General features: G+C 69.4%; 52 protein-coding genes and 1 tRNA gene (1 of these 53 only partly in view). 30 read left to right on the forward strand and 23 right to left on the reverse strand.

Annotation, left to right across the window (positions count from 1 at the left end; translation table 11 throughout):
* The 7 genes from ACWGLC_RS02435 to ACWGLC_RS02465 form a co-directional block, all read left to right on the forward strand.
* Positions 1-46: the end of a hypothetical protein gene (locus ACWGLC_RS02435; protein WP_452098415.1), read on the forward strand. 476 nt of this gene lie to the left of the window's left edge; 46 of the gene's 522 nt are visible here — the last part of the coding sequence; its start codon lies off the left edge, out of view; the stop codon is at positions 44-46.
* Complete coding sequence (locus tag ACWGLC_RS02440) at positions 43-285, forward strand: hypothetical protein (RefSeq protein ID WP_452098416.1); 243 nt, start codon at positions 43-45, stop codon at positions 283-285. Before ACWGLC_RS02435 ends, ACWGLC_RS02440 begins: the two co-directional genes overlap by 4 nt.
* 250 nt (positions 286-535) lie before the next feature.
* The gene (locus tag ACWGLC_RS02445) at positions 536-2,386 is read left to right on the forward strand and encodes an alpha/beta fold hydrolase (protein ID WP_452098417.1); all 1,851 of its coding nucleotides are present in this window, start codon (positions 536-538) and stop codon (positions 2,384-2,386) included.
* Positions 2,387-2,482: 96 nt separating this feature from the next.
* The gene (gene hemL / locus ACWGLC_RS02450) at positions 2,483-3,793 is read left to right on the forward strand and encodes a glutamate-1-semialdehyde 2,1-aminomutase (RefSeq protein WP_452098728.1); all 1,311 of its coding nucleotides are present in this window, start codon (positions 2,483-2,485) and stop codon (positions 3,791-3,793) included.
* The gene (locus tag ACWGLC_RS02455) at positions 3,790-4,698 is read left to right on the forward strand and encodes a histidine phosphatase family protein (protein ID WP_443652042.1); all 909 of its coding nucleotides are present in this window, start codon (positions 3,790-3,792) and stop codon (positions 4,696-4,698) included. The genes hemL and ACWGLC_RS02455 overlap by 4 nt, the downstream gene beginning before the upstream one ends.
* 9 nt (positions 4,699-4,707) lie before the next feature.
* Positions 4,708-5,319 carry a TlpA family protein disulfide reductase gene (locus ACWGLC_RS02460; RefSeq protein WP_452098418.1) on the forward strand — a complete coding sequence of 204 codons (612 nt, stop codon included), beginning with the start codon at positions 4,708-4,710 and terminating at the stop codon, positions 5,317-5,319.
* On the forward strand, positions 5,316-6,176 hold the full coding sequence (locus ACWGLC_RS02465) for a cytochrome c biogenesis CcdA family protein (protein WP_452098419.1): 861 nt from the start codon (positions 5,316-5,318) through the stop codon (positions 6,174-6,176). Before ACWGLC_RS02460 ends, ACWGLC_RS02465 begins: the two co-directional genes overlap by 4 nt.
* An 83-nt stretch (positions 6,177-6,259) precedes the next feature.
* Here the strand turns inward: ACWGLC_RS02465 and ACWGLC_RS02470 are convergent.
* Positions 6,260-6,332, reverse strand: a tRNA-Gly gene (locus ACWGLC_RS02470).
* 293 nt (positions 6,333-6,625) lie between these two features.
* Here ACWGLC_RS02470 and resB point away from each other — a divergent pair.
* Together resB and ccsB are read left to right on the forward strand one after the other, a co-directional pair.
* Entirely contained in the window at positions 6,626-8,305 is a 1,680-nt protein-coding gene (gene resB, locus ACWGLC_RS02475; RefSeq protein WP_452098420.1) for a cytochrome c biogenesis protein ResB, read from the forward strand.
* Positions 8,302-9,306: a c-type cytochrome biogenesis protein CcsB gene (gene ccsB / locus ACWGLC_RS02480; protein WP_452098421.1), complete on the forward strand. Its 1,005-nt coding sequence runs from the start codon at positions 8,302-8,304 to the stop codon at positions 9,304-9,306. The genes resB and ccsB overlap by 4 nt, the downstream gene beginning before the upstream one ends.
* Positions 9,307-9,322: 16 nt before the next feature.
* Here the strand turns inward: ccsB and ACWGLC_RS02485 are convergent, their stop codons facing one another.
* Entirely contained in the window at positions 9,323-10,930 is a 1,608-nt protein-coding gene (locus ACWGLC_RS02485; protein ID WP_452098422.1) for a DUF222 domain-containing protein, read from the reverse strand.
* Between the two features lie 239 nt (positions 10,931-11,169).
* Between ACWGLC_RS02485 and ACWGLC_RS02490 the strand changes: the two genes are divergently transcribed.
* The 3 genes from ACWGLC_RS02490 (at position 11,170) to ACWGLC_RS02500 (ending at position 13,187) form a co-directional block, all read left to right on the forward strand.
* Positions 11,170-11,517 (forward strand): ArsR/SmtB family transcription factor, encoded by a 348-nt coding sequence (locus ACWGLC_RS02490; RefSeq protein ID WP_452098423.1) that lies wholly within the window; start codon positions 11,170-11,172, stop codon positions 11,515-11,517.
* A gap of 105 nt (positions 11,518-11,622) precedes the next feature.
* Positions 11,623-12,612, forward strand: a complete 990-nt coding sequence (locus tag ACWGLC_RS02495) for an SRPBCC family protein (protein WP_452098424.1) — start codon at positions 11,623-11,625, stop codon at positions 12,610-12,612.
* Positions 12,609-13,187, forward strand: coding sequence for a dihydrofolate reductase family protein (locus ACWGLC_RS02500; protein ID WP_452098425.1), 579 nt, complete (start codon positions 12,609-12,611; stop codon positions 13,185-13,187). The genes ACWGLC_RS02495 and ACWGLC_RS02500 overlap by 4 nt, the downstream gene beginning before the upstream one ends.
* A 17-nt stretch (positions 13,188-13,204) precedes the next feature.
* On the opposite strand, the gene ACWGLC_RS02505 is transcribed toward ACWGLC_RS02500, so the two are convergent.
* Positions 13,205-14,956, reverse strand: a complete 1,752-nt coding sequence (locus tag ACWGLC_RS02505) for a helix-turn-helix domain-containing protein (RefSeq protein ID WP_452098426.1) — start codon at positions 14,954-14,956, stop codon at positions 13,205-13,207.
* Between the two features lie 2 nt (positions 14,957-14,958).
* The gene (locus tag ACWGLC_RS02510; RefSeq protein WP_452098427.1) at positions 14,959-15,738 is read right to left on the reverse strand and encodes an enoyl-CoA hydratase/isomerase family protein; all 780 of its coding nucleotides are present in this window, start codon (positions 15,736-15,738) and stop codon (positions 14,959-14,961) included.
* Between the two features lie 66 nt (positions 15,739-15,804).
* Between ACWGLC_RS02510 and ACWGLC_RS02515 the strand changes: the two genes are divergently transcribed.
* The 3 genes from ACWGLC_RS02515 to ACWGLC_RS02525 all read left to right on the forward strand — a co-directional run bounded on the left by ACWGLC_RS02515 (position 15,805) and on the right by ACWGLC_RS02525 (position 19,507).
* On the forward strand, positions 15,805-17,484 hold the full coding sequence (locus tag ACWGLC_RS02515; protein WP_452098428.1) for an AMP-binding protein: 1,680 nt from the start codon (positions 15,805-15,807) through the stop codon (positions 17,482-17,484).
* A 63-nt stretch (positions 17,485-17,547) separates the two neighbouring features.
* Positions 17,548-19,080, forward strand: coding sequence for a sodium:solute symporter family transporter (locus ACWGLC_RS02520; RefSeq protein WP_452098429.1), 1,533 nt, complete (start codon positions 17,548-17,550; stop codon positions 19,078-19,080).
* Positions 19,073-19,507 (forward strand): hypothetical protein, encoded by a 435-nt coding sequence (locus tag ACWGLC_RS02525; RefSeq protein ID WP_452098430.1) that lies wholly within the window; start codon positions 19,073-19,075, stop codon positions 19,505-19,507. The genes ACWGLC_RS02520 and ACWGLC_RS02525 overlap by 8 nt, the downstream gene beginning before the upstream one ends.
* Before the next feature lie 293 nt (positions 19,508-19,800).
* On the opposite strand, the gene ACWGLC_RS02530 is transcribed toward ACWGLC_RS02525, so the two are convergent.
* Together ACWGLC_RS02530 and ACWGLC_RS02535 are read right to left on the reverse strand one after the other, a co-directional pair.
* Positions 19,801-22,479 carry an ATP-dependent DNA ligase gene (locus ACWGLC_RS02530; RefSeq protein WP_452098431.1) on the reverse strand — a complete coding sequence of 893 codons (2,679 nt, stop codon included), beginning with the start codon at positions 22,477-22,479 and terminating at the stop codon, positions 19,801-19,803.
* A 47-nt stretch (positions 22,480-22,526) separates the two neighbouring features.
* Positions 22,527-23,420: a DUF1295 domain-containing protein gene (locus tag ACWGLC_RS02535; protein ID WP_452098432.1), complete on the reverse strand. Its 894-nt coding sequence runs from the start codon at positions 23,418-23,420 to the stop codon at positions 22,527-22,529.
* Between the two features lie 158 nt (positions 23,421-23,578).
* Here ACWGLC_RS02535 and ACWGLC_RS02540 point away from each other — a divergent pair, with 158 nt between their 5' ends.
* The 4 genes from ACWGLC_RS02540 to ACWGLC_RS02555 all read left to right on the forward strand — a co-directional run bounded on the left by ACWGLC_RS02540 (position 23,579) and on the right by ACWGLC_RS02555 (position 27,550).
* The gene (locus tag ACWGLC_RS02540; protein WP_452098433.1) at positions 23,579-23,989 is read left to right on the forward strand and encodes a YciI family protein; all 411 of its coding nucleotides are present in this window, start codon (positions 23,579-23,581) and stop codon (positions 23,987-23,989) included.
* A 4-nt stretch (positions 23,990-23,993) separates the two neighbouring features.
* A complete protein-coding gene (locus ACWGLC_RS02545; RefSeq protein WP_452098434.1) occupies positions 23,994-25,136 on the forward strand; it encodes an RNA polymerase sigma factor in 1,143 nt (380 codons plus the stop codon).
* A 63-nt stretch (positions 25,137-25,199) separates the two neighbouring features.
* A complete protein-coding gene (gene ku / locus ACWGLC_RS02550; protein ID WP_452098435.1) occupies positions 25,200-26,258 on the forward strand; it encodes a non-homologous end joining protein Ku in 1,059 nt (352 codons plus the stop codon).
* A complete protein-coding gene (locus ACWGLC_RS02555) occupies positions 26,258-27,550 on the forward strand; it encodes a M20 family metallopeptidase (RefSeq protein ID WP_452098436.1) in 1,293 nt (430 codons plus the stop codon). Before ku ends, ACWGLC_RS02555 begins: the two co-directional genes overlap by 1 nt.
* 235 nt (positions 27,551-27,785) lie before the next feature.
* Here the strand turns inward: ACWGLC_RS02555 and ACWGLC_RS02560 are convergent, their stop codons facing one another.
* Positions 27,786-27,992 carry a hypothetical protein gene (locus ACWGLC_RS02560; protein WP_452098437.1) on the reverse strand — a complete coding sequence of 69 codons (207 nt, stop codon included), beginning with the start codon at positions 27,990-27,992 and terminating at the stop codon, positions 27,786-27,788.
* A gap of 94 nt (positions 27,993-28,086) precedes the next feature.
* Complete coding sequence (locus tag ACWGLC_RS02565; protein WP_452098438.1) at positions 28,087-28,719, reverse strand: TetR/AcrR family transcriptional regulator; 633 nt, start codon at positions 28,717-28,719, stop codon at positions 28,087-28,089.
* Positions 28,720-29,006: 287 nt separating this feature from the next.
* Between ACWGLC_RS02565 and ACWGLC_RS02570 the strand changes: the two genes are divergently transcribed.
* A complete protein-coding gene (locus tag ACWGLC_RS02570; protein ID WP_452098729.1) occupies positions 29,007-30,677 on the forward strand; it encodes an AMP-binding protein in 1,671 nt (556 codons plus the stop codon).
* 76 nt (positions 30,678-30,753) lie between these two features.
* On the opposite strand, the gene ACWGLC_RS02575 is transcribed toward ACWGLC_RS02570, so the two are convergent.
* The 4 genes from ACWGLC_RS02575 to ACWGLC_RS02590 form a co-directional block, all read right to left on the reverse strand.
* The gene (locus ACWGLC_RS02575; protein ID WP_452098439.1) at positions 30,754-31,248 is read right to left on the reverse strand and encodes a hypothetical protein; all 495 of its coding nucleotides are present in this window, start codon (positions 31,246-31,248) and stop codon (positions 30,754-30,756) included.
* A gap of 80 nt (positions 31,249-31,328) precedes the next feature.
* On the reverse strand, positions 31,329-31,607 hold the full coding sequence (locus tag ACWGLC_RS02580) for a YrhK family protein (protein WP_452098440.1): 279 nt from the start codon (positions 31,605-31,607) through the stop codon (positions 31,329-31,331).
* Between the two features lie 57 nt (positions 31,608-31,664).
* A complete protein-coding gene (locus ACWGLC_RS02585; RefSeq protein ID WP_452098441.1) occupies positions 31,665-32,453 on the reverse strand; it encodes an SDR family NAD(P)-dependent oxidoreductase in 789 nt (262 codons plus the stop codon).
* A gap of 109 nt (positions 32,454-32,562) precedes the next feature.
* Entirely contained in the window at positions 32,563-33,192 is a 630-nt protein-coding gene (locus ACWGLC_RS02590) for a TetR/AcrR family transcriptional regulator (protein ID WP_452098442.1), read from the reverse strand.
* Positions 33,193-33,274: 82 nt separating this feature from the next.
* On the opposite strand from ACWGLC_RS02590, the gene ACWGLC_RS02595 reads away from it, so the two are divergent.
* From ACWGLC_RS02595 to ACWGLC_RS02615, 5 genes are all read left to right on the forward strand, one after another.
* Entirely contained in the window at positions 33,275-33,751 is a 477-nt protein-coding gene (locus ACWGLC_RS02595; RefSeq protein ID WP_182631738.1) for a nuclear transport factor 2 family protein, read from the forward strand.
* A gap of 39 nt (positions 33,752-33,790) precedes the next feature.
* A complete protein-coding gene (locus ACWGLC_RS02600) occupies positions 33,791-34,519 on the forward strand; it encodes a sulfite exporter TauE/SafE family protein (RefSeq protein ID WP_452098443.1) in 729 nt (242 codons plus the stop codon).
* Between the two features lie 23 nt (positions 34,520-34,542).
* Positions 34,543-35,346, forward strand: a complete 804-nt coding sequence (locus ACWGLC_RS02605; protein ID WP_452098444.1) for an SDR family NAD(P)-dependent oxidoreductase — start codon at positions 34,543-34,545, stop codon at positions 35,344-35,346.
* Positions 35,347-35,410: 64 nt separating this feature from the next.
* Entirely contained in the window at positions 35,411-36,835 is a 1,425-nt protein-coding gene (locus ACWGLC_RS02610; protein WP_452098445.1) for an amidase, read from the forward strand.
* Between the two features lie 101 nt (positions 36,836-36,936).
* Entirely contained in the window at positions 36,937-38,307 is a 1,371-nt protein-coding gene (locus tag ACWGLC_RS02615; protein ID WP_452098446.1) for an NAD-dependent succinate-semialdehyde dehydrogenase, read from the forward strand.
* A gap of 65 nt (positions 38,308-38,372) precedes the next feature.
* Here ACWGLC_RS02615 and ACWGLC_RS02620 read toward each other — a convergent pair whose 3' ends face one another.
* The 4 genes from ACWGLC_RS02620 to ACWGLC_RS02635 form a co-directional block, all read right to left on the reverse strand.
* Complete coding sequence (locus ACWGLC_RS02620; protein WP_452098447.1) at positions 38,373-39,974, reverse strand: ABC transporter substrate-binding protein; 1,602 nt, start codon at positions 39,972-39,974, stop codon at positions 38,373-38,375.
* 137 nt (positions 39,975-40,111) lie between these two features.
* On the reverse strand, positions 40,112-41,716 hold the full coding sequence (locus tag ACWGLC_RS02625) for an ABC transporter substrate-binding protein (protein WP_452098448.1): 1,605 nt from the start codon (positions 41,714-41,716) through the stop codon (positions 40,112-40,114).
* Positions 41,717-42,751 (reverse strand): ABC transporter ATP-binding protein, encoded by a 1,035-nt coding sequence (locus tag ACWGLC_RS02630; protein ID WP_452098449.1) that lies wholly within the window; start codon positions 42,749-42,751, stop codon positions 41,717-41,719.
* Positions 42,748-43,770, reverse strand: a complete 1,023-nt coding sequence (locus tag ACWGLC_RS02635) for an ABC transporter ATP-binding protein (RefSeq protein ID WP_452098450.1) — start codon at positions 43,768-43,770, stop codon at positions 42,748-42,750. The genes ACWGLC_RS02630 and ACWGLC_RS02635 overlap by 4 nt, the downstream gene beginning before the upstream one ends.
* A 196-nt stretch (positions 43,771-43,966) precedes the next feature.
* Between ACWGLC_RS02635 and ACWGLC_RS02640 the strand changes: the two genes are divergently transcribed.
* From ACWGLC_RS02640 to ACWGLC_RS02650, 3 genes are read left to right on the forward strand one after another with little or no spacing between them, the layout of a single operon-like run.
* A complete protein-coding gene (locus ACWGLC_RS02640) occupies positions 43,967-45,085 on the forward strand; it encodes an ABC transporter permease (RefSeq protein ID WP_452098451.1) in 1,119 nt (372 codons plus the stop codon).
* On the forward strand, positions 45,078-45,992 hold the full coding sequence (locus ACWGLC_RS02645) for an ABC transporter permease (RefSeq protein ID WP_452098452.1): 915 nt from the start codon (positions 45,078-45,080) through the stop codon (positions 45,990-45,992). Before ACWGLC_RS02640 ends, ACWGLC_RS02645 begins: the two co-directional genes overlap by 8 nt.
* Entirely contained in the window at positions 45,976-46,713 is a 738-nt protein-coding gene (locus ACWGLC_RS02650) for a TetR/AcrR family transcriptional regulator (RefSeq protein WP_452098453.1), read from the forward strand. The genes ACWGLC_RS02645 and ACWGLC_RS02650 overlap by 17 nt, the downstream gene beginning before the upstream one ends.
* On the opposite strand, the gene ACWGLC_RS02655 is transcribed toward ACWGLC_RS02650, so the two are convergent.
* Together ACWGLC_RS02655 and ACWGLC_RS02660 are read right to left on the reverse strand one after the other, a co-directional pair.
* Positions 46,669-47,700, reverse strand: a complete 1,032-nt coding sequence (locus tag ACWGLC_RS02655) for a formylglycine-generating enzyme family protein (protein WP_452098454.1) — start codon at positions 47,698-47,700, stop codon at positions 46,669-46,671. The two genes, ACWGLC_RS02650 and ACWGLC_RS02655, sit on opposite strands and share 45 nt — an antisense overlap.
* The gene (locus ACWGLC_RS02660; protein ID WP_452098455.1) at positions 47,697-48,296 is read right to left on the reverse strand and encodes a TetR/AcrR family transcriptional regulator; all 600 of its coding nucleotides are present in this window, start codon (positions 48,294-48,296) and stop codon (positions 47,697-47,699) included. Before ACWGLC_RS02660 ends, ACWGLC_RS02655 begins: the two co-directional genes overlap by 4 nt.
* 84 nt (positions 48,297-48,380) lie before the next feature.
* On the opposite strand from ACWGLC_RS02660, the gene ACWGLC_RS02665 reads away from it, so the two are divergent.
* Positions 48,381-49,280 carry a TauD/TfdA dioxygenase family protein gene (locus tag ACWGLC_RS02665; protein ID WP_452098456.1) on the forward strand — a complete coding sequence of 300 codons (900 nt, stop codon included), beginning with the start codon at positions 48,381-48,383 and terminating at the stop codon, positions 49,278-49,280.
* Positions 49,277-51,640, forward strand: coding sequence for an arylsulfatase (locus ACWGLC_RS02670; RefSeq protein WP_452098457.1), 2,364 nt, complete (start codon positions 49,277-49,279; stop codon positions 51,638-51,640). The genes ACWGLC_RS02665 and ACWGLC_RS02670 overlap by 4 nt, the downstream gene beginning before the upstream one ends.
* Before the next feature lie 67 nt (positions 51,641-51,707).
* On the opposite strand, the gene ACWGLC_RS02675 is transcribed toward ACWGLC_RS02670, so the two are convergent.
* From ACWGLC_RS02675 to ACWGLC_RS02695, 5 genes are all read right to left on the reverse strand, one after another.
* On the reverse strand, positions 51,708-51,965 hold the full coding sequence (locus ACWGLC_RS02675; RefSeq protein WP_452098458.1) for a hypothetical protein: 258 nt from the start codon (positions 51,963-51,965) through the stop codon (positions 51,708-51,710).
* A gap of 31 nt (positions 51,966-51,996) precedes the next feature.
* Entirely contained in the window at positions 51,997-52,842 is an 846-nt protein-coding gene (locus tag ACWGLC_RS02680; protein WP_452098459.1) for an aspartate dehydrogenase domain-containing protein, read from the reverse strand.
* A gap of 90 nt (positions 52,843-52,932) precedes the next feature.
* Positions 52,933-53,742, reverse strand: coding sequence for an SDR family oxidoreductase (locus ACWGLC_RS02685; protein WP_452098460.1), 810 nt, complete (start codon positions 53,740-53,742; stop codon positions 52,933-52,935).
* Between the two features lie 79 nt (positions 53,743-53,821).
* Positions 53,822-55,474: a class I adenylate-forming enzyme family protein gene (locus ACWGLC_RS02690; protein WP_452098461.1), complete on the reverse strand. Its 1,653-nt coding sequence runs from the start codon at positions 55,472-55,474 to the stop codon at positions 53,822-53,824.
* Entirely contained in the window at positions 55,471-56,442 is a 972-nt protein-coding gene (locus tag ACWGLC_RS02695; RefSeq protein WP_452098462.1) for a cyclase family protein, read from the reverse strand. The genes ACWGLC_RS02690 and ACWGLC_RS02695 overlap by 4 nt, the downstream gene beginning before the upstream one ends.
* Positions 56,443-56,533 lie beyond the last annotated feature (91 nt).

Raw genomic sequence — 56,533 nt, forward strand, 5'->3', positions numbered from 1 at the left:
GGTCGACGCCGTCGGGGCCGCCGATGCGTCGTCGGGCCCGGCATGAGGGCTCGGCGTCACGTCGTCGTGGCGACTGTCGCGGCGGCCCTGGCCGTGCTCCTGTGGTGGCTGTCGCGGGGGTCGATCGAGGTCGTTCCGCCCGCCATCGACCCGCCCGTGGACGGCACCGTCGTCCGCACGGTCACCGACACCCGGTTGCTGCTTGCCGCCACCGTGTCAGCCGGTCTGGCGATGGTGTTCGCGATGCTGTCGATCCTGAGTGCCACCTCACGTCTCCGAGGCTGATATATCCACTTCTGCCTGGGGTTTCGTGGCGGATCAGCGTGTCACGGTAACGATCGGATGACGGTTCGCTGAGTGCTTGCCCGGCGATTCCACGTGGTGCGCACCACACGCTACTGTTGGGAAAGTTCGGACGTATGTGGCCATGGTGAAAGCCTGCGGCGAGGCGTCCGATTCTCGGGAAGACACCTACAGCACATGGAATTGGGGATCGGTGCAGCCATCTAGCACTTTCGTTGGCACCACCGCGGTCGTGGGAGCGATCGCACTGCTGGGATCGGGAGTGGCCGCAGCCGCCCCGGTGGAGTGGCAGGAATGTACTGAGATGCTCGGCGTGGAGTCCGAATACCTCCCCGCCGGGATGGAGTGCGGGACCGTCGAGGTGCCCGTCGACTACGGCGACCCGGCCGGCGCCACAACCAAGGTCGCGCTGACCCGGATCAAGGCCTCCTCGGGACAGGCCAGGTCCACCGTGTTCGGCAACCCGGGCGGGCCGGGAAACTACGCGCTCAACTTCTGGAACCCGCCGCTGGACGGCTCCGCGCCGGCCGGGCTGTACGAGAACCACGACCTGGTGGCGGTCCAGCCCCGCGGCATGTTCGGCTCCAACCCGATGGTCTGTGAGGTCGAGTACGTCGGCCCGAACTCCGCCAACCCGCTGCACGACGCGTGCTTCGGCACCGACCCGGCGTACATGAAGTCCATGACCACCGAGAACGCCGCGCGCGACACCAATGCGGTGCGCGAGGCGCTCGAGCTCGCCGAGATCGACTACCTGGGCGTGTCCTACGGCACCGCGATCGGCACCGACTACGCGACGCTGTTCCCCGAGCACACCGGGAAGATGGTGCTCGACTCCAACACCCACCCCGACTGGCGCTGGTCCGAGCAGGCGCAGCAGGGCGCGTTCGCGCAGGAGAAGCGGGTCAACGACATCTTCGGGTGGATCTCCGAGCGGGACGAGTACTACGGGCTCGGTGACACCCCCCTGAAGGTCTTCCACTCCTGGAAGTGGGTGACCGACCAGGAGGTGGGCGGCCCCGCCAACCTGACGCCCCCGCCGGCCGAGACCCGTGACCTGCCGGTCGAGCTGCGCGGAACGGTGCTCGAGCAGCCGGCCATCGACGTGGTCAACACGACCGCGCCGGGCCGCGCCCGCGTCGAGGGCTTCGCCCGCGCAGCCGCGCTGCAGGGCCTGACCAACAACGCCACCACCGGTCTCTACGACGCCACCGTGGGCGCCACCTACAACGAGCAGGCGTGGCCGATGCTGGCCCACATCCTGAAGTACTACAACGACGGCGGCCAGATCGCCCGGGTCGACTACGAGACCGTCGGCCTCATGCTCGCGGCGCAGGAGAACCGCTCGCCGGTCTACCGCACCGACATCGAGATGAACGCGATCATCACCTGCAACGAGACGGCCGCCCCGGCCGACCAGCTGGGGGTGACGGCGGCCAAGATCGACAAGGCCACCGGAGGCAGCCGACTCGCGACGCGCGCCGCGGTCGAGGCCGCCGGCGACGACTGTGTGGGCTGGGATCCCGTCGCCCGCACGATCGACCCCAGCGGAGACGAGCTGGACGTGAAGCCTCTCGTCCTGCACTCCGAGGACGACGCCGTGACCCCGATCGCCGGGGCCCACCGCGTCGCCGACGCCATGGGCGGCACGCTGGTGACCGTCGGGGGCGGCGACCACGCCGTGTTCCGGACCGGTAACGAGGCCGTCGACCGGATCGTCATGGAGTTCCTCGAGACCGGACAGGCCACCCCCGGCCACGTGCCGGGCAAGCCGTCGCCGGACCCGCTGCCCAAGTGGGACGCGGCCGACCGCGCCTCCGCCGCCCAGGAGGGCATGGGGGCCCCGGTCGAGGGCGCCGACGACTGGTACGGCACGCACCGCGACGCCGCGACCGCGCCGGTCACCGGATCCGTCGAGGCCGCACCGGTGAACGCGGCCCCCGCGCCGGTGATCCCCGCTCCGGCCCCGCTGCCCACCCCGCAGGAGGTGCACGCGCAGGCGCAGAAGGCGCTGCAGGACGTGGCCGGTCAGATCGACGCGGCGGCCAAGTCGCTGTTCACCCCGCCGGCGCCGCCGGCATAGCCGCAGGCCACGCACCGCGGGGGAGAGCTCGTCGGGCGTCTCTGAGACACTGGAGGGGTGACGAACCCGAGTGATGCCCTCCCGACCCCGACCGGCCTGTCCGGCACCACGCGATCGGCCGAGCTCTTCGCGGAGGCCCGAGAGCTGATCCCCGGTGGGGTCAACTCCCCGGTCCGCGCCTTCAACTCCGTCGGCGGAACCCCGCGTTTCATGCGTGAAGCGCGGGGTTCTCGCATGACGGACGTCGACGGCAACAGCTATATCGATCTCGTGTGCTCGTGGGGGCCGATGATCCACGGCCACGCCCACCCGGAGATCGTCGACGCCGTCCGGTCCGCGGCCTCCCGCGGACTCAGCTTCGGCACCCCCACCGAGGGTGAGGTCGATCTGGCGCGCGAGATCATCGCCCGCACGTCCGTGGAGGAGGTGCGACTGGTCAACTCGGGCACCGAGGCCACCATGAGCGCGGTACGCCTGGCCCGCGGCTTCACCGGCCGGGCCAAGGTCATCAAATTCTCCGGCTGCTACCACGGCCACGTCGACGCGCTGCTCGCCGACGCCGGCTCCGGGGTGGCCACGTTCTCCCTGCCGGACTCGCCCGGCGTCACCGGGGCCAGCGCCCACGACACGATCGTGCTGCCGTACAACGACGTCGACGCGGTGCGCCTGGCGTTCGCCAACCACGGCGACCAGATCGCCTGCGTGATCACCGAGGCAGCCGCCGGCAACATGGGCACGGTCCCGCCACTGCCCGGGTTCAACGAGGAACTGCGCAGCCTCTGCTCGGCAGGCGGCGCGCTGCTCATCATGGATGAGGTCATGACCGGCTTCCGTGCCGGTGACCGCGGCTGGTGGGGGATCGACGGCGTGGCCGGCGACCTGACCACCTTCGGAAAGGTCATGTCCGGAGGCCTGCCCGCGGCCGCCTTCGGTGGTCGCGCCGACGTCATGGCGGCCCTCGCCCCGGCCGGGCCCGTCTACCAGGCCGGGACCCTGTCCGGAAACCCCGTCGCAGTGGCCGCCGGCCTCACCTCACTGCGTCTGGCCGACCACTCCTGCTACTACACGCTGCAGACCAACGCCGACCGGCTCGAGGCGCTGATCAGCAATGCGCTGCACGCGGCGGGCGTGGCCCACACCATCCAGCGTGCCGGCACCATGCTCAGCACCTTTTTCACCGAGGACCAGGTCACCGACTACGCCGGCGCCAAGGCCGCCGAGTCGTTCCGGTACGCACCGTTCTTCAACACCCTCCTCGATCGTGGGATCTACGCGCCGCCGAGCGCGTTCGAGACCTGGTTCGTCTCCACCGCGCTCACCGACGACGACTTCCAGCACATTGCCGATGCGCTGCCGGTCGCCGCCGAGGCAGCAGCCGCCGCCACCGCCCCGGACAACGCCCGATGAGCGGGAACAAGCGAGGCCTGCGCGCGAGGTTCGCAGTCCCGGCGACGGGCCCCACCTCACTGCCGATCCCCCTGCGGGGCGACCATCCCGCCCCCGCCGACGCGCCGCCGTCGCTGACGGGGCCCGGTGCCGCGGCCGACGCCGGCGACGCCCACGTGTCGACCGAGGCCGAGGGATCCGAGGCCTATGGCGCCGAGCCGGGGACGATCGCCGCGCCGGGTGAGCCGCGCTCGTCGTCGTCGACCTCACGTGACGCCTCGGCCCGTGGTCCCGAGACGCAGACGATCGTCCACCTCGTGCGCCACGGTGAGGTACACAACCCTGACGGCGTCCTGTACGGGCGGCTACCCGGCTTCCGGCTGTCCGAGCTGGGCCGGAGCCAGGCGGAGACCGTGGGGCGGGTGCTCGGTTCCGGGCACGACATCGTCTCGATCGTCGCCTCGCCGCTGCAGCGCGCGCAGGAGACCGCGGCCCCGCTCGCCGAGCGGCTCGGGCTTCCGGTGGGGATCGACGAGGACATCATCGAGGCGGACAACCGGTTCGAGGGAAACAAGGTCGGCGGGCGCGGCGGGGCGCTACGTGACCCCCAGTACTGGCCGATCCTGTTGAACCCGATGCAGCCGTCGTGGGGCGAGCCGTACCTGCAGATCGCGCACCGGATGATCGGGGCCGTGTACTCGGCCCTCGACGTGGCGCGCGGACACGAGGCGGTCCTGGTCAGCCACCAGCTGCCCGTCTACACCACCCGTCGTTTTCTCGAGGGCCGCCGACTGTGGCACGATCCGCGCAAGCGGCAGTGTTCGCTGGCGTCGATCACCTCGCTGGTGTTCGAGGGCACCACACTGCGCGACATCGTCTACTCGGAGCCGGCGGGTGCGTCCGACCCGTCCCAGACCGGAGCCTGAACGGAAACCATGCGTAAGACCCGAACCGCGCTCGGTGCGTTGATGATGACAGGCGTGCTGGTCACCAGTGGCTGCGCCACCGGGGACGACGCCGTGGTGGCCGGTCCTGAGACCTTCGAGTTCGTCAGCCCCGACGGCAAGCTCGAGATCCTCTACGACCCGCCGGCCGAGCGTAAGCCCGTCGCCGAGATCGCCGGCCCGGACCTGCTCGACCCGGACACCACGCTCAACCTGCAGCAGGACCACGCGGGGGAGGTCGTGGTGCTCAACACCTGGGGCCAGTGGTGTGGCCCGTGCCGGGCCGAGGTCGACGACCTCCAACGCATCCAGGACGAGTTCGGCCCCCGGGGCGCGACGGTGTTCGGTATCAACCTGCGGGACCCCAACCGGCAGAAGCCCGTCGACTTCGTGTCGGACAACGGCGTCACCTACCCGTCGATCTGGGACCCCAGCAACGCCGCCGTCGCCGCGCTGCACGGATTCCCCACCTCGGTCGTGCCCACCACACTTCTGCTCGACAAGCAGCACCGCGTGGCCGCCGTGTACCTGGTCGAGATCACCGACGAGAAACTCAACAGCGCCATCGAGCGGCTCCTGGCCGAGGAGGTCGAGCCGGCGTGAGCCCGGACGTGATCGTGCTCGCCCAGAGCGTGGGGGAGACGTTCCAGCAGACGGTCGCCGGCGGGCCGATCCTGCTGGCGCTGGGAGCCTGCGTGCTCGCCGGGCTCGTCTCCTTCGCCTCGCCTTGCGTTGTTCCACTCGTGCCCGGCTACCTGGCGTACCTGGCCAGCGTCGTGGGTGCCGAGCGGCCGCCGGCCACCGCGGCTGCCGCGGAACGGCAGCGCGCGGCCAACGCGACGCTGACCGTGGAGGAACGCCGAACACGGCAGGCGTCGCGAGCCCGCGTCGTGGGGGCGTCGTTGCTGTTCGTGGCCGGTTTCACCGTGGTGTTCGTCCTGCTCAGCGCCATGGTGCTGGGAACCGTGCAGTACCTCGCACCGCAGCAGGAGCTACTGCAGCGCCTCGGCGGCGTCGTGACCATCCTCATGGGACTGGTCTTCATCGGGCTGGTCCCCACACTGCAGCGTGATACCCGGATGCAGCCCAGGTCGCTGTCGACGTGGCTCGGCGCCCCCTTGCTCGGCGCCGTGTTCGCGCTCGGATGGACCCCGTGCCTCGGACCGACCCTGGCCGCCGCGCTGTCCGTGGCCGCCGGGACCGGAGTCGACGCCGCCCGCGGCGTGCTGCTGATCGTGGCCTACTGCCTCGGACTCGGCCTGCCGTTCGTCGTGGTGGCCTTCGGCTCCACCTGGGCGATGCGCACCGTCGGCTGGCTGCAGAAGCACACCCGCGGCATCCAGGTGTTCGGCGGAGTGATGTTGATCGTCGTGGGCCTGCTGCTGCTGACCGGCGCATGGGCGCTGTTCATCGACTGGCTGCGCGACTTCGCCATCTCGGACACCACGCTGCCCATCTAGCCTGCGCGCGCGAACCTGCGAAGCCCACAAATGAGTGATGTCCCGGACCATCGGTGAACGACGATCCGGGACATCACATTCTGAGCGGATGACGGGATTCGAACCCGCGACCCTCACCTTGGCAAGGTGATGCGCTACCAGCTGCGCCACATCCGCATGGGACCTCGGGCCCGTGAGCGCCCGTGTCCTTGCGAGAAAGAACAATAGACCATTCCCCGGAGCGCCCGCAGGCGGGGTGCCCCGAAGAGATTCTCGGGCGCCGATACCGGCCCCTCGCCGCGCGTCGATCTCCGCCTCGGGAGACCCCCGTCATAGTCGGGGTCACCGGCTGTACCCTGCCAGGTTTCGCTCAGGTTCCCCCGACTAGCCTGGGACCGACCGGCGTCGAACCGGCTGTGGCGCACCCAGCCGCAGCAGCCTCGACGCACCGCGACACGCAGATGGACCCCATGCCCAGAACAGCCGCCGTCACAGCCTTCTTCCGTAACGCATGGCGCACCCTCACGGCGATGCGCACGGCCCTCATCCTGTTGTTCCTGCTGGCGGTGGCCGCCATCCCCGGTGCACTCCTGCCGCAGCGCAGCCTCAACGAGGGCAATGTCGTCGAGTACATCGAAGAGAACGGCTGGATCGGCGAGCTCTACGACAAACTGCAGCTGTTCGACGTGTTCGGCAGCTGGTGGTTCACCGCCATCTACGTCCTGCTGTTCGTCTCGCTGGTCGGCTGCCTGACGCCGCGCTGTATCGACCTGGTCAAGCAGCTGCGCACGCCGCCACCGCTCACGCCCCGCAATCTCGGTCGGCTGCCGCACCACGCCGCGTACCGCACCACCGCCACGCCGGAGGAGGCGGCGGGCCAGGTGCAGCGCGCGCTGCGTGGCTGGCGGGTGCGACGCAACGACGGCGACGGCCGCGTCCCCGGCACCATCGAGCTGTCCTCCGAGCGCGGTTACACGCGCGAGGTCGGCAACATCGTCTTCCACTTCGCCCTGCTCGCCCTGCTGATCATGTTCGCGGCTGGCAAGTTCGTGTACGCCGAGGGCATGCGGGTACTCATCGCCAACGAGGAGTCGCCGGCGTTCTGCAACACCACGCCGAGCGCGTACGATTCGTTCCGCGCCGGCCTGCTCGTCGACGGCACAGACCTCGAGCAGTTCTGCATCAAGATCGAGGACTTCCGCGCCGACTACCTGTCCAACGGCCAGGCCGAGATGTTCACCTCGAACGTGCGCTTCACCGAGGACGTGGCCACCACCTCCCCGGACACGTGGGAACACTACGAGATGGCGGTCAACCACCCGCTGCGCATCGGCTCGACCCGCGTCTACCTGCAGGGACACGGTTTCGCGCCCACGTTCACGGTGACGTTCCCCAACGGCGAGACCCGCACCGACACCCAGCACTGGCAGCCGACGGAGCTGCAGACGTTCCTGTCCTCGGGAATCATGCGCTTCGATCCGCCGGCCGGCATGTACCCGGACCTGGTCGAGCGGCGTGGGCAGCAGATCGCCGTGCAGGGCCTGTTCGCGCCGACCGCGCAGTTCGACGGCACCCTGCTCAGCTCCCGCTTCCCGCGCATGGACGACCCGGCGGTGGCGATCGACGTCTACCGCGGCGACGCCGGCCTGGACACCGGCCGCCCGCAGTCGATCTTCTCGCTGGAGCCGGACCTCATCGAGTCGGGATTGCTCAACCGCGAGGCGCGCGTCAACCTGCGGCCGGGCGAGTCCACGACGCTCGCCGACGGCACCGAGGTCCGGTTCGACGGCGCCGAGGAGTTCATCAACATCCAGGTCTCCGAGGACCCCACACAGATCTGGGTGGGAGTGTTCGCCGCGGTCATGATGGGCGGCCTGGTGTTGAGCCTGATGGTGCGGCGCCGGCGAATCTGGGCCCGGGTGAGTATCGACGACGACAACGTCACCCGCGTCGACCTGGGGGGCCTGGCCCGGACGGACCGATCGGGCTGGGGCTCGGAATTCGATGCACTCCGGGACCGGCTGGTCGCTGAATCCACTGTCACACCCGTGTTGCCCGGTGACGGCTTGCCTGATCCGGCGGAGCCGGGACACACTTCAACCAGTCGCGGCGATGCCGACGACACCGTGCGGAAGGACGACACCCGGTGAATACCTTGATTCTCGCTCAGGGGCTGCCTGTCAACGAGACCCTGTCCACGTACTCGGATCTGGCGTTCCGGACGGCGTTCGGCATCTACGTACTGGCGCTGATCGCATCGCTGGTCTACTACGGGGGGTTCCGCGTAGCCAAGGTCTCGGAGAAGGAGCTCGTAGCGGCCGGCGGCACCGGGCTCACCGAGTCCACCTCGCTCAGCTCCACCGGAATCGCCGACGATGAGCGGGCCGCCGCCGGGAACCGGCGCTGGGCCCGGATCGCGCAGCTGTTCATCACCATAGGATTCGTCTTCTCGGTGGCGTCGCTGATCCTGCGAGGACTCGCAACCGACCGGTTCCCGCTCGGCAACATGTACGAGTTCATCCTCGGCACGTCGATTCTCGGGGTGGGCGCCGGGCTGGTGTTCCTGCGCAAGCCCGCGATGCAGACGGCATGGCCGTACCTGCTGCTCCCGGTGCTGGTGCTCATGTTCTTCGGCGGGACGCACCTGTACTCCGAGGCCGCACCCGTGGTGCCGGCGCTGCGCTCGTACTGGCTGCCGATCCATGTGTCGATCATCTCGCTGGGTGCGGGGATCCTGCTCGTCCCGGGTGTCGTGTCGATCATGTACCTCATCCGCGTGTGGCAGCCGCAGGGCCAGGAGAACGGCTGGGCTGCCGGGTTGGCCCGCCCCCTGCCGGCGGCGGAGACCCTCGACCGGCTGGCCTACCGCATCACCGTGATCGGCTTCCCCGTCTTCGGCGTGGGCATCCTGCTGGGCGCGGTGTGGGCCGAGAGCGCGTGGGGCCGGTTCTGGGGCTGGGACCCCAAGGAGACGGTGTCGTTCATCTCGTGGGTGTTGTACGCCGGCTACCTGCACGCTCGCGCCACCTCCGGCTGGGGCCCGAAGAAGGCGGCGTGGATCAACATCGCCGGATTCGTGGTGCTGGTGTTCAACCTGTTCTTCATCAACATCGTGGTCTCCGGTCTGCACTCGTACGCGGGCCTGAACTGACACCCGGCGGCGCGGCCTAGGCTGCCGACCGCCCCTGCTGCCCCGGCGGCTGCTCGGCGGATCCGCCCGTCGGCCGGAGCCGCTGCTCGGCCTGCGCCCGCAGGTACCGCCGTTCGGTGTGCCGGCGCTGCCGCCTGTGCGGCCGGCGTCCTGCCCCGGCTATGCCGTCGCCGGTCCGGCCGGCCTCCGCCGACTCCTGTTGTAGACAACTGCGCTCGGGGTGCCGCGGTGCGGCGAACTGCGCGAGCGGCCCGTTGGGGACGCTCATGATCCGCGTCCCGGGGTCCCGGTCGGGATGGTTCGGCCCGTGGATCCACACGTAGACCCCTTCGGTGTTCCGGTAGTACGCCCATAGGCCTTCGGTCTTGAGGCGATGATGCGTGCGGCAGAGACAGCCGAGATCGTCGCTTGTCGTGTGACCGCCACGGCCGGGTTCGTCATGGTCGAACGGGATGATGTGATCGAGGTCGGTCTTGTCCGCCGGGGTCTGGCATCCGGGAAAGACGCAAGTGCCGTCGCGGCCCCGGCAGAAGTGGGACAGTGCCTCCGAGGGGGAGTACCGGCGCGCCGCCTCGCTGTCCGGGTCGGCGAGAGTGTCCAGCGCGTCGAGCCTTCGTCTCGCCATGCGCTGCAACTCATCGGCGGTGTAGCCGGTGACCGGACCGTATCCCGTCAGGAACAGCCCGCGGAAGTCGGGATCTCCGTCGTCATAGGAATGGATGATCACCCGCCGAGCCGCCTCTTGCGCGGCCGGATCGGTGGGGTGGCTGCCGTCGGGCTCCGGCAGACAGGTCCAGCCGCGACTCAGGGCGAGTAGGCCGGCGGCTCGGAGTTGCCCGCTGGTCCGGGGATCGTCCGCGGAGACGGTGCGTACCAGCGCCTCGATGCGGTCGGCGATCTCGATGGCGTCCACTGCGGTGAGGGTCGCGGTGATCCGGGCGTGGTCGCCCGATATGGGCGTCATCCTCACGTTCTGATCACGTCGCGTCTGCTGTGCGCGCGCATCGGCACCGACGGGGTCGCAGGCCGCGACATGCTTGCTGAGCATCTTGCGCAGAGGTCCGATTCTGGGCGGGTGCGTCCGTCGCCTGGTCGGTGCGAGGCCCTCGCAGATGCGCCGGTCGAGTTCAGGGATCAGCGTGTCCTCGACCAGTGCGGTCTCCTCGGCGATGGCGTGGGCTGCCTGGGCCCCGATCCATCCGGTCGTCAGCAGAGCCGCGGTTCGCGGGAGCCGCTCGATCAATTCCACCGCTGTGGTGACGAGGCGGAATGCGCCGCGGCGCGACAAGGCCATCGACGCGCCCACCATGGTGGCGGCCGTGTCCAGCGGGTCGCGCTGCTCGTCGTGCTCGGTGGCCCTGCGAACGCAGGCATAGGCGTAGACGACGGTCCGGCCCTCGGCGGCATTGATCGCTCGTTGGGCGAGATACCCGCGTTGCTGTCCGGGGTCCCACCGGCCGAAGGCGTCCGGGACGAGCACCTCGGTGGCGGGGGCTGTGGTCGTTGTGAATCCCGGCGGCGGTTCGAATCTCTCCGCAAACTGAGCGGACTGAGCGAACTGCGTGTTGAGCGCCTCGGTCGAGGGGGCCGAATTCTGCGTGGTGAACGGGTAGGTGGTCGTCATGTGTCCGACTGTATGTTCGAGGTACGACATTGTTGGCTGCCAGGATTGCCGGGGCCAGTGAAGCCGGAATGCGACAAGTTCGGGGCGGGGGTGCCACTCGCGCGGCTCCGGCGCGTTGACCTGCGATGCCCTGGACCGCGCCTTCAGGGCAGTCCAGGTCAGGGCCCGGGGACCGGGCGGGAAAATTCCCCGGCGGCAGCCATTGACGGGCGGGCGTGGTCGGCCTAACGTGATACCAAATGGTTCTACATCAACCGTACGAGACGGACTTCAGCGATGCCGACGTCGACCGGATCTTCCGAGCGCTGGCTGATGCCACGCGCCGCGACATCGTCCGGCGCACGCTCGTCGAGGAGGCGTCCGTCTCCGAACTCGCCGAGCGGTACGCGATGTCGTTCGCGGCGGTCCGTAAGCACGTCAACGTCCTCGAGGAGGCCGGGTTGATCAGCAACAACCGCATCGGCCGAGAACGCCGGATCCGCGGCAATCCCGAGACCATCCGCACCGCACAGGGCCTGCTCACCAGCTATGAACAGCTGTGGCGCGGCCGTATCGACCGCCTCGATGCGTTCCTGGCCGAAGACTGAACGCCCCTGGTCGAGAACAGAGGAAGGAGGACCGCGAAAGGTACTGGCCCGCCGCGCCCCGCCACGTCCCACCACGCAGGCAGATCTCATCCCTGGAGGCTCACAATGCCCATCACCTCAGTAGTCAAGGACCCGGAGGCGCTGACCCTCGTCGTCGTCGCTGATTTCACCGTTCCGCTCCGGCGTCTCTGGGACGCCTACGCCGACCCGCGCCAACTCGAGAAGTTCTGGGGGCCACCCACGTGGCCCGCGACGTTCGTCCGCCACGACCTCGCGCCCGGCGGCCTGTCCGAGTACTACATGACCGGCCCCGACGGTGACCGCTCCGGCGGCTACTGGGAGTTCCTGGCGGTCGCGGAGGGACGCTCGTTCGAGGTCCTCGACGGCTTCACCCGCGACGACGGCGAGCCCAACACCGACATGCCGTCCATGCGTATGGTCTTCGAGTTCGCCGAGACGGACGGCGGCTCGCGCCTCACCACGACCACCCACTTCAACAGCCTGCCCGAACTCGAGCAACTCCTCGAGATGGGCATGGAGGAGGGCATGACCTCCGCCATGGGGCAGATCGACGACGTGCTCGCCGACCTGCGGAGCTTCGCCGCCGACCGCGCCACGAGCGCCCAACTGCTGTCCGACACCACGGTCCGGATCAGCCGGGTCGTGCGCGGGACCCCGGAGCAGGTGTGGGCCGCCCACCACGATCCGGAACTGCTGCGGCAGTGGTGCTACGGGCCCGAAGGCTGGGAGTTCACCGAATGTGTCACGAGCACGAAGCCGGGGGACCGGCACCGCTACGCGTACGCGCCGACCGACGGCACGGAAGGCCAGGGGTTCGCCCTGGTCGGCGAGCTGCTGGAGACCGACCCACCGCATCGCGAGGTGTTCCTGGAGACGATGGAGGGCGTCGACGGCCCGGCCACCCGCAACGAGCAGACGCTCACCCCCGTCGACGGTGGCACGCTGATCTCGCTCGTGGTGACCTACGACAGCCGCGAACAGCGCGACGCGATCCTGGGCACCGGCATGACCGACGGCATGGAGATCAGCTACGCGCGCCTGGAGGAAACTGTGCTGGCAGGAGGACGCCCATGAGGACCCTGATCATCACGGCATTCGTCTCGCTCGACGGCGTGATGGAGGCCCCGGGTGGAGAAGAGGGATACCGCAACGCGGGGTGGACGTACCGGAACGTGGCGTTCGACCCGGCCGCATACGAACTCAAGGGGCGGGAGCAGGAGGAGGCTGCGGCGCTGCTGCTGGGCCGCCGGAGCTATGAGGCGTTCGCGCCGATCTGGCCCACGATGACCGACGACTTCGCCCGCTACAACGAACTGCCCAAGTACGTGGTGTCGGAGACGCTGCGCAATGAGGATCTGGTGGACGACTGGGGGCCGATCGCCATCCTCCGGTCGGTGGAGGAGGTGGCTCTTCTCAAGGAGACCGAGGGCGGCCCGATCCTGGTGCAGGGCAGCGGGACGCTCGGGCACGCGCTCGCCGACGCCGGGCTGGTGGACCGCTACCACCTGCTGGTCTTCCCCCTGCTCCTCGGCGCCGGCAAGCGCCTGTTCAGTGCGGCCGACAGGGACGCGCAGTCGCTGGCGCTGGTCGAGCACGAGGCCTACGGGAACGGGATCCAGAAGATGATCTACGACGTGGTGCGCTCGTAGGCCTGGGCGGGAGCTGCTCAGGCCCCGCGGAGCTCGGACATGCGCAACGCGAGGCGTAGTTCGAGCGCGCGGTCGCCCCGCCGCCAGCCCGGGCCCAGGACGGCGTCGAGTCGCTCGAGCCGTTGATACACCGTGTTGACGTGCACGAACAGTCGCGCGGCGGTGGCCGACGGGCTGCCCTCGGCGGCGAACCACGCCTGCAACGTCTCGAGCAGGGCGGTGCCGCGCGCGCGGTCACTGGCGCGGACGGGTCCCAGGTGGCTCTCGATGAATCGGCCCACGAATTCGCGGTCGACCTCGCTGAACAGCAGGCCGTACAGCCCCAGCTCCTCGGTCGCCGCGCCGCCGCCTTCGCGGTCCAGTGCGATGAGCAGCCGGGCGGCCCGCCGGGCTCGTTCCACGTGGTCGACGACTCCGCCTCCGCCGTCGGCCCCGTCGAGTCCGGGCAGGCCGGCGATGGGGCCGGAGGCGCCGACCGTGGCGCGGTGGGATGACAGGCGGCCGGCCGCGTCCCGGGCGGTGGCGCCGGCGTCCGATCCGGGAAGGAGCATCACGGCCCGGTCGCCATAGGTGGTGACCAGCCCGCCGGCGGTGCGGGCGAGTGCGCGACATTCGGTCTGCAGGGCGCGCGTCATGCGGGCTTCTGGCGGGGTGATGACCATCGCGACGAGGTCCGAGTCCACATTCACCCCGAGCAGGTCGGCGCGCCGGCTGAGGGACTCGAGGTCGTGCTCGCCGGGGGAGAGGAGCTCGGCGAGCAGCTCGCCCCGCACGCGGTTGTCGGCCTCGTCGCGCGCCTGGTGGCCGAGGAGGAACAGGGCGATCACGGACGCGACCCGGACCAGTGCGACGCCGGCCGTCGGGGCGCCGCCGCGGCTGCCGAACGTGACGTAGCCGAGGTGGTCGGGGCCGGTGACGATCGGGGTGACGACGACGACGTGGCCGTCCACACGCCGGGAGATGAGTCCGGCCGGTCGCTCCTGGTCCGTCGTGACCTCGTGCAGGACCCTCAGGAGCAGGTCGACCGGCGGACCCTCGGTGGACCGGGCGGAGCCCAGCTCCCGGTGGGCGAGGTCGTACACGGCTGCGGTGCCGCCTTCGATGTCCACGAGCAGGTCCACGATCTCGGGCACCGTGGCCCCGCCCACCACCAGCTCGGTGAGTCGCTGATGGGTCTCGACGGTGGAGGCGAGGGTCGCGGTGCGGGCGCGTTCGGCGTCCAGGGCGTCGCGGGTCTCGTCGAGTTCCCGGCGGCGCCGTGATGCGCGTTCGGCGGCGGTGAGTGCGGCGGAGATCTGGTCGGCGAGCAGCGCGAGCAGGGTGATCTCGTCCTGCGCGAAGTCCCGTTCGGAGCGGTCCGAGGTGAACAGCATCCCGGTGAGGCGGCCGTGGGTACGGACGGGGACGCCGAGGATCGCCAGAACGCCCTCGTCGATGATGATCGGGTCGATGACGTGCGTGTACTGCTCGTCTGCCAGGTAGTTGCGGGTCCAGCGCGGGGCCATGGCTTCGGCCACCTGACCGCCTAGTCCGAGTCCCATGCCGAGCCGGATGGTGTCGAACTTGGGGCTGGTGGCGCCCTCGGCCATCCGCATGTACGTGTCGCCTCGCTCGGGGTCGAGCAGCATGACGTAGGCGAGATCGGTCCCCACGAGCTGGCGGGCCCTGCGGATGGCGATGTGCAGGACCGCGTCCTCGTCCTGGGCGGAGGCCAGTTCGGCGGCCGCGTCCAGGACGTCGCGGAGCCCGCGGGTGAGGTCGGCGGACACGGTCAGCGGCCGGTGAACCCGGCCTTGCCGGGACCGTTGTCGATGAACGACTGCATGCCGATCTGGCGGTCCTCGGTGGCGAACAGGGCCGCGAACAGGGCGCGCTCGATGCTCAGCCCGGTGTCCAGATCCACCTCGATGCCGCGGTCGACGGCTTCCTTGACCGCCCGGAGTGCGATGCGGGGGCCGCCCACGAACTGCCGGGCCCACTCGAGAGCGCGGGCGGTGGACTGCCCGTCGGGGACGACCTCCTCGACGGCGCGGAGTTCGAGGGCCTCGGCAGCGGTGAGGGTGCGGCCGGTCAGGCACAGGTCCTTGGCCACGGCCGGACCGACGAGCCGTGCCAGTCGCTGGGTGCCGCCGGCGCCGGGGATGATGCCGAGCAGGATCTCGGGCTGTCCGAGCTTGGCCTTTGACTCGGCGATCCGGCGATCGCAGCAGAGGGCGAGCTCCATGCCGCCGCCCAGGGCCGCGCCGGTTATCGCGGCGACGGTGGGCTGGGGGATCGCGGCCACGGCGGTGAACGCCGACTGCAGGTCGCGGGCCTCGGAGACCATCTGCGCATACGACATGTCGCGCATCTCCTTGATGTCCGCGCCGGCCGCGAAGACGCGATCGCTACCTGTGAGGACCACGGCCTCCACGTCGTCGCGCCCCGAGACCTCCGAAGCGACTGCACGCAGTTCTTCCTGCATCGCACGGGACAGGGCGTTGACCGGCGGACGGTTGAGCGTGATCAGGGCGACGCCGTCTGTCATATCCAGGGATAGGGATTCATACATCGAAGGGCTCCAAGACTAGGGGGAATCTCCATTGTATGTGAATCAGACCACTCCTACGGTCAGGGCATGCAGAACAACGTGAGTGAGGTCACAGATCGGCGGGCGGTTCCCTGGCGCCCGCCCCTCGAGCCCGACGGCTTCCACTGGGAGATCCCGGAGCGATTCAACATCGGTGCCGCGTGCACTGACGCGCATCCGCCGGAATCCCCCGCGATCGTGGTGGACCGCGGCGACGCCCCACCGGAGATCACGACCTTCGGCGACCTCGGCGCCCGTGCCCGCCGGCTCATCACCTTCCTGCGCGACCACGGGGTCGGTGAGGGCGACCGCATCGCGGTGATGTGCGCACAGTCCGCCGAGACCGCCGTGGCCCACATGGCCGCATATCTGATGGGCGCCATCGCGGTGCCGCTGTCGGTGAAGTTCGGCCCGGAGGCGGCCCTGTTCCGCATGGGCGACTCGGGCGCGGTCGCCGCCGTGTTCGACGCGGACTGCCACGAGCGTCTCGCCGACGAGCTCGCCGGGCTGCCCGAGCTGCGCCTCGTCCTCGTCACCGGGGCCGAGCCGGAGGCCCCAGCGAGACCGGGGGAAGATGCGCTCACCGTGCTCCCGCTGTCGGTCACGGACTCGGCCGACGTCGCCGTCGTCGTCCCCGACACCGGCCCCGACGACCCCGCGCTGCTCATCTACACCTCTGGGACCACCGGCCAGCCCAAGGGCGCCCTCCACGGTCATCGCGTGGTGCTGGGTCACATGCCCGGGGTGGTGCGCGCGCTCGACGGCTTCCCCCGGCCCGCCGCGACCGGTGAGACCGGCGACGTGTTCTGGACCCCCGCCGACTGGGCCTGGGCCGGCGGCCTCCTCGACGTGCTGCTGCCCAGCCTCTACAGCGGCGTCCCCGTGGTGGCCTCCGATCGTCGACCGAGCCCCGAGACCGTCGAGCACGCCCTCCGGCGACACGGTGTGACCTGCTCGTTCCTGCCTCCGACCATTCTCAAGATGATGCGTGCCTCCGACGTGGACTACTCCCGTACCGGACTACGGGCCGCGTTCTCCGGCGGCGAGGCACTGGGCGAGGCCGTGGCCGAATGGGCATGCGAGTCCCTCGGTGTGCGGGTCAACGAGATCTACGGGCAGACCGAATGCAACCTCATCGTGGGCACCTGCCACGCCCGATTCGACACCCCGCCCGGCTCTATGGGCCGTCCCACACCCGGGTTCGACCTGGTGCTGCTCGACGAGATCGGTCACCCTGTCGGCCCCGGGGCGGTGGGCGAGATCTGCGTGCGACTCCCCAGCCCCAACGCCTTCCTGCGCTACTGGAACGCCCCCGACAAGACGGCGGAGAAGACCGCCGACGACGTGCTGCACACCGGTGACCTGGCGACGGTCGACGACCACGGGAACTACTGGTTCTCGGGCCGCAACGACGACCTGATCTCGACCGCCGGCTATCGGGTGGGCCCCGGCGAGATCGAGGACCAGATCCTGCGGCACCCGTCCGTCGAGATGGTCGCGGTGATCGGCGTGCCGGACGAGCTACGGGGAGAGGCGATCGTCGCGTACATCGTCGCCGCTGACGGTGTCACCGGCTCCGACGAGTTGGCCGCCGAGATCCAGACCTTCGTCAAGGAGCGCCTGGCCTTCTACCAATATCCGCGGGAGGTCGTCTTCCTGGACGAGCTGCCCACCACCAACACCGGCAAGATCCGCCGGGCGCAGCTGCGCTCGGATCACGGGCGCTGAACCCTCCACTCTCCCGAAGACTGACTCCTTCTCAAAGACTGTCTTCTTCTCAAAGGATCTGCAATGAACAATCCCGTAGTCATAGGTGTGGTGCTGGCCTACTTCGTGCTGATGTTCGCCATCGGAGCGTGGGCCAACACCAAGATGAAGTCGGCGAAGGAGTTCCTGGTGGCCGGGCAGTCCCTCGGCTTCTTCGTGATGGCCATCGCGAGCTTCTCCTCCATCCAGTCCGGCTGGGGCATGGTCGGCGGCACCGGCCAGACCTACGCGTGGGGCTTCCAGGCCCTCATCGCCGTGGGACTCTTCGCGCCGTTCGGCTTCGCCGTGGCCTGGTTCCTGCTGGGCAGCCGACTTAACTGGATCGGCAAGAAGCACAGCGTCTACTCGGTGCCCGACCTCATCCGCGTGCGCTTCCAGGACAAGACCTCGCACGCCACCATGTCCGTCGCGGTGTTCGTGGCGGCTGTGGCCTACATGACGGCACAGGTCACCTCGATCGGAGTGATCATCTCGCTGCTGCTCGGCACCTCGGTCGCGACCAGCGCGTGGATCGGCTCCCTCGTCGTGGCCGCGTACACGATGGCCGGCGGCATGCTCGCGGCCGTGTGGACCGACCTCGTGCAGGGCGTGCTGATGGTAGTCATGTCCGTGGGGCTGTTCTTCTTCGCCATCCAGATGGCCGGCGGATGGGTCCCCATGCTCGACACCATCTCCTCGGCCAGCGCCGAACTCCTGTCGATCGACGGCGTCAAGTCGCCGACCTACATCTTCGCCTTCGGGTTGCTGATCTTCGTCGGCGCCGTGGGACAGCCGCAGCTGCTCACCAAGTTCCTCATGCTGCGCGACATGACCCAGCTCAAGTGGGGCGCGGCGGTGGCCGGCATCGCGTACGGCGTCACGACCCTGTTCTCGGTCGGGATCGGCCTGGCCACCCGGTCCATGGTGGTGACCGGGGACGCCCCCGAGCTGGCGAACATCGACGACACCGCCATCTGGTTCCTCGATTCGGTCACCCACCCGATCGTCGGCGGCATCGCGCTGACCGGGCTGCTGGCCGCGATCATGTCCTCGGCCTCGAGCTTCATCACCATCGGCGCGTCCTCGATGATGCGTGACCTGCCCTCCGCGTTCGGTATCAAGGTGGTCCGTGAACTGCTGTGGAGCCGCATCTCGAGCCTGGTCCTGGTGGTCCTGTCCGTGCTGCTCACCCTGTTCCTGTCCCAGGTGGTGTTCCTGCTCGGCGCGTTGGGGTGGGCCGCCTTCGCCGCGGCGATCGTCGGGCCCGTGGTGATGTCGATCTACTGGCATCGCGCCACGGCCACCGCTGCGACCGTCACTGTGATCTTCGCGATCGTCGGCAATCTCGTGATCAGTTCCCTCGCCGCACGAGAGGTCATCACGATGCCCGCGTACATGCAGGTCGGGGGTATCTCGCTGCTCGTGTCGATCCTGCTGTTCTACGTGGTCTCGCTCATGACCTCCAACCGTCACCCCGATGCCACGCTGGCCCACCTCTACGGCGGGTCGACCACGTCGGGCGATGGCGCGGCTGCTCGTGTCGTCGCCACATCCACCGAAAGGAACGACCATGTCTGAGCCCGTTCTCGACGCCGCCCTGGCCCCCGAGCCTGACCACAAGCGCGCGGACATGTTGATCCACGCCTTCGCCGCGGTCAGCGCGTTCGCACTGGTCGGCATGCTCATCGATGTGTGGCAGATGGTGTTCCTCACCGTGCCGCTGTTCGCGGTGGTCCTGATGCTCAAGGGTTCGTTACGCTCCGACGGCACCTGGGAGAGGCAGTCCACGATCGGGATCATCGGTCACTGCGCGGTCCTGGCCGGACTCGTGGCGTGGTCGATCCTGTCCTACAACAGCGACACCAATCTCTGGGGCATCCCTATGTCCATGGCCGTGATCGTCTACTTCATCTGGCCCTACACCGCCGTGGTGGCCGGACTGCTCTATGCGTTCGTGTTCGATCGCACCATCGACGAGAAGCGGCTCGCCGGGATCGCCGCCTGAGTCCGCCCGACCCCGACCGGCCCGCCTGGCCTTGGGTGCCCTGCAGGCGCCGTGCAGGGCGCCCCATGTCAGCGGACATACTTCACGCCTGATCCGGGCGGGGCTCGGGCGGGGCTCCAGGCGGGAAGTGGGCCCAGGACGTCGGTGGCCGCGGCCGTGATGGCAGCCCTCGTGGCACGGCCGCGCGGTGGCGCGTGCGTGACTGAACCGCCGTGACCTGCGGTGCCCTGAACAGCCTCTCCAGGGCGCCGCAGGTCAGCGGGGTCGCACTCGACTCGGGTACGGACGCGTGTTTACAGATCCCCGGGCAGCTTGTCGCGGCGGATGTCGCGCCAGGCGGGCTGGCGCATGTGGCCGTCGTCCGTAAAACCCTGATGGCGGACCTCCACGACGAGCCTGGGCAACACCCAGATCGCGTCGCGGCGCGCGTCGGAGGGCAATTGCCCGACGAACGGACTGGACTTGCGCCGCAGCGGTTCGAGTTCGTCGAGCATCGCCCGCCGCTGCCGGTCGGTGAAGCCGGTGCCCACCCGGCCGATGTAGGTCAGGCCGGTCTCCGTGGGCAGCCCGAGGAGCAGCGAGCCGAGCCCGCCGGAGAGGCCGCCCTTGCCCGGCCGCCACCCGCCCACCACGGCGTCGGTGGTGGTGAGCAGCTTCTGTTTGAGCCAGGCTCGCGACCGCCGCCCCGACTCGTACCGGGAGTCGCGACGCTTGGCGACGATGCCCTCCCAGCCGAACTTCTCCGCCTCCGCGAGGGCACGATCGCCGGGTCCGTCCAGCACTCCCGGCACCTGCACGCGCGGGACCTCGGCCAGTGGGGGCGTGAGCAGATCCAGTACCTCCCGCCGTCGCGACCATGGCTGCGAGCGTAGGTCCACGCGATCGAGCTCCAGTACATCGAAGACGAACAGATGCACCGGTGCGATCGAGGCATCCGTCCCCTCGGCCCCTGCCTGTTTGGCCAGCGCCGCGAAGTCCGGGACGCCGGCGGAGTCGAGCACCACGAGCTCGCCGTCGAGCACCGCCGGCCGGCCCAGCGCCTGCGCGAGACCGGGGAAACCGTCGGTGAGCCAGTCCATAACGTTGCCGTTGCGGCTGACCATGCGGGCCTGCTCGCCGTTCGTCGCCACCGTCACGCGGTAGCCGTCCCACTTGCCCTCGAACGCCCACTTCTCGCCGGGCAGCTCGGTCACCGTGGCGGCGGTGGGGATCATCGGCAGCGGGGGAGCGTCGGTTCGGTCGGCGCCGCCGGACCCGCTGCCCGAGTCGCCGGACGATCCGCCGCCCGAGCGCCGGGCGGCCCCCCTGCCCGACCCTCGTGCCCGCTTGTCGCCCTCGGGATACGACGACTTGGGGTTGTCGCGCCCCCCGTAGAAGGAGTCGGGCGACTGGTCCTTCATGTATTGCACGATCCACTGGTTCTTCTCCGCGCTGGTGCGCACGAGCACGTATCGGCCGGAGACCTTGTCGCCGTGCAGCCACACGATGATCTCGTCGGAGCGCCACTTTTCGCACTCGTACCAGCCCTGATCCCAGATGGTCATGTGGCCGGCGCCGTACTCGCCCTTGGGGATGGTGCCCTCGAACGTCTCGTAGCCGAGCGGGTGGTCCTCGGTGTTCACCGCCAGCCGCCGGTCCTTGGGCTCGGTCGGCAGGTTCTTGGGCACGGCCCACGACGCCAGCACCCCGTGGTGCTCGAGCCGCAGGTCGAAATGCAGGCGCCGGGCATGGTGCTCCTGGATCACGAAGATCGGCCCGTCGACGTCGTCGCGATCGGTCTCGACCTCACCCTCGAACGGCTCCGGCGTGTTCCGGCGATCCCGCTTGCGCCGGTACTCGGCCAGGCTCGTGACCACGGCGTCCTCGCTGGCGGGCTTGGCGTCGCAGCCCTCGACGTCGGTCGAGCTGGTGTCGGCGGGCTCGGGGTCCTCGTCATCGGACGACGACGAGCTCTTCTTGCCGCCCCTCGATTTCTTGGCCCGCGATGCCGAACCGGCCGAGGACTTCCCGCCTTCGGATCCAGCCTTCTTTGCCGGGGTCTTCTTCGCGGCCGATTTAGTGGCCGACTTCTTCTTGGCCGAACCGGAACCGGAACCTGAGCCCTCGAGCCCGTCGAGGAGGTCGCCGTCGGAGTCCAGCCGCTTGAGGACGTCGTCCCAGTGCAGGTGCGCGAGTCCGCCGTCGCCGAGTTCCTCCCAGGAGCGGGGCGCGGCGACCCAGGGTTCGGCGCGCCCTCGCAGGGAGTAGGGAGCGACGGTGGTCTTGGCGCCGCTGTTCTGGCTCCAGTCCACGAACACCTTGCCCGAGCGGATCGAGCGCTTCATGGTGGCGGTGACCAGGTCGGGCGTCTGCTTCTCCAATGACTGCGCGATCTGCTTGGCCACGGCGGCGGCGCTCTTGGACGTCACCGCCCGGTCCAGGCGGGCGTAGAGGTGGATGCCCTTGGAGCCGCTGGTCACGGGGAATGCGTCCAGCCCGGCCTCGGAGAGGAGGTCGCGGACGCGCAGGGCCACCTTCGCCGTGGTGTCGAGATCCACGTCCTCGCCGGGGTCCAGGTCGATGACGATGCGCCGTGTGCGCCCGGGCTCGGCGTTCTCGAGGGTCCACTGCGGCACGTGCAGTTCGAGGGAGGCCTGCTGCGCGAACCACGCCAGCGTCGCGGGGGAGTCGAGCACCGGGTAGCGAACGGTGCGCGAGGAATGCTCGATGGCGACCCGCGGTACCCAGTCGGGCGCGTGCTGGGGGAGATTCTTCTCGAAGAACGACTTGTCGTCTGTGCCATCGGGCCAGCGCTTGCGGGTGACCGGCCGGCGGCCGGCGTATGTCATGAGCAGCGGCGCGACGGCCAGGTAGTACTCCAGCACCTCGGCCTTGGTGGTGCCGGTGGTCTCGTAGAGCACCTTGTCGGGATGGGTGAAGCGCACGGTCTGCCCGTCGACCTCCACCGATTCCTTTTGCCCCTTGCTAGCCATGGCCCCACTCTCGCATCTGCGTCCGACGCCGGCGACCGGCATCGGTCCTACACAGGAGTCCTCTCTGCCGGCATCTTCCTGGGCGGGCGCGGAACGAACCGAGACACCCGCTCGACGACCCGGGCGTAGTCGGGACGACGTTCGAGGCTTCGCCGGTCCATCATCGGGATACTCACCGCCAGGAACATCGCCACCATGGCGGCGACGCCCGAGAACACCCACCACGCGCCGGGGTGGGCCGCGAAGCCGAACAACGCCATCGAGAACCAGATCCCGCACTCGCCGAAGTAATTGGGATGCCGGGACCACGACCACGCCCCGGTGTCCATCACCTGGCCCGGCGTGCGGGTGGCGAGGAACCGATGCATCTGCAGATCGGCGATCGTCTCCAGGGCCAGCGCGGCCACGCCCACTACGAAGGCGACAACGTCGAGCCACCCGAGCGGCTCGCCGGCCCTTGTGGCGACCACATAGACCGGGATGAGACCCGCGAAGACCTGCAGGGTCGGGAAGACGTGGATGCCGAGCAGGTCGGCGGCGAACTCGAAGCGGCCGGCCTTCGCCCGGACCATCGGGTACCGCCAGTCCTCGTGGTGCATGCCGGGGAAGGTGCGGATCCAGTTCGCGGTCAGGCGGACCGCCCACGCCAGCAGTACGGTCATCATCACCCACCAGCGGGCGTCGTCCACCCCTGCGTCCGCGGCAACCCACCAGTAGAAGGCCAGCAGCGGCGGAATGACCGACCAGTAGGCGTCGTAGAAACTCGAGTTCCCGTAGATCCGGCTGGCCGCGAAGACCACCAGCGTGGCGATCAGGTCGGCGATCAAGCCGTCCAGCCACAGCCGGCCGGTGTCAGGCCCCCACGTCAGCCAGGCGAGTCCCGCGGCGACGGCGATGACGTAGGCGATCCCGATCCGCAGAAGTGACGCCCCTCGACCCATGGGAGGAGGGTAATGAGCGCCGCCCGCCCCGGCCGGCGGAACGGCGGAATCTGGTGCGACACGGCGGCGCCGCGCCTGGCGGTGTCGAGAACCCGATAGCGGTTCCGTCCCCCTGGTGAAGCGACCACACTGGGTCGCACGACCCGAGGAGGACCGTCATGGCCAAGTACCTGATGCTCAAGCACTACCGGGGTTCCGCCCCCGAGCAGCCCACCTATCCACCCATGGCCGAGTGGACGCCTGAGGAGGTGTCCGCGCACATCCAGTACATGAACGACTTCGCTGCCCGGTTGGAGGAGTCCGGCGAGTACGTGGACGCCAACGCGCTGTCGGAGTCGGGGACATGGGTGCGGTTCGACGGGGAGGGGCGTCCGCCGCTGACGGACGGTCCCTTCGCCGAGACCAAGGACCTCATCGCCGGCTGGATGGTGATCGACGTGGCCGGCTACGAGCGTGCGGTGGAACTGGCCGGCGAGTTGTCCGCCGCCCCGGGGCCCGGTGGGGAGCCGATCCGCGAATGGCTCGAGTTGCGGCCACTGCTCACCGGTATGGGGGAGGTCGAGGGCTGAGCCCGTGGATGATCCGGATCTGCGGGCGCTGACCCCGCAGGTGATCGGCGTCCTCGTCCGGCGCGGGGCGGATTTCGCGGCGGCCGAGGACGCCGTGCAGGAAGCACTGCTCGAGGCGCTGCGCTCCTGGGCCGTCGATCCGCCGCGCGACCCCCGCGCCTGGTTGATCACGGTGGCGTGGCGCAGGTTTCTCGACGCGACCCGGTCGGAGGCCGCCCGTCGGCGCCGCGAGGAGGTGATCGAGGTTGAGCGTGCAGATGAGGCGACGGGGCCAGCGATGGATGACACCCTGTGGCTGTACTTCCTGTGCGCCCACCCGTCGTTGCCCGTGCCCTCGGCCATCGCGCTGACACTGCGCGCGGTGGGAGGACTGACCACCCGCCAGATCGCCCGTGCGTTCCTGGTGCCGGAGGCGACCATGGCGCAGCGCATCAGCCGCGCCAAGCGCACCCTCGCCGGCCGACGGCTGGACCGGCCCGGCGACGTGGCGACCGTGCTGCGGGTTCTGTACCTGGTGTTCAACGAGGGGTACACCGGGGAGGTGGACCTGGCCGCCGAGTCGTTGCGCCTCGCGCGGCAGCTGTCGAGGTCGATCGACCACCCCGAGGTTCGGGGATTGTTGGCGCTCATGGTGCTCCATCACGCGCGCCGGGCGGCCCGGACGGACGACCACGGCGAGCTGGTGCCCCTCGCCGAGCAGGACCGGAGCCGGTGGGATCAGGGCGCGATCGCCGAGGGCATCGCGATACTGCAGGCGGCGCTCGCACGCGATCAGCTGGGGGAGTACCAGGCACAGGCGGCGATCGCCGCACTGCACGCCGACGCCCCATCCACCACCGAGACGGACTGGGTGCAGATCGTGGAGTGGTACGACGAGCTGCTGGCCCTGCGTGAGAACCCAGTCGCGCGGTTGAACCGGTCGGTGGCGGTGGGGCACGCCGACGGCGCGCGCGCCGGGCTGGCCGCTCTGGCCGAGGTGCCGGAGACGCTGGCGAGGCGCAGCGCGGCGCAGGCGTACTTGTACGACATGGCAGGGGACCGCGCGCGGTCGCGCGAGCTCTACCGCCGAGCGGCCTCGGAGGCGACCTCATTGCCCGAGCAGCGGTACCTCGCACGGAAGGCGGGCGAAGGCGTGGGGGCGCCATGACCGACGCGAGCGCGCTATGCCCGTCCGGCTGCCCCGGGCCCCGATCCGGCGCATACTGCCCCCATGCGATCCATCTGGAAGGGCGAGGTCTCCTTCGGCCTGGTGAACGTGCCGGTCAAGGTCTACGCGGCGACGGAGGACCACGATCTGCGGGCGCGGCAGGTCGACAAGAACGACGGCGTGCGGATCCGCTACAAGCGGGTGCGTGACGACAACGGCGACGAGGTCGAGTACGGCGACATCGCCAAGGCGTACGAGTCCGACGAGGGCGAGATGGTGATCCTGACCAAGGAGGACCTGGCCAGCCTGCCCGTTGAGCAGAACCACGAGATCGAGGTCACCGAGTTCGTGCCCGCCGATCAGGTGGACCCGGTGGCTTTCGACAACGCCTATTTCCTGGAGCCGGCGTCGCGCTCGAACCGCGCGTACATCCTCATGCGTGAGGCTCTCGAGTCGACTGATCGGCTGGCTATCTGCACGTTCACGCTGCGCAACCGGACCCGCCTGTGTGCTCTACGGGTGTATAAGGACGTGTTGATGCTGCAGACGCTGCTGTGGCCGGACGAGATCCGCCCGGCGATCCTTGAGGGGCTGGACAAGGAGGCCACGGTGCGGCCGCAGGAGGTCAAGATGGCGGCGTCGCTCATCGAGACCATGGCGGCGGATTTCGAGCCGGAGAAGTACGAGGACGACTACCAGAACCAGCTCAAGGAACTCATCGAGGCCAAGGCCGCCGGTGGTGAGGCATTCACGGTGGAGGAGCGGGAGAGCTCCGACGACGACGGGGACGACGAGGTCGCCGACCTCCTCGCCGCCCTGCGCGCGAGCGTGAAGGACCGCGGCGGGGACGTGGATGACTCCGACGACGACAAGCCCGACGACGACAACGGTTCCGGTTCCCCGACAAAGGCAGCGGCCAAGAAGAGCACCAGGTCGTCCACCAAGAAGGCCCCGGCCACGAAGTCGGCGGAGAAGAAGTCCGCCGCGAAGAAGCCTGCCGCGAAGAAGGCCGCCGCGAAGAAATCCACGGCCAAGAAATCGACGGCGTCGAAGTCGACAGCCAAAAAGGCCCCGGCCACGAAGTCGACGGCCCGCAAGACGCCGGCCAAGAAGTCGGCCTGATGGCCGGCCGGACCGTTCCCGACCCGGCCGCCGAGCTGGCCGACCGCGCGGCGGACCTTCTCCCGTGGCTCCGCGACCTCTATCGCCATTTCCACCGGCATCCGGAGCTCAGCATGACAGAGCATGCGACGGCGGACCGGATCGAGCGGGAGCTCGCCGCGCTGGGTCTCGAACCGCAGCGCATCGCCGGGACCGGTGTCGTGGCGGTCATCGGCAACGGCGAGGGGCCCACGGTCCTGGCCCGCGCGGACATCGACGCGCTGCCGATCGAGGAGGACACCGGCCTGGAGTACGCCTCCCGGGCTCCCGGCGTGATGCACGCGTGCGGCCACGACGCGCACGCGGCGGCGTTGCTGGGCGCCACCCGCATCCTGGCCGAGCACCGGGATGTGTGGTCCGGCACGTACATCGCGGTGTTCCAGCCGGGGGAGGAGACGGCCGCCGGCGCCCGGGCGATGGTCGACGGCGGCCTGCTCGAACGGGTCCCGCGGCCGGATGTGGCGCTGGGGCAGCACGTCATGCCGACCGCGGCCGGCACGATCGGCACGGTGACGGGCCCGGTCCTGTCGGCCGGCGATTCGCTGAAGATCACGATCCACGGCCGAGGCGCGCACGGTTCGATGCCGCACACGGCGGTGGACCCGGTGGTGGTGGCGTCGTCGATCGTCCTGCGCCTGCAGACGATCGTCTCGCGTGAGGTGGAGCCGGGGACGTTCGCTGTCGTGACGGTCGGTTCGATCTCCGCGGGCGCCAAGGCCAACATCATCCCGGACTCGGCCGAGCTGCTGCTCAACATCCGCACGTACGACCCGGCGGTGCGCGAGCAGGTGATCTCGGCGATCGAGCGCATCGTCCGCGCGGAGTGTGTGGCGGCCGGGGCCCCGGCCGATCCGGACTTCCTCTACTACGACCAGTACCCGCTCACCCGCAACGACCCTGCGGTCACGGACACGGTCACCGAGGCCTTCGTCGCCTACTTCGGCGCGCGCGCGGTGTACGAGGCCGGTCGGGTCACAGCGTCGGAGGATTTCTCCCTGATTCCGGACGCGTTCGGTGTGCCGTACACGTACTGGACCGTCGGCTCGGTGGACCCCGACCGCTACCGGGACGCGCTCTCCCCGGGCATGGTGAGTCGCGAGATCCCGGCCAACCACTCGCCGCGCTTCGCGCCGCTGGAGGAGCCGACGCTCCTCACGGCCACGCGCGCGCAGGTGGTGGCGGCGCTGGCCTATCTGGGCGCCGAGCGTCCGGCTGCGGTAGCACGCCCGAACGGGGGCTCCGAACTCACTTGACAGTTGTGAAGTCGCAGATGTGTGGCTACCCTCGGGTTTGTCGGTGGCGAAAGCTGATATCCCCCCGCCAGCTGTCGCCGACTCTGCAGCGATGTGCGGATGCCGCAGACCCGCCCCCCGGGTCGCGACCCCGCGTCGTGCGTCAGAATCGCCGGTGCCGCGTTGTCCCCCCTCCGCGGCCCCGGCGATTCCCTTATTTGGCCCATCCGGGCGTCGGGCGACTGGCCGGCTGGTGTCAGCCGACCTCCTCGTCGTCGTACTCCTCGGCTTCCTCGGGTCCTGGCTCGATCACCGGCACCTCGACGGACTGCTCGGCCACGTCGGCCGGGTCGGCCTCGCCGACGGAGCCGGCATCGACAGGCGCGGGCTCATACTCCTCCCGCGCCGTGACCGGATCGGGATCGGGCGTGTATTCCTCGGGATCGTGGTCCTCGACACCCATCTGCGTGCCTCCTCGCGTCGTTCCACACTGGGACACCTACTGACTAGCAGTGGTCGCGCCGGGTCGCCACCTGCACCGGTGTGAGGGGGTCGGCTCAGGCCGGGCGCGTGGGCCTGCCGGGTGCGGGGCCGATCCCGGGGTGTCGCGAGGCGAACTCGTCGAGCAGGCCGCACACCGAGGAGCGCACGATCGTGCGCAGCTGGGCGGGCGTGAACGCGTCCGGGGTGATGGTCGAGGTGGTGCCGAGCCCCGAGACCACCGCGAACAACGAGCGGGCCAGCGCGGTGACCTCGTGTTCCGGCGGGGTGCTGCCCAGCGTGACGGCGAGGTGGTCGGTCAGCGCCGAGACCTGCTCCACCACGTAGTCGCGCAGGATCTGGGCCAGTCGCGCGTTGTTGAGGCTGGCGGACTGGTACGCGGTCAGTATCCGCCAGAACCTCTGGGTGTCGACGTTGTGCGGCAGCGTCAGAACCGCGTTGTCGATCCACTCCTCCAGGGTGGTGGACCGCGGAGCGGAACCGGCGGTGAGTTCGGAGAGGGCCGCACGGAGTGCCGCCTCGAGCAGGTCTTCTTTGTCCGCGTAGTAGTGCGAGATGTAGCCCGTGGTGGCCCCCAGGTGCTTGGCGATCCGGCGCATGGAGACGCTGTCCAGTCCGCCGTCGGCGACCAGCTCGCAGGCCGCGGAGGCGATCTCACGCCGGTTCGCGTCGACGCTGGAAGGGGGCATGGCCACGGTCGTCCTCACTTCTGCTCCGGCTGGAAACGGTGTGGTGAGCCGGGCGCTCAAGGGTTCACAGTAATCCACGCGGTGCGCTTGTGACTCCCGACACATCTGGGCTAGCATCGCTGTCCGGACGAGTCCACACAACAGTTGTTATGTGCGGCTGGCGGCAGTCGGCCCACGCGAGACACGAAAGGTCCACACGGATGACCACCACAAGCAGCGAGAACACCACGGCGACATTGGACGGTTCCAACGCCGTCGCGTCAGTAGGGGCTACCGAGGTCGAGCGGATGCTCCCAGCCGAGGTCGCCGAGCGGCGGCTCACCTTTGCCGACGTGCTCGGACGCCGCAGGGGAGACACCCGCCCCGGGATGTTGTTCGAGGACCAGCGCTTCACGTGGGATGAGGTCGTGCGGGAGTCCGAGAAGCGTGCCGTGGTGATTCGTGGACTTCGTCGCGAGGACCGGCCGTTCCACGTGGGCGTTCTGCTGGAGAACGTGCCGGACTACATCTTCCTGATCGGCGCCGGAGCGTTGGCCGGCGCGACCATCGTCGGCATCAACCCGACCCGTCGTGGTGCCGAGCTCGCCGCGGACATCCGGGGTGCGGACTGCGATGTCATCATCACCGATTCCGCGCAGGCCGCACTGCTCGACGGGCTCGACACGGGAGTGGACGCCGACCGGGTCCTCACCATCGACAGCCCGCGGTGGGCCGAGGCGCTCAGCGCGGCGGAGGGCGCGGAGCTCCCCGACGTCCCGGAGGCGCACGACCCCTCCACCATGCTGCTGCTGACCTTCACCTCCGGCTCGACCGGCGCCCCCAAGGCCGTCGTCTGCAGCACCGGCCGCATGGCGTCGCTCTCGGCCATCAACCACCTCTCGTTCACCCGCGAGGATGTCACCTACAACTCGATGCCCCTCTTTCACGGCAACGCGATCTTCTCCTGCTGGGGGCCGTCGGTGTTCAGCGGTGCCACATTCAGCATGCGCCGCAAGTTCTCGGCCTCGGGCTTCCTGCCGGACGTCCTGAAGTTCGGCGCGACCTTCTTCAACTACGTGGGCCGGTCGCTGGCCTACATACTCGCGGTGCCCGAGACGCCGGAGGAGCAGCACACCAGGCTGCGACTGGTGTTCGGTACGGAGGCGTCCCCGCACGACAGGGACGAGTTCGAGCGTCGCTTCGGTACCCGGCCCATCGAGAGCTACGGCTCGTCGGAGGGGGCGGTGGTCATCAGCCTGACGCCGGACTCGCCGCGCAACGCGCTGGGCCTGCCGCCGGAGTTCATGGACGTCTGCGTCCTCGACCCGGCCGGCAACGAGTGCCCCCGTGCCGAGTTCGACGAGAGTGGGAAGCTGATCAACCCGGACGTCGCGATCGGTGAGATCGTCAATCGCACCGGGACGGCGATGTTCGAGGGCTACTACCGCAACCCCGAGGCCACCGCGGAGCGAGTGGATGGTGCCACCTACAGGTCCGGGGACCTGGGATACCGCGACCAGGCGGGATTCTTCTACTTCGCTGGCCGCGGCGGCGACTGGCTGCGCGTCGACAGCGAGAACTTCGCCGCCGCCCCTGTCGAGCGGATCCTGGCCCGGTTCCCGGGCATAGCACTGGTCGCCGTCTACCCGGTGCCGGACTCGCGGACCGGAGACCAGGTGATGGCCACCGTCGAGATGGCGTCGGGTACGACGTTCGACCCGGACGCCTTCGGCCGGTTCCTCACGGAGCAGCCGGATCTGGGCACCAAATGGGCGCCGCGGTTCGTGCGGGTGGTGGAGGACATCCCTGTCACCGCGACGCGCAAGATCGACAAGAAGGACCTGCGTCGCCAGTCGTGGACGGTGGAGGACGCCGTGTACCTCGGTGACACCAAGACCCACGAGTACCACCGGATGGACGACGACGAGAAGGCCGCCCTGCTGGCCGAGTACGACCGCTACGGCCGTTCACCGGCCTGACCCGCACGGGGCTGCCCGGGGCGGCCGGGCGGCCGGGCGGCCCCGAGGCCTGCAAGGCCGAATGCCGGGTGGGCGCCTAGGAGTTGGCGATCGCCAGGATGATCCAGACCGGTAGCCACAGCCCCGCGGTCAGCAGCGTCAGTACCAGGTGCAATGCATGGTTGACGCGGCGACTGTTGTGTACGATCACCGTCTGCTGGAAGGGCTGCGGCGGGTACATGTACCGGTACTGATGCTGGGGGTAGGGACCGGCGCCGACCTGGTGCGGAACCGCCAAGTGCTGGGGGATGAGCTGGTGGGGCGGGGGATACGCGGGAGCCGGCGGGTTCCCGTACGGGAGACCGCCCTCGTGTGCGAGCGGCCCGGGAGCCGCTCGGTCAGACGCCGCATCATGTGGGGCGGGCATGGAGAGGCGCGGGGCCGACCCCGGTGAAGGCGCCGGTGGGAACCTGCGGGTCTCGGCGGACGGGATGCCCGGGTCCCGGGAGTCGAACGCCTCTGTCTGCCCGGCAGGGTAGGCGAGTTCGTTCGCGCGCCGGTCGTGCGCAGGTGAACGGTACTGCTCGTGCATGACACTCTCCTCGGCAGGCTTGGCACCAATGTACGTTGCATGTCCGACACGCTGGGGAGTCGCGACGTCCAGTGTGGTGGTCAGAAGTCCTGGCCGGAGTCGGCGTCGCTGTACCCGCGCCTGCGCAGGTGGAGTCGACGACTGAGCCGGATGACCGGCCGGATCAGCATCTGCACGCTGCCCACGGCGAACAGCGCCGTCGCCGTGGCGGTTGTGGCTTCGGAGAAGAACAGGATGCTGCCCACGACGAACCAGATGCCGATCAGCACGTCGTTGGCGATGCTCAGCGTCTCGTAGCGGTCTCTGAGCACCAGTACGTCGGGGCCGAGGGGGATCCGGGCTGCGTGCGGTTCCGACATGGTCCCGATCCTAAATGTTCTGCACCCGCGCGCACCGTGGGCGGACGGCGTCCGGAATCAGTCCACGTCCGGCGCCCACTGGACGCCGTTGATGTGGCTCCCGCCGTCAACGAACAGCGTGTTGCCCGTCAGGTAGCGGCTCGCGTCGCTCGCGAGGAACGCGGCAACGGGCCCGATGTCGTCGAGCGGGTCACCGACTCGGCCCATCGGGTTCGCGGAGGCCATGCCCGCCGCCATCTGCGGATTCGCCTCGGCCACCCGCCGGTACGCCTCGCTCTGGGCGCCGGGGCAGATCACGTTGCAGCAGACCTGCCGCGGCGCCCACTCGCGTGCCGCGGTCCGGGTCAGGGTGCGTAGGGCCTCTTTGGCGGCGTTGTACTGCACGGAGTACATGTGCGCGTTGACGCCGTTGAGAGAGCACAAGTTGATGACGCGCCCGGTGCCGTGCTTCTCGAGCTCCGGCAATGCCGCCTGCATCGCCCAGAACGCGGCCATCACGGCCATGTCGAAACCGCCACGCAGCTTCTCGTCGGTCATGTTCTCCAGCCGCGCGAAGCCGGAGCCCTTCCACGCGTTGTTGACCAGGATGTCCAGTCGGCCGAAGCGATCCGATGCCGCGGTGACCATCGCCAGGACCTGCTCCTTGTCGGTGACATCGGTGCGGACGAACTCCGCCTCGACCCCCCACTCGTCCCGCAGCCAGGTCGCGGTGTCGGCACCCGCGGTCTCGTCGATCTCCGCCACGATCACCGATGCGCCCTCTCGGGCCAGCGCCGCGGCGATCCCACGACCGATGCCCATCCCGGCTCCGGTTACCACTGCTACACGGCTGTCAAGAGTTCCCATACCCACCTCTAAGTCAGTGCCTTACGAGTTGCTGGTGAAACAAGTTCTACCCGGGTTGGCGGTAGCGCACACGGGTTCGGGGAGATGTGGGTCGTTGCCCGGCCAGGGGTCAGGGGTTCCCGTCGTCGGCCCCACGGGTGACGACCCGGGCCAGGAGGTCGGCCAGGCGTTCGTCGATGCCGACGCGCTCGGGCTCGGGGATGTCGAGCGCGTCGAGCAACGCTCCGCGCAGTACGGGCCATCCGTAGACGGCCGTGAACGCCAACAGCAGTTCGATGTCACCAGCCGGCGGGGGATCGGTCATGCGCCGCAGTTCCGCGGCCGGGCGCTGGGAGGGGTCGAGCATCGGCGGAAAGGCGGCGTCGCGGTCGAGTGCCAGCCAGGCCAGCAGGCGGCTGATCTCGGGGTGCGACGACGCGCCGAGCAGCATGCCGCGGACGGCGTTGCCGGCGTCGTCGGTGTTCTCCAGGCGCGCTGCGCCGAACCGGACCGCATCCTGCATGACTGCGGTGATCAGGGCCTCCTTCCGGCCGATGTGGCGGTGGATCAGTCCGAGGTTCACTCCGGCGGCGTCGGCGATGTCGCGCAGCGGTACCTGTGGGCCACGTTCGGAGAACAGTCGGCGGGCCTCGCGCAGGACGGCCGACCGGATCTCGTCCCTGCCGGTCGGGCGGACCGCGGCCCCGGTCTCGGTCTCGGGCGCGGGCGCCTGTTCGGGAGTCGGACTCTCGCGTTCCATTCCCAAACTGTACACAATTGACTACAGTCGCAGTGGTGCACGTAGAACACGTGCCAGTTCCCCGTGCGAAAGGCCCATGCTGATGACCTCCCGTGACCGCCGCGACGACATCGACGCAATCAAGTCGCTCAAGTACCGCTACCTGCGCTGCGTGGACCTCCGCCTGTGGGATGAGCTCGCCCAGACCCTCGCGCCGGAGGTGACCGCCTCCTACGGCAAGCGCCTGTCCTACACCGGCCGCGACCAGGTGGTCGAGGGGCTCAGGGGGCAGATGACGAACGACGTGGTCACCGAGCACCAGGTCCACCACCCGGAGATCGAGGTCGACGGCGACACCGCGACGGGCCGCTGGTACCTGCAGGACCGGGTGATCGTCCCGGCCTTCGACACGTACATCTTCGGCGGCGCGTTCTATGACGACGCGTATGCGTACATCGATGGCCGCTGGATGATCTCCAAGACCGGCTATGAGCGCACCTACGAGGCCATGATCAACCTCAAGGACGTGCCCAGCTTCCAGCTCAACGACAACCACCTCGCCCCGACCGACGACAAGTAGGAGCGAGGGCGGGCGAGTAGACGGGACGAGCGCATCGGCGTGGAACTGATCGGGGTCGCGGTCCTGTGCGTGGCCGTGGCCTCGGTCATCGGCGGGGCGACGGGTTTCGGCACGTCCCTCATGGCCACCCCGTTCATGCTCATGGCCGGGGTCGGGCTCACGGAGACCGTGGTGATCAACCTCGTAGTGGCCCTGGTGACCCGCGTCGGCGTGACCTACCAGCTGCGCCAGCACATCGACTGGCGCCGGGTAGCGCTGCTCGGCGGGGCCAGCCTGCCGGGGGCGTGGCTGGGCGTGGAGACCGTGAGCATGCTGCCCGAGCAGCACCTCAAGCCCGCCGCCGGCGTGATCACCGTGGTATGCGGCCTGGCCATGGCGCTGCCCACCTCGACAGGCGCCAGGCCGCCGGCGGCGTGGCTCACCGCGGTCACCGGCGCCGTCGGCGGCTACTTCTCCACCACCACCTCACTCAACGGCCCACCCGTCGTGTTGCTGCTCGGCCGGGCCAAGCTGCCGCCGCTGAGCTTCATCGCCGACCTCGCCGGCTACTTCGTCATCACCAGCATCGTCTCCCTGTCGCTGCTGTGGGCGGGTACGGACGTCGACGTCCCGGCGATCCTGCCGATGCTCGCCGCCTGCGTCGTGGCCGGGGTGGTCTTCAACCAGATCGGCATCGCCATCGCACAGCGCCTGCCCACCCACATTTTCCGCTCGGCCGTGATCGCCCTCGTGGTACTCGCCGGGATCGTCACCATCGTCACCTCATGAACCACCATCACCACGGAGGACCAATGTCAGCTCAGTTCCCCAACGATCTCGCCGGCGCCGACCGTGCGAACCGACTGGCCGGAAAGGTCGCGGTCGTCACCGGCGGCGGCCAGGGCGTGGGCCGCGGAATCTCGCTCGGCCTCGCCGAATCCGGCGCCGCGGTCCTGCTCGTGGGCCGCCGACTGAACAAGCTCGAGACCGTGGCCGAGGAGATCCGCGCCGCCGGCGGCACCGCCGAATGCCTGGCCGCCGACATCGTGGAGGAGGGCTCGCCCGAGCTCATCATCTCCACGGCGGTAGAGCGTCTGGGCGGTGTCGACATCCTCGTCAACAATGCGAACATGGCCATGCCGTTGCCGCTGTCGGACTACCCGGATGACGACTTCCGCAAGGCCTTCGAGGGCGGCCCCCGCGTCAGCCTGTCGCTGATGAAGCTGGCCCGCCCGGTGATGGCCGAGCGCGGCGGCGGCACCGTCATCAACCTCGTCACCTCCGCGGCCGTGCGCTGGGACGCCGCCAATTACGGCATCTACGCCGCGGTGAAGGAAGCCGTCCGCGCCCTGACCCGCGCGGCCGCCTACGAATGGGCCGCCGACGGCATCCGCGCCCTCAACATCGCCCCGCACGCCCACAGCCCGGGGCTCGACTGGTGGATGGAGAAGAACCCGGAGGAGGCCGCCGAGTTCGTCGCCGGAATCCCCGCTGGCCGCGTGGGCGACCCCCTGGAGGACATCGGCCGGCCCGTGGCCTGGCTCTGTTCGGCGGAGGCCTCGTACCTGTCCGGTGCGACCATCCCGCTCGATGGCGGCCAGTCCCGGTGGGGCTGACCGGGCCGCAGCCGTTGTCGTCGTCGCAATACTCACCCCACACCCCCACAAGGAGCCCCTCGCCATGAGCACCGACCCCCGCGACGCCCTGGCGCTCGCCGCCGACATCCGCGCCGGCGACCTCGACCCCGCCGACGTGCTGGAGCAGGCCATCGGCCGAATCGAGGCCCACGACCCGGAGCTCAACGCCATGGTCGCCACCCGCTTCGACGAGGCCCGCGCCGAGGTCGCCGCGGGACTGCCCGACGGACCGATGCGCGGTGTGCCGATCGTCATCAAGGCCCTCGGCACCGATGTCGCCGGGCTGCCCGCCGCCGACGGGTCGAGGTTGTTCGCCGACGCCGTGGCCAGCGTGGACAGCACGATCGTCCAGCGCTACAAGGCCGCCGGGATGGTGGTCCTGGGCACCACGAACGTGCCGGAGATGGGCAAGACCACCACCACCGAATCCTTGCTGCACGGGCCGTGCCGCAACCCCTGGAACACCGGATACTCCACCGGCGGGTCCAGTGGCGGGTCGGCGGCGGCGGTCACCTCGGGGATGGTGCCCGTGGCCCACGCCACCGACGGCGGCGGCTCGATCCGTATCCCCGCCGCGATGTGCGGACTCGTCGGCCTCAAGCCCAGCCGCGGCCGGGTCCCCACCTGGCCGCATCCCATCGGGCTCGCCGCCCCGGTGGCCTACCACCACGCGGTCACCACCACCGTCCGGGACAGCGCCGCGTTGTTGGACATCGTGGCCGGGCATGTGCCCGGCGACGCCTACGGGGCGCCCACGCCGGCGCGCCCGTTCGTCGAGGAGGTGGGTATCGATCCGGGGCGACTGCGCGTGGGCGTCCTGCGGGTCGCGCCCGGGCCGTTCCCCACCGATCCGGATTGCACCGCCGCCGTCGACCGCACCGCCGCGACACTGACAGGGCTGGGCCACGAGGTGCGCGAGGTGGAGTTGGGACTGGACATCATTGAGGTGCTGTCCACCGTGGGCACGATCATGGGCGCCCAGCTGTTGGCGACCATCGAGGACCGTCTCGCGGAGTTGGGGAGGGAGCTCGACGACGACGACATCGAGCCGTGGACCCGGACAATCCTGGAGAACGCGAGAACCCATACCGCCCCCGGAGTGGCTCGCGCGTTGCAGACCGCGCAGCGGACCGGCTGGAAGGTGGCTGAACTGTTCGGGCCCGACGGAGTGGATGTGCTGCTGCTCCCGACGCTGCCGTCGACCACCCCGGAGCTGGGCTTTCTCGACGTGACCGATCCGGAGTCGATGTGGGCGCGTAGTTCGGCGTACTCGGTGTGCGCGAGCGCGTTCAACATCTCCGGTCAGCCGGCCGTCTCGTTGCCGGCCGGCGCTGACGAGCGCGGAATGCCGGTCGGGGTGCAGTTGGTGGCCGACTACGCGCGCGAGGACCTGCTGTTTCGGCTGGCCGGGCAGCTCGAGGCCGCCGCGCCGTGGACGCGGGTCGCGCCGGGATACCCGGGCTGGTGAGCCGGCGGGGCCGGTGAGCTGGCGGCATCGGTGGGCGGGCGCGCCGAGGGGGCGTACGGTCGCGACCAGACGCCCCCGACACGTCAGGATGTGATCGCAGGATGAGCACGTACCGGACCCACAACCCCTCGACCGGCCAGACCGCTGCGGAATACGACGGCCTGGCAGACCACGAGATCGACGCGGTGATCTCCCGCGTGGCCGACGGATTCGACGCGTGGCGCCGCAGGTCGTCGGCCGAGCGGGCGCAGGTTCTCGCGGCCATCGGCGACGCGTTCGCGGACAGGGTCGATGAGCTGGCCGCCGCCATCTCCGAGGAGATGGGTAAGCCGACTGCACAGGCCGCCGGTGAGGTGAAGCTGGCCGCGTCCATCTACCACTGGTACGCCGAGCACGGGCCCGCGCTGCTGGAGCCGGAGTCGTTGGACGTGGGCGGAGCCCGCGAGAACACCGTGACCGTCGAACCGGTGGGGCCACTGGTCGGCGTTATGCCCTGGAACTACCCCTACTATCAGGTCGCCAGGTTCGCCGCCCCCAACCTCATGGCCGGCAACACCGTGATCCTCAAGCACGCCTCGATCTGTGCCAAGAGCTCCGCCCTCATCGAGCGGATCCAGCGCGAGGCGGGTCTGCCCGCGGACGCGTATGTCAACGTCTACGCCTCCTCCGATCAGGTGGCGGAGATGATCGCCGACCCGCGCGTCCACGGCGTCTCGCTCACCGGCAGCGAGGGGGCCGGCGCGGCGGTGGCCGAGGTGGCGGGCAAGAACCTCACCAAGAGCGTTCTCGAGCTGGGCGGTTCGGACCCTCTCGTCGTCTTGGACACCGACGACGTCGGTGAGTTGGTCGACACCGTCGGCCGCGCTCGGCTGTCCAACTCCGGACAGGCGTGCAACTCGCCCAAGCGCATGTTCGTCCCGGACGGCATCTACGAGGAGTTCGTCGCCGGCCTCACCGACCTCTACGGCCGCATCACCGTGGGAGAGGCCGACGGCGAGGCCACCGAGATGGGGCCGCTGTCCAGCGAGGACGCCCGCGACGGCGTGGTCGAGCAGGTGCGCACCGCGGTCGAACAGGGCGCCAAGCTACGGATCGGCGGCGACCCGATCGACCGGCCCGGCGCCTACATGGAGCCGACCGTGCTCACCGACATCACGGACGAGATGGACGTGTATCACGACGAGGTGTTCGGGCCCGTCGCCATGGTCTACCGCTACACCGACCTCGACGAGGCGCTTCGGGTCGCCAACGACACGCGCTTCGGTCTCTCCGGATCCGTGTGGGGGACCGACCCGGACGAGGCGTCACGGGTGGCGGACCGTATCGATGCCGGGATGGTGTACGTCAACGAACACGGCACCACCCGCGCCGGTCTTCCCTTCGGCGGGGTCAAGGCCTCCGGCTACGGTCGGGAGCTCGGCCGGTGGGGGATGGGCGAGTTCGTCAACACCAAGCTCCGTCGCGTGCACTGACAACCGCCTGGATACGGCACGGCCCCGAATACCCTAGCGGGATCCGGGGCCGTGTCAGCGTCCGGTCACTCCTGGACGAAGGCGCCGTCGAAGAGCATGGTCGTGAACAGGGTGGGGGAGATCCCACGCACGGAGTCGTCGATCACCACGTATTCCTCGGAGTTGGCGAGGACCGCCATCGGCACCACCCGGTTGTAGACCTCTTGGAGGTGGCTCAGTGCCTCTTTCTGCGTGTCCAGATCCGGCGCGGCCTTGAACGCGGTGACCGCGGCGGTCAGTTCCGGGTCGTCGATCCCGGTGAGGTTGGTCGATCCGCCCGGCGAGAACGCGCTGTAGAAGGTGCCCGCGAGATCGGCATCAGAGGTCGCGAGTCCGCCCACCACCGCCTCGAAGTCGCTTGTGAACTGGCGTGCCACGACCTGGGTGACGGGCGCGCTCTCCAGAGTCACGGTGAACCCGGCGGCGTCCAGTAGTGCCTTGAGAGCCACGCCGGTCTCCATGTTCTCCGGACTGTCGGCGATCAGCAGAGTCAGCTCGCCGTTCCATCCGGGACGTTCCGCCTTGACCTCGTCGACGAGCGCCGTGGCGGCCTCGAGGTCATATGCCGGTCCCTGTTCACCGTCGTAGAGGCGTGAGGACTCCGCGATGAGCGCGTCGGTCGGCAGACCCAGACCCCCCGTGAGGCGCTGGTCGATGAGCTCGCGATCGAGCGCGTGGGCGAAGGCCAGGCGTGCCCGCTCGTCCGTGAGCACCCCGTCATAGCCGGCCGCCCCGGTGTTCAGGTTGACGATCGAGCCGGAGCTGGTGATGGTCTCGAAACCGCGGTCACCGGCGTCCTGGGCATCGGTCACGGTCTTGGCCCCCCGCAGGAACCCGACCTGGACCTCGCCGGTCTGGAACGCCTCGTACGTGCCCTGTGAACCCGGGATGCGGATGAACTTCAGAGTCGGGCAGACCACGCCGCCGTAGTAGTCCGGGTTCGGCTCCAGCACCACTTCCTGGTCGGGGGTGTAGCTGGCGATGGTGAATGCCCCCGCGCCGATGGGGTTGCGTGCCCAGTCCTGAGGGTCTGTTGCCTCAAAGGCCTTCTGGGGGATGACCTCGCCGCCGGTTCCGGCGAGCAGGATCGGGAAGCCGGCCCACGGTTCGGTGAGGGTGAACTCGACGGTCAGCGGATCCACCACCACGGTCTCTTCGACCTGCAGGGCGTCGGACATCACGGTCGACCGGGTGGCCGGGTCCTGGTGCAGGCCGATGGTGAACGCGACGTCCTCGGCGGTGACGGGATCGCCGTTGGAGAAGTTCACGCCCTCGCGCAGCGTCAGGGTCCAGACCGTGTTGTCGTCGTTGGACTCCAGCGACTCGGCGAGCTTGGGCTCGAACTCCTCGGCCTCCGGGTTCCAGCGCATGAGCCGGTCGTAGACGGCGGCGGCTTCGGAGCCGCCGCGCACGCCGTGCTGTCCCTGGCCCGGCGCGAAGGAGGGGAGCATCGCGTACTCGCCCATGGTGATCGTGCCGCCGACTCGATCGGCGGTGCAGCGCTCGGTCTGGTCGGGCGCGGTGGCGCCCGAGGCCGAACTGTCGGAATCGGGTCCACCCCCTCCGCAGGCGGTAAGAGCGATGGTTGCGGTGGCGAGGACGGACAGAGCGCGGATGGAGCGGGTCATGAAGACTCCTGAGGTGGGGTGAGGGTGATAGTGCGTGGGCGGCCCGCGGATCATCCCGCCGCAGGGGAGATGATCCGCGGGGCCCGGTACTGCCGGTGGAGTTGGTGATACGCGGCCCTCTCAGGGGCCGAGGGGGATCACTCCTCGACGTATGCGCCGTCGAAGAGCATGACCGAGGACAGTGTGGGCACGATTCCCTTGACCGACTCGTCGACGATCACGTACTGCTCCGCGTTCGCCAACACGGCGAAGGGCTGTACCCGGTTGTAGACCTCCTGGACCCGGTTGAGGGCCTCCTTCTGGGAGTCCACGTCCGCGGCGGCCTTGAACTCGGTGAGAGCGGCGGTCAGCTCCGGATCGTCGATCCCGGTGAGGTTGGTCGCCCCGCCGGGGGTCATCGCGGCGGCGAAGGTCGAGGCGAGGTCTGCGTCGGACGGCGCCAGGCCGCCGATCACGATCTCGTAGTCACCGGTGAACTGGCGCGCGGTGACCTGGGAGACCGGGGCGTTGACAATGCTGACGTTGAATCCGGCGGCGTCGAGCATCGCCTTGGCGACGACGCCCGCCTCGACGTTCTCCGGGCCGTCGGAGATGAGCAGCTCGAGCGAGCCGTCCCAGTCGGGGTTCTCGGCCTTGACCTCGTCCACCAGACGCTTCGCCTCCTCCGCGTCGTACTTCGGGCCCTCCTGGTTGTCGTAGAGTCGCGAGGACTCGGCCACGAGTGCGGAGGTCGGCTGGCCCGTGCCACCGGCGAGACGCTGGTCCCACAGGTCGCGGTCCATGGCGTGACCCACGGCCCGGCGCGCACGCTCGTCGGTGAGGACACCGTCGTAGCCGGCGTTGCCGGAGTTCATGTTGATCACGGAGCCCGAGCTGATGATCTCCTCGAAGCCCTGGAACTCGGAGTCCTGGGCCTCGGTGACGAACTTGGCGCCGCGGAGGACGCCGACCTGCAGCTCACCGGTCTGGAAGGCGTCGATGGTGCCCTGGGAGCCGGGGATGCGGATGAACTCCAGGGTCGGGCAGACCGGGCCGCCGTAGTAGTCCGGGTTGGGCTGGAGGACGACGTTCTGATCAGGGGTGTAGGAGTCCATGACGAACGCGCCTGCGCCGATCGGGTTGCGGGCCCACTCCTCCGGGGTCGATGCTTCGAACGCGGCCTGGGGGATGACCTCGCCGGCGGCACCGGACAGCAGTACCGGGAAGCCGGCCCACGGCTCGGCGAGGGTGAACTCGACGGTCTGCTCGTCGACGGCGACGGCCTCCTCGACCTGCATGGCGTCGGTCATGACGACCGAGCGGGTGGCCGGGTCCTGGTGCAGGCCGATGGTGAACGCGACGTCCTCGGCGGTGACGGGATCGCCGTTGGAGAAGTTCACGCCCTCGCGCAGCGTCAGGGTCCAGACCGTGTTGTCGTCGTTGGACTCCAGCGACTCGGCGAGCTTGGGCTCGAACTCCTCGGCCTCCGGGTTCCAGCGCATGAGCCGGTCATAGATGGCGGCGGACTCGGCGCCGCCGCGGATCCCGTACTGGCCCTGACCTGGCATGAACGTGGGCAGCATGACGTACTCGCCCATGGTGATGGTGCCGCCGACCTGGTCCTCGGTGCACCGGCCGGACTCGGCCGGGGTGAGTCCGCCGCCGCCCGAGGCGCTTGAGGAATCGTCAGGCCCCCCTCCGCAGGCGGTCAGGGTCAGCGTCGCCGCGGCCAGCACGGCGAAGGCGCCGGTAGTGCGCTTCATTCAGTTCTCCTCGAGAGGGTGGTGGCACGCGACCTTGTGGCCGGGTGCGATATCGATCAGTTGTGGGCGTTCGGTCGCGCAGATCTCGGTGGCCCGGGGGCACCGGGTCCGGAATCGGCAGCCGGACGGGGGATTGAGCGGGGACGGCAGTTCGGAGCTCGTGGCCACGATGGGCGCCTCGCCCAGGGAGTCGGCGAGGGTGCCGCCGAGCGTGGGGGCGGACGAGATGAGCAGCATGGTGTACGGGTGCGCGGGGGCACTGTAGAGCGCCTCCGTGTCGGCGACCTCGCACACCTGGCCGAGATACATCACCGCCACCTGGTCGGCGATGTTGTGCACCACCGACAGGTCGTGGGAGATGAACACCATCGTCAGCCGGTAGCGCTCCTTCATGTCCTCGAGCAGGTTGAGGATCTGCGCCTGCACGGACACGTCGAGTGCGGAGACCGGCTCGTCGCACACCAAGACCTCGGGCTCGAGCACCAGCGCGCGGGCCAGGGCGATGCGCTGGCACTGGCCGCCCGAGAACTCCGATGGACGGCGGTCGCCGGCGTGGGCGGGGTCCAGGCCGACGGCCTCCAGCGCCGCGTCGACCCGCTGACGGATGTCGGCGCGTCTGCTGCCCACGCCCTGGATCTCCAGTCCCTCGGCCACGATGTTCCGGACCGTGCGCCGAGGGTTGAGCGAGGAGATGGGGTCCTGGAACACCATCTGGATCATCTTCCGGGCGTGCTTGAGCGCGGCGCCCGAGAGATCGCACAGGTCGGTGTCGTCCACCATCACACGGCCCGAGGTGGGGCGGGGCAGTTGGAGCATCGCGCGTCCGAGGCTGGACTTACCGCAGCCCGACTCGCCCACCAGGGCGAGTGTCGAGCCGCGGGGGACGTCCAGGGAGACGTCCGAGACGGCGTGGACCGTGCCCTTGCGGGTGTGGTACTCGACGGTCACGGCGTCGACGACGAGCTTGGCGTCCGCGGCCCGGCCGGCGCCGGCCGGGGTCGACTCGTCCGCGACGCTCGAGGAGATGCCGGTCATGATGCCTCGCTACTCATGTTCGCTCGGGCGGGGATGGTGGGGTGGAAGCAGGCGACCCTGTGCACATCGGAGCCGGGGGCTCCGGCTCCCGTGGCCCTCAGGTCCTCGAGCGGGGGATCGACCTGCAGGCAGTCGTCCTGCACCCGGGTGCACCGCGGCGCGTATCGACACCCGGCAGGCATGTCCCGCAGGTTCGGGGGTCGACCCTCGATCACCGTCAGCCGCGTGTGCGGCGGCAGGTCGGGGCGCGGAATGGAGCTGAGCAGCGCCCCGGTGTACGGGTGTGCGGGCTCGTCCAGCAGGACCCGGGTCTCGCCCACCTCGAGGAAATGGCCGGCGTACATCACGCCGATCCTGTCGGTGTGCTGGGAGACCACCGCAAGGTCGTGGCTGACCAGGATCATCGCCATGTCCCCGTCGGACTGGAGGGCGTGCAGCAGGTCCAGGATCTCGTGCTGCACGGTCACGTCCAGGGCGGTCGTGGGCTCGTCGGCGATGAGCAGTTTGGGGGAGCAGGACAGCGCGATCGCGATACCGACGCGCTGACGCATCCCGCCCGAGAGTTGGTGCGGGTATTCGTTCATGCGTACCCGGGGGGAGGGGATGCGCACCCGCTCGAGCAGTTCGACGGCGCGGTCGGTCGCCTCCCGCCGGCTCAGCCCCAGATGGTGGCGCAGCGGGTCGGTGATCTGCCGGCCGATCGTCCGGATCGGGTTGAGCGAGGTCAGCGGGTCCTGGAAGACCATGGCGATCTCCCGACCCCAGAACTTCTGCGACTCGCGCTGGGTGAGGGACAGGACGTCGCGGCCGTCGAACCGCACCGTCGACGTGGGATCGATCCGCGCGGTGGTCGGTGCGATTCCCATGATCGACCGGACGAGCATCGACTTGCCGGAGCCGGACTCGCCGACGATGCCGATGGTCTCACCGCGGCGCAGTGAGATGTCGACGCCGTCGACCGGAGTGATTCGTCCCCCGGGGGTGTCGATGTGGGTGCGTAGGTCGCGGACCTCCAACAACAGGTCTGCGCCGCCGGTCGGGGTGTCCGGCCGGCGCGATGAAGCTGCGGGGATGACTGCCTCCTCAGAATCGTGGTCCGGTCTAAGTCATCTACTTAATCCGTCTTGCTGTGATGAGTATCACGGCTTAGGGTGTCCACGTCAAGAAAATTAAGCGGCCGCCTCATGCGGTGTCTCAAACGGAGGGTCTCCCCACGTGCTCAGGTTCATTGGCGAACGCGCTCTGCACGCGATCGTCGTCGTCATACTCGCCGCGATCGGCGCGTTCTTCCTCATGGAGGCGGTGCCGGGCGACTCGGCGGCGTCAGCCGTCGGCCCCGGCGCGACCGAGGAGCAATACCAGTTGGCGCGAGAGGAGCTCGGTCTCGACGACCCGGTCTCCACCCGCTTCGGCAACTGGGCGGGCGACATCGTGCGAGGCGATCTCGGCAGCTCGCTCATCCCGCCCAACCAGTCGGTGGGCGAGATGATCGGCAACGCGCTGCCCGTCACGATGCAGCTCGCGTTCACCGCGATCATCCTCTCGCTGGCGATCGCCGTGCCGGTCGCGGTCTGGTCCGCCTACCGACGTGGCGGCGTCTTCGACAAGGTCGCCTCGATCGTCGCGTTCGCGTTCATCTCCGTGCCCAGCTTCGTGGCCGGCCTGCTGCTCATCTACCTGTTCGTGTTCAACCACTCGCTCGCGCAGCAGGTCATCCTCGGGGCCGCGGTGGTCATCGGACTGGCCGTGGCTCTGTCACCGATCGGCAAGCGGGGTGGTCGCGGCGCGCCCGGTGTGATGTGGGGACGCGCGCTCATCGGCGGGCTCGTGGTGGGCGGCGTGCTCGCGCTCATCGCGTTGCTGCTTCCTGAGTTTCCCCGCCAGGGGTTCGTGCCCATCGCCGAGGGGCTCGGGGACAATCTCCGCAGCATCGCCCTGCCGGCGCTGACTCTGGCACTCATGGAGGTCGCGATCTTCACCCGTGTCCTGCGCACGGACATGATCTCGACTCTGCAGCAGGACTTCGTGCTCTCCGCCCGGGCGAAGGGCATGCCCACCGGGCACGTCCTGGTCTCCGAGGCGCTGCGCCCGTCGACGGTGTCCATCGTCACTCTCGCGGGCATCAGCCTCGGTCGGCTCATCGGCGGCACCGTGGTGGTCGAGCGCTTGTTCAACCTCCCAGGAATGGGCAGCATGATCGTCGACGCGGTCCAGAACGACAACCTCCCGGTCGTTCTGGGCGGGGTGATCGTGATCGCCATCTTCTATGTCCTCGTCAACACCGCCGTGGACATCACCTACGCACTCATCGACCCGAGGATCCGCCGTGGCTGACATCTCTTCGACCCGCACCGATCTGCCCGTGGACCCTGTCGCCCCCGCGACGCCCGGCAGACGTCGCCGCTCCCTGCCCCGGGTCTCCGGTCTCGGCACCTGGCTCGCACTGGGCTGGACCGTCATCATCATCCTGGGTGCACTGATCGTTGACTTCCTGCCGATCGCCGAGGCTCGCGATCCCTCCCTGGCGCTGACGACCGCCTCGATGCTCCCGCCGGACCTCGGATCCGGGCACCCACTCGGAACGGACTCCCAGGGCCTGGACGTCCTGGGCGGACTGCTCTACGGCGCCCGCGTGTCGCTGGTGGTGGGCATCGGCGGCGTGGTGATCGGCGCCCTGATCGGCGGCGCCCTCGGCCTGGTCGCCGGCTACCGCGGCGGCTGGACCGACCGCGTGGTCTCGATCCTCACCGACACCCTTCTGGCATTCCCCTCCCTGGTTCTGCTCATCGCGATCGTCACCGTGCTCAACCCCACGCTGCCCAACGTCACCCTCGCGCTGGGGATCATGGTGGTGCCGTCCTTCGCGCGCCTCGTGCGGGCCAATGCCATGACCTACGCCAAGCGCGACTTCGTCACCGCCGCGAGGTCCCTCGGTGCGGGCGAGATCCGGATCATGTTGCGGGAGGTCGCGCCGAACATCTTCCCGGCGATCTTCTCCTACAGCTTCATGCTGGTGGCGGTGCTCATCGTCGCCGAGGCGTCGCTGAGCTACCTCGGGCTGAGTATCCCGAGGCCGGAGCCGACCTGGGGCAACATGATCAGCGCGGGCCAGGCGGACTTCCAGCGGTACCCCTACCTCGTGGGTGTCCCGGCCGTCGTCCTGTTTCTCACCGTGCTGAGCTTCAACCAGCTGGGTGAGGCCGCGGGACGGAAGTGGAGTCCCGGTGCAGCCAAGATCTGACGTCGTCGCCGGTGACATGCCGGACGGGGTGGAGCCCGGCGTCCAGGCCGAGAACAGAGACGCCAAGGCGGCCATGATCGAGGTCGCCGAGAAGCTCATCAGCGAGCGGGGACTGGACAACGTCTCGATGCGCGATGTCGCGGCGATGGCGGGGCACCGGAACAATTCCGCCGTCCAGTACCACTTCGGTAGCCGGGACGGGTTGATCACCCAGATCCTGCGCCGGCGGCTCGTGGCCCTGGACGTCGAGCGCAAGCGTCGGCTGGCCGAGGTCGACGAGCAGGGGCTGGGAACCGATCTGACCTCGCTCGTGCACGTGTTGTTCGGCCCGATGGTCGACCTGCTGCGTGCGCAGCCGGAGGCCACCCACTACGCGCGATTCCTCCAGCGGGTCGGGCCCGTCATGGGTCCGGCTGTGCCGGAGGTGAATCTGCGCACCACGACCGACGACGTTGTGGTGCGGCTGATCGACGTGCTGTCTCACCTGCCCCGGCGCACGGCCTTCGAACGCATCGACCTGGCCACGCAGATGTTCACCGGGTCACTGGCGGTGTACGAGGATCGTCGGGACGCGAACAACACGGTGGTCAACTCGGATTTCGACAGCGTGTTGGCGCACCTCTACGACATGGTGGAGGCCGCACTTCGCGCCGGGGTAGGTATTGGCGCGCAGAAGTCAGAGGTCGCGGACGCACCGGAACCCGAGGTTGGCGGAGGCTGAGTCGGCGGTGTTGGACGATCTCGCCGCGACCCGGTAGCGGTAGCAGTAGGAGTCGTGGCAGAGGTACGACCCGCCCCGCATGACCCGCCAGTCACCGACGCCCGGCGCGCGGCCGGGGGCCAGTTCCGAGAGCTCCTCAGGACCGGGTCCGAGGGGGTTGTCGACCCCGGACACGGCGTACCAGCCGGGGTCGAACGTGTCCGCGCACCACTCCCAGACGTTGCCGACCATCTGGTGCAGACCGTAGGCGTTCGGTCGGAACGCCCGGACCGGCGCGGTCGTCAGATACCCGTCGTCCAGGGAGTTGTGCGCGGGGAACCGGCCCTGCCACACGTTCAGGTTCCATCGCCCCCGTGGCGTGAGCTCGTCACCCCAGGGGAACCGGGCGGCCGGCAGCCCGCCCCTCGCCGCGTACTCCCACTCGGCCTCGGTCGGGAGCCGGGCTCCCGCCCACTGACAGTAGGCCGACGCGTCATTCCACGAGACGTGCACCACCGGGTGGTTCTGTAGGTCTGTGATGGAACTCCGCGGCCCGCCCGGGTGCCGCCAGTCCGCACCCCGCACCGCCACCCACCACGGCGTGGTGTCGAGCTGGTGCAGCACGTCGGCGGGGGCGGCGTCCACGGCGAGGTGGAACACCGCCGACACACCGACCTGCTCGGACTCGGTCACGTAACCGGTGTCCTTGCAGAACGTCGCGAACTGCGCGTTGGTCACCGCTGTCTCGTCCATCCGGAACGATCGCAACCGCACCTCGTGCAACGGCAACTCGCCGTCGTCGGGGTAGCCCTCGTCGTGGTGGTCGCCCATCAGGAACGATCCCGCGGGAATCACCTTCTGTCGACGCGGTCGCCCGGCGCCCGCTCCCGGAACCATGGCGCCGGGCCCCGGCGCCGCCCCGGAATCCGGGCTCTTCTCAGGTCGCGTTCGCGCGTCATCCGGACCGAGCGGGCCGGACGGGGCGCAGCACGAGCTCGTCGTCGTCATACTTCTTCTCTCTCCGTCGTGGACTCCGCACCGGATCCTGTCACGACGCGCGCCACCAGGTCCGCCATCCGCGCGTCCACGTCCGCACGCGCGTCCTGCGTGAACCCCAGCACGTCCAGGATCTGCTCGCGCAGCACCGGCCACGCGTAGACGGTGGTCAGGGCCAGTGCCAGGTGGAGGGTGTCGACCGGCGGGGGATCGGTCATGCGCGCCACCGCCTGCGCCGGGCGGGTCGAGGCGTCCAGGACCGGGCGGCCCACCGCGCCCGGGTCGAGAGAGAGCCACACCAGCAGGCGGCTGAAGTCGGGATTGTCGGTGGCGCCCAGCAGCATGGACCGGATGGCCGCCCCGGCGTCGTCGTAACCGTCCAGTCGCGCGGACCCGTGCCGGAGCCCCTGGTCGAGGACCGCCGCGAGCAGGTCGTCCTTGTTTCCGACGTGTCGGTGGATCAGGCCGAGGTTGACCTCGGCGGCGTCGGCGACCTCCCGCAGTGGTGCGCGGGGGCCCCGGGCGGCGAAGATCCTGCGAGCGGTCCCCAGTACGGCGCGTCGCACGGCTTCGCGCCCGGTGGGTCGGTGCGATTTCGGGCTATCCATGGACAGGACTGTAGACGAATGTCTACAGTCTGTGTCATACCCCCTCGCCACACCCTGCGCGAGTCCCGGAAAGGACACACCGTCTTGCAGATCACCATCGGTGAGCACCAGATAGAGTTCGGCCCCAAACGGCTGCGGCTGAGCGCCGACGACGCCGTCCCGGCTCCCTACCAGCACGTGGGGGTCCGGCCGGTCACCCCGTACATCGGGGCCGAGATCTCCGGTGTGGACCTGGCCGACCCCACATCGGCGCAGATCGATGAGCTCAAGCGCGCGCTGCTCGAGCGCAAGGTTCTGTTCTTCCGCGACCAGCAGCACGTGACCGCCCGCCAGCACCGCGACTTCGCCGCGAACTGGGGCGAGCTCGAGGTCCACCCACTGCTCGACCAGGGCGAGCTCCCCGAGGTCGTCCGGTTCGACCGCGGCCAGGACAACCCCGGCATGGAGAACATCTGGCACGTCGACGTCTCGTGGCAGCAGCGCCCGCCGCTCGGGTCGGTCCTGCGTGCCATCGACGTCCCCGAGGCCGGCGGCGACACCCTGTGGTCCGACATGGGCAACGCCTACGACGCCCTGCCCTCCGACATCAAGGAGCGCATCGACGGTCTCACCGCCACCCATGACTTCACGCCGTCGTTCGGGCTCGGCATGACGCCCGAGAAGCTGGCCGCGATGCAGGAGGCCTACCCGCCGCAGCATCACCCCGTGGTGCGCACCCACCCCGAGACCGGGCGCAAGCTGTTGTTCGTCAACAGTCTGTTCACCACGCGGATCGACGGCGTGGATCCCGAGGAGGGCGCGCTCCTGTTGCGGCGCCTGATCGACCAGGTCAAGATGCCCGACTTCCAGGTCCGGTTGCACTGGGCGCCCGGCACCGTCGCGTTCTGGGACAACCGCGCCACCCAGCACTACGCGTGTAGTGACTACTTCCCGAACCGCCGCGTCATGGAGCGGGTCGCGATCGAGGGGGACGTGCCGGCATGAGCGACCTCGACCGGCATGTCCTCCCGGCCCGCCGCCTCGCCGGCCGGATCCCCGCCGAGATGGACCGCCGCCACCAGCAGGACGCCTTCCCCGGAGCCGAGCAGGTCCACGCGCCCGACGGCGCGCCCAACATCCTGCTGGTGATGCTCGATGACGTCGGTTTCGGCACCTCCTCGGCCTTCGGTGGCCCGTGCCGCACGTCCACGATCGAGCGGCTGGCCCGGGACGGCGCCGGCTACACGCGCTTCCACACCACGGCCCTGTGCTCGCCGACCCGCGCGGCCACCCTCACCGGCCGGAACCATCACAGCGTGGGAATGGGTGTGATCTCCGAGATGGCCACCCGCGCCCCCGGCTACACCGGGGTCCGGCCCGACTCGGCCGCCACCGTCGCCCGGGTGCTGCGCGGTAACGGCTACGCCACCGGCGCGTTCGGCAAGATGCACCAGACCCCGCCGTGGGAGACCACGGCCGCCGGGCCGTTCGACCGCTGGCCCACCGAGGAGGGGTTCGACACCTTCTACGGATTCCTCGGCGCCGAGGCCGACCACTTCGTGCCCGTCCTCTACGACGGACGCCGACAGGTCGATCCGCCGCGCACCCCGGAGGAGGGTTACCACCTCACCGAGGACCTGGTGGACCGCGCGATCCAGTGGACCGACGAGCTGGGTTCCGTGGCCCCCGACCAGCCGTGGTTCTGCTACCTGCCGTTCGGCGCCGTCCACGCGCCGCTGCACGTGCCCGAGTCGTACCGGGACCGCTACTCCGGTGAGTTCGACGACGGCTGGGACGCGCTGCGCGAGCGCACACTGGCCCGGCAGAAGGAACTCGGCGTGGTGCCGGAGGACACCGAGCTGGGCCCGTGGGCGCCCGGCCTGCCGCACTGGGACGAGCTGGACCACGACGAGCGCCGTGTGGCCGCCCGCCTCATGGAGCTGTACGCCGGGTTCCTCGAGCACACCGACGACCAGGTGGGGCGGATGATCGACCACCTCGAGGCCACCGGAGAGCTGGAGAACACCCTGGTCCTGTACATGGTGGGGGACAACGGCGCGTCCACCGAGGGCGGGCGCCTGGGCGCGTTCAACTATCTGGCCGGTCTCAACGGGATCGCCTCGACCACCGAGGAGCTCCTGGAGAACTGGGACTCGCTCGGCGGGCCGGAGTCGTACCCGCACTTCCCGTCGTCGTGGGCGTTGGCGCTGAACACCCCGTACCAGTGGGCCAAGCAGGTCGCCTCGCACTACGGCGGCACCCGCAACGGGCTGGTCGCGCACTGGCCGGGGCGGATCACGGAGCCCGGGCGTCTGCGCCACCAGTGGCACCACTGCGTGGACATCACGCCCACCATCCTCGAGGCGGCCGGCCTGCCCATGCCGCACACCGTGGACGGGGTGGCGCAGAAGCCGCTGGAGGGCGTGGGCATGGCGTACACGTTCACCGAGCCCGACGCGCCTGACCGGCACACCACGCAGTACTTCGAGATCTTCGGCAACCGCGGGATCTACGACCACGGCTGGACCGCCGTCACCTCGCAGCGCGCGCCGTGGCTCATGGCCACCGGGGGCGTCGACCTGACCCCGCTGTCCGAGAGCAGGTGGGAGCTGTACGACACGAGCGTCGACTGGTCGCAGTCCCGCGACCTGGCGGCCGAGCATCCGGAGATCCTCGAGCGGCTCAAGGCCAAGTTCATCGCCGAGGCGGCCCGGTATGACGTGCTGCCGCTCGATGATTCCACGGTCGGTCGCCAGGCCGGCGCCGAGAACCGGCCGCCGCACCCCATGGCGGGCCGCTCGTCCATCACGCTGTACCCGCACATGGACGGGCTCAACGAGAAGGCCGCGCCGAAGCTGTTCAACCGGGGTTTCCTGCTGTCGGCGTCACTGGACGTGACCCCCGGGAGCGCCGAGGGCGACCCGTGCGAGGGCGTGCTGATCAGTATGGGCGGCCGCTTCGGCGGGATGGCGCTGTACCTGCTCGAGGGCGTCCCGGTGTTCGAGTACAACTTCTTCGGTCGCGCACGCGGCAAGGCCGAGGGCGCCGCGCCGTTGGCGCCGGGCGCGCACACGGTGGAGTTGGAGTTCGCCTACGACGGCGGGATCGCCGCGGGCGCCGACCTGGTGCTGTTCGTCGACGGCGAGCAGGTGGGTGCCGGGCGCATCGCGGTGACCGCGCCGGCGATGTTCAGTATGAACGAGACGCTGGACGTCGGCCGCAGTCGCGGCAGCGCCGTGAGCCACGCCTACGACGGCGCGTTCCCGGTGCGTGGAGCGGTGCTGCACCACGTGCGCGTGGACCTGCAGAGCGGCACCGAGTTGCCGCGGGCGCGCAGGGAGCGGATCGAGTTGGCCACGCACTGACGGATCCCAACAGAGGGCGGCCCCGCCCGCGTGACAGCGTGGCGGGGCCGCCCGTTGTGTGGTCGGTTCAGAACACCTCGAAGGCGTAAGCGATCAGCCCTATCACCAGTAGTAGGACGACGACGACGACAACCACGATCCACACGTACGCACCCTTTTTGCCGGGCTGAGGAGTCGGACTCTGCTCCATCGTCTCGGATTCGGACACGCGCTCGGTGCGGGCGTGATCCGGGGTCTGCGGTTCGCCGGGCGCGCCGGCGCGGCCGGGCTTCCCGGTCTCCGGGTGCTCGTGGGGGCCGGAGTCTGACGGGCGGGCGTTGCTCATATCGCACCTCTCGATCGACTGGGTGCACACGCTAGGGGCCCATCGACACACCTTCCACCGGACGGCCGAGCACGACCGCGCCCGGGCCGACGCCGTCGTGGATACCGATGAGCAGTTCCGCGACCGACCACGCGGTGATCGCGGAGGTGCGGCCGCCGGAGTCGGGATCGAGGGAGTTCTCGAAACTCATCTCGTAGCTGCCCATCGGGGATTCCCACTCCACGACGTGGCGGGTGCGGGTGACCCGGGGGTCCGCCACTACGATCACCTCGACGAGGTCGAGCCCGAGCGTCGCCAACGCGAGAGCGACGGATGCGTTGGACGTCCGCGGATACTCCAGGGCCGCCTCGCGGGCGCTTCCGCGGAACACCTCGCGGTGCTCGGACAGCCTGCCCTCCACGCCCAGCGCCGCGGGGCTCTTGATGGTGTAGTGGCGCAGGCGGGCGTCGGCGGTGCCGGCCCGGGCGGCGGCAGCCAGTACATCCAGCCCGCCGACGGCGCCGGCGGGTACGAGCACCCGGCCCGCGCGAGCCGCGCCGGGCCCGGTCGAACCACCGATCAGGTCACGGGGATTGCCGTGTCGGGCGAAGACCCCGCACGAGCACACGATGATGTCCTTGCCGGCGGCCGTGACCTGCGGGATGTACTTCTCCGCAGCGGCGACCGTGGTGGCCTCCACCACCACGTCGGCCGCGGCGATCGCCCGGTCGAACTCGGCCTCTGTACTGTCCGACCGCAGCGCGCTGACCAGCTGCGCGTCGGGAACCCGCCCGTTCGCGATCGCCTCGACCACGGCTCCGCCGATCGCGCCGGAACCGATCACGGCCACCTGCAGCGGCCGATCTGATGCGACGGGGGAAGGCGGCGGAGGGGTCATACCCGGCAACCGTACCCAGTCCCCGGTTGCCCGGCCCGGAAAGCCGTCGGCGGCCGCCCGGGTGTGGCAGGGAGGGCCGAGAGGATGGACTCAGCCGGTGCGTGAGTCGAGCTCCGCCTGCATACGGCGCATTCCCCGGAGCCAACGTTCCGGCTGGGTAGCGCGCGTGGCGTAGAACTTCGCGACCTCCGGGTGGGGGAGGATGTAGAACTCCTCGCCGTGCAAGGCGGTGATCACGTCCTCGGCCACCTGTTCCGGGGCGAGCACGTCGTCGCCGAACACCACCTCACCCACCGCGCCCCCGGGGAGCAACGGTGTCTGCACGCCCTGCGGGCACAGGCACTGCACGGTCAGCCCGCGGTCACCGTAGGTCACCGACAGCCATTCGGCGTAGGCGACGGCCGCGTGCTTGGAAACCGAGTACGGTGCGCTGCCCAGCATGGTGAGCAGGCCCGCGGCCGAGGCGGTCACCACCAGCCGTCCCGCGCCCCGTTCGAGCCAGTCCGGCAGCAGCTGGTCGGCGGCGTGGACGTGCGCCATCACGTTGACGGCGAACGAGCGCTCCCACGCGGCCGGGCTTGCGTCGGCCCCCGTCTCGATGCCGGCGTTGGCGAAGTACGCGTCGACGCGGCCCAAGTGCTCGCGGGCCCCGGAGACCAGGGCGGCCACGCCGTCGGCGGAGGCGGCGTCGCCGGGCAGGGCGAGCGCGCCGATCTCGTGTGCGGTGGCCTCGCAGGCGGCCGCGTCGAGGTCGTTGACCACCACCCGCGCCCCCGCTGCGGCCAGCCGCCGGGCAAGGGCCTGACCGATGCCACTGCCGGCGCCGGTGACGACCACACCCGCCCCCTCCAACCAGACGGGATCCGTCATCCGGGGTGAACCGGCAGGGGGATGGCTCATGACTGACTCCTGTGGTGGGAACGCGAACTGTGGTCGTCGCCGGCGTCGGGGCCCGCGCCTGTGAGGCCGCCTCGCCCGGCTAGTTGCGGCGCAGCTCGCGACGGAGCAACTTGCCTGTCGCGGTCTTGGGGATGTCGTCCATGATCTCGACCTCCCGCGGGTACTTGTACGCTGCCATCCTGGCCTTGCAGTGTTCGATCAATTCCTCCGGTGTGGCCGTGGTGCCAGGACGAAGGCTGACGAACGCCTTCACCGTCTCGCCGCGATACTCGTCGGGAACACCCACCACCGCGGCCTCCCGGACGGCCGGATGCTCGTAGAGCACGTCCTCGACCTCACGCGGCCAGACCTTGTAGCCCGAGGCATTGATCTGGTCCTTCTTGCGGTCGACGATGTAGAACCAACCGTCCGCGTCCATGTACCCGACGTCGCCTGTCTTGAGGACGCCGCCCGGAATCCCGTCGGCCGTCGCCTCGGGCTTGTTCCAGTACCCCGCGACCACCTGCGGCCCGGCGGTCACGAGCTCCCCGACCTCACCGGGCGGGACATCCTGACCGGACTCGTCGACGATGCGGACGACGGTGTTGTAGACCGGGACACCGACGGAGGTCGCCCCGGTGGTCTCGTCGACCGGGGCGCGGACCCCGAACGGCACACCATGCGACGGCGAGGTGGTCTCCGTCAGTCCGTAGATGTTGTGGATGTAGTGACCGAACTTGTCCTCGAACGCCCGGATGGTGCTCGGAGGGATGGGCGCGCCGCCGGAGTAGATCTTGGTGAGCGTGGCAAGCGCCTCCGGGCGTACGTCCGGGGCGTTCATCAGCGCGATGAACACGGTGATCGAACCGACCGTGAACGTGGCCTTGTGCTCTTCGATGGTCCGGAGGGTCTCCGTGGGATCCATCCGGCCCATGAGCACGAGCGGGGCGCCGGTGAGCAGCGCTACCGCGATGTGTCCGACCAGACCGGTGATGTGGAACAGCGGGGCCACACCCAACACCACGTCGGACGAGTCGAGGCCGATCCAGTCCCGATAGGTCTGGGCGTTGAACACGACGTTCCGGTGGGTCGTCATGGCGCCCTTGGGCGGGCCGGTCGTCCCCGAGGTGTACGTGAGGAACGCGATCGAGTCGGCGTTCAGGTCGGGGGCGGGCGGGGTCTGGCCCCGGTACTTCTCCAGCATCGTGGCCATGTCGACTGTGTCAGGGCAGTCGATTCTGGTCGCGCCGGCCAGTGGCCCCCGGTTCGCGGACTGGTACTCCAACTCGGACGTGGTGATGACCGTCCGGACGTCGGTCGCATCCACGACCAGCGCTGCCACATCCCGGTAGAGATCCTGCATCGACACCAATACCGTCGCCCCCGAGTCCCGGAGGATCTCGGTGAGTTCGCGCGCCCGGTACATCGGGTTGGCCGAGACGGCGATGCCTCCGGCCTTCCATGTCCCCAACTGGGCGATCACGAACTGCGGGATGTTCTGGGCGTAGATCACCACGCGCTCCCCGGCGTTGAAGCCGGCGTCGAGAATGCCCGCGGCAAAGGCGTCCGACAGCTCGTCGAGCTCCCTGGCGGAGATGGCGTTGTCGTAATACTCGATGAGCGGTCCGTCGCCCACGCGCTGTGCTGTGGCCGCGAACATCTCCAGGGCGGTCTCGAACTCGGTCTCGATCGAATGACGTGACGGGTCCGGGTATCGGTCCAGCCAGATCTTGTCGTCGTAAGCGCTGGTCACCGCAGCACCACTGGGTTCACCGGCGCGCCCGTGCCCTCGACGATGTTGAGCGGGGCGGCGGTGTACAGGAAGTCCCACCGGCCGTCCCCGGCGCAGGCCTCGGCGAGGGCATCCATGTCACAGATCTCGGTGAGCACGATGCCCAGGTTGCGCATGAGTGCGCAGTGGAGGGGGAGCATCACGCCGGACACCGGATCCTTGGTGACCTCGTTGGCGATCGTGTCGGTCACGAGGTTGGGGATCTCCATCTCGTTGAACCAGTCCACGAGTTCAGGCGAGTAGGTGAGGCCGGGCTCCACGAAGTTCTCGTAGAACTCCTCGCCCGTCACCGAGTAGAAGTACGTCATGAAACCAGTGCGGATGAGGAGGATGTCGCGCTTCTCGATGGTCACGCCCTGCGCCTCGGCGGCCTCCAGGAGGTCGGTGTGGCTGAACGTCTCGCCCTTGTCGAGCCACTTCTTGCCGCGGTGGCGGGCCATGTCGATGAGCACTCCACGGCCCGCGACGCCACGCTCGGCGATCGGCTGGACCGAAGCCTTCTTGTTGCCTCCGACAGTGGTCCGCGCATCGTAGCCGTTCCAGATCTGGCCGTCGTACCAGACGTGGCCCAGCGCGTCGTACTGCGTCGAACCCTGCAGGAAGATCTCCGCCTTGTCGTCGGAGTAGTGCAGGCCGCCTGCGAAATCAGGTGCGCCCTCCTTGCCCTCGTCCCACGAGGACTCGTCGAGGACGTTGACGCGCCTGGTGCCCTCCCGGCCCGGGAACACCGGGTCGCCATGAGGATGGCCCATCGGGATCTGCAGCGTGAACACCTGACCGGACTTCACATACTGCACTCCGCGCAGCACCTCGTCGGAGCCGAGGTAGTTGAGAGCGCCGACCTCGTCGTCGTCTCCCCACCTGCCCCAGTTCTTCGGTGAATCCTTCAGGAGCTCGCCCATGCCCGGGGCATCGTGATCGTGGCTCATATCGACTGATCCTCTCGCGTGGATGAAACGACTACTGAACGGTTCGAGCGATCACTCGGTTGGTTCATTGTGATGAGCGTCTCATCGCAAG

The organism is Dietzia sp. NPDC055877, from assembly GCF_053615975.1.

What these genes read in the sequence shown, in the direction of transcription:
- ACWGLC_RS02500 (WP_452098425.1), top strand. Translation starts at nt 12,609, where the DNA reads ATGAGGACCCTGATCATCACGGCATTCGTCTCGCTCGACGGCGTGATG.
- ACWGLC_RS02675 (WP_452098458.1), bottom strand. Translation starts at nt 51,965, where the DNA reads ATGAGCAACGCCCGCCCGTCAGACTCCGGCCCCCACGAGCACCCGGAG.
- resB (WP_452098420.1), top strand. Translation starts at nt 6,626, where the DNA reads ATGCCCAGAACAGCCGCCGTCACAGCCTTCTTCCGTAACGCATGGCGC.
- ACWGLC_RS02535 (WP_452098432.1), bottom strand. Translation starts at nt 23,420, where the DNA reads ATGGGTCGAGGGGCGTCACTTCTGCGGATCGGGATCGCCTACGTCATC.
- ACWGLC_RS02440 (WP_452098416.1), top strand. Translation starts at nt 43, where the DNA reads ATGAGGGCTCGGCGTCACGTCGTCGTGGCGACTGTCGCGGCGGCCCTG.
- ACWGLC_RS02580 (WP_452098440.1), bottom strand. Translation starts at nt 31,607, where the DNA reads ATGTCGGAACCGCACGCAGCCCGGATCCCCCTCGGCCCCGACGTACTG.
- ACWGLC_RS02570 (WP_452098729.1), top strand. Translation starts at nt 29,007, where the DNA reads ATGCTCCCAGCCGAGGTCGCCGAGCGGCGGCTCACCTTTGCCGACGTG.
- ACWGLC_RS02695 (WP_452098462.1), bottom strand. Translation starts at nt 56,442, where the DNA reads ATGAGCCACGATCACGATGCCCCGGGCATGGGCGAGCTCCTGAAGGAT.
- ACWGLC_RS02585 (WP_452098441.1), bottom strand. Translation starts at nt 32,453, where the DNA reads ATGGGAACTCTTGACAGCCGTGTAGCAGTGGTAACCGGAGCCGGGATG.
- ACWGLC_RS02555 (WP_452098436.1), top strand. Translation starts at nt 26,258, where the DNA reads ATGGCCGGCCGGACCGTTCCCGACCCGGCCGCCGAGCTGGCCGACCGC.
- ACWGLC_RS02495 (WP_452098424.1), top strand. Translation starts at nt 11,623, where the DNA reads ATGCCCATCACCTCAGTAGTCAAGGACCCGGAGGCGCTGACCCTCGTC.
- ACWGLC_RS02560 (WP_452098437.1), bottom strand. Translation starts at nt 27,992, where the DNA reads ATGGGTGTCGAGGACCACGATCCCGAGGAATACACGCCCGATCCCGAT.
- ACWGLC_RS02615 (WP_452098446.1), top strand. Translation starts at nt 36,937, where the DNA reads ATGAGCACGTACCGGACCCACAACCCCTCGACCGGCCAGACCGCTGCG.
- ACWGLC_RS02680 (WP_452098459.1), bottom strand. Translation starts at nt 52,842, where the DNA reads ATGACCCCTCCGCCGCCTTCCCCCGTCGCATCAGATCGGCCGCTGCAG.
- ACWGLC_RS02520 (WP_452098429.1), top strand. Translation starts at nt 17,548, where the DNA reads ATGAACAATCCCGTAGTCATAGGTGTGGTGCTGGCCTACTTCGTGCTG.
- ACWGLC_RS02685 (WP_452098460.1), bottom strand. Translation starts at nt 53,742, where the DNA reads ATGAGCCATCCCCCTGCCGGTTCACCCCGGATGACGGATCCCGTCTGG.
- ACWGLC_RS02455 (WP_443652042.1), top strand. Translation starts at nt 3,790, where the DNA reads ATGAGCGGGAACAAGCGAGGCCTGCGCGCGAGGTTCGCAGTCCCGGCG.
- ACWGLC_RS02605 (WP_452098444.1), top strand. Translation starts at nt 34,543, where the DNA reads ATGTCAGCTCAGTTCCCCAACGATCTCGCCGGCGCCGACCGTGCGAAC.
- ACWGLC_RS02660 (WP_452098455.1), bottom strand. Translation starts at nt 48,296, where the DNA reads ATGGATAGCCCGAAATCGCACCGACCCACCGGGCGCGAAGCCGTGCGA.
- ACWGLC_RS02655 (WP_452098454.1), bottom strand. Translation starts at nt 47,700, where the DNA reads ATGACGACGACGAGCTCGTGCTGCGCCCCGTCCGGCCCGCTCGGTCCG.
- ACWGLC_RS02485 (WP_452098422.1), bottom strand. Translation starts at nt 10,930, where the DNA reads ATGACGACCACCTACCCGTTCACCACGCAGAATTCGGCCCCCTCGACC.
- ACWGLC_RS02540 (WP_452098433.1), top strand. Translation starts at nt 23,579, where the DNA reads ATGGCCAAGTACCTGATGCTCAAGCACTACCGGGGTTCCGCCCCCGAG.
- ACWGLC_RS02670 (WP_452098457.1), top strand. Translation starts at nt 49,277, where the DNA reads ATGAGCGACCTCGACCGGCATGTCCTCCCGGCCCGCCGCCTCGCCGGC.
- ACWGLC_RS02630 (WP_452098449.1), bottom strand. Translation starts at nt 42,751, where the DNA reads ATGACCGGCATCTCCTCGAGCGTCGCGGACGAGTCGACCCCGGCCGGC.
- ACWGLC_RS02525 (WP_452098430.1), top strand. Translation starts at nt 19,073, where the DNA reads ATGTCTGAGCCCGTTCTCGACGCCGCCCTGGCCCCCGAGCCTGACCAC.
- ACWGLC_RS02620 (WP_452098447.1), bottom strand. Translation starts at nt 39,974, where the DNA reads ATGACCCGCTCCATCCGCGCTCTGTCCGTCCTCGCCACCGCAACCATC.
- ACWGLC_RS02490 (WP_452098423.1), top strand. Translation starts at nt 11,170, where the DNA reads ATGGTTCTACATCAACCGTACGAGACGGACTTCAGCGATGCCGACGTC.
- ku (WP_452098435.1), top strand. Translation starts at nt 25,200, where the DNA reads ATGCGATCCATCTGGAAGGGCGAGGTCTCCTTCGGCCTGGTGAACGTG.
- ACWGLC_RS02515 (WP_452098428.1), top strand. Translation starts at nt 15,805, where the DNA reads ATGCAGAACAACGTGAGTGAGGTCACAGATCGGCGGGCGGTTCCCTGG.
- ACWGLC_RS02590 (WP_452098442.1), bottom strand. Translation starts at nt 33,192, where the DNA reads ATGGAACGCGAGAGTCCGACTCCCGAACAGGCGCCCGCGCCCGAGACC.
- ACWGLC_RS02595 (WP_182631738.1), top strand. Translation starts at nt 33,275, where the DNA reads ATGACCTCCCGTGACCGCCGCGACGACATCGACGCAATCAAGTCGCTC.
- ACWGLC_RS02565 (WP_452098438.1), bottom strand. Translation starts at nt 28,719, where the DNA reads ATGCCCCCTTCCAGCGTCGACGCGAACCGGCGTGAGATCGCCTCCGCG.
- ACWGLC_RS02510 (WP_452098427.1), bottom strand. Translation starts at nt 15,738, where the DNA reads ATGTATGAATCCCTATCCCTGGATATGACAGACGGCGTCGCCCTGATC.
- ACWGLC_RS02625 (WP_452098448.1), bottom strand. Translation starts at nt 41,716, where the DNA reads ATGAAGCGCACTACCGGCGCCTTCGCCGTGCTGGCCGCGGCGACGCTG.
- ACWGLC_RS02460 (WP_452098418.1), top strand. Translation starts at nt 4,708, where the DNA reads ATGCGTAAGACCCGAACCGCGCTCGGTGCGTTGATGATGACAGGCGTG.
- ACWGLC_RS02530 (WP_452098431.1), bottom strand. Translation starts at nt 22,479, where the DNA reads ATGGCTAGCAAGGGGCAAAAGGAATCGGTGGAGGTCGACGGGCAGACC.
- ACWGLC_RS02575 (WP_452098439.1), bottom strand. Translation starts at nt 31,248, where the DNA reads ATGCACGAGCAGTACCGTTCACCTGCGCACGACCGGCGCGCGAACGAA.
- ACWGLC_RS02610 (WP_452098445.1), top strand. Translation starts at nt 35,411, where the DNA reads ATGAGCACCGACCCCCGCGACGCCCTGGCGCTCGCCGCCGACATCCGC.